Annotated in this window: 49 protein-coding genes and 3 pseudogenes (2 of these 52 cut by a window edge); 31 read left to right on the forward strand and 21 right to left on the reverse strand. The window is 73.9% G+C overall.

Going from position 1 to position 56025, the window contains the following annotated elements:
- A protein-coding gene (locus ACIBAD_RS05485; protein WP_398904681.1) for a MarR family winged helix-turn-helix transcriptional regulator crosses the window boundary here: on the reverse strand, window positions 1-67 show its beginning. The gene continues 482 nt to the left of window position 1, outside the view; 67 of the gene's 549 nt are visible here — the first part of the coding sequence; the start codon lies at window positions 65-67; its stop codon lies off the left edge, out of view.
- A 39-nt stretch (window positions 68-106) separates the two neighbouring features.
- Between ACIBAD_RS05485 and ACIBAD_RS05490 the strand changes: the two genes are divergently transcribed.
- From ACIBAD_RS05490 to ACIBAD_RS05505, 4 genes are all read left to right on the forward strand, one after another.
- Window positions 107-994 carry a DMT family transporter gene (locus ACIBAD_RS05490; protein ID WP_208328942.1) on the forward strand — a complete coding sequence of 296 codons (888 nt, stop codon included), beginning with the start codon at window positions 107-109 and terminating at the stop codon, window positions 992-994.
- Between the two features lie 262 nt (window positions 995-1256).
- Window positions 1257-3341, forward strand: coding sequence for an RICIN domain-containing protein (locus ACIBAD_RS05495; RefSeq protein WP_398904683.1), 2085 nt, complete (start codon window positions 1257-1259; stop codon window positions 3339-3341).
- A gap of 137 nt (window positions 3342-3478) precedes the next feature.
- Window positions 3479-4126 (forward strand): hypothetical protein, encoded by a 648-nt coding sequence (locus tag ACIBAD_RS05500; RefSeq protein WP_398904685.1) that lies wholly within the window; start codon window positions 3479-3481, stop codon window positions 4124-4126.
- Between the two features lie 114 nt (window positions 4127-4240).
- Window positions 4241-5125: a pirin family protein gene (locus tag ACIBAD_RS05505; protein ID WP_398904687.1), complete on the forward strand. Its 885-nt coding sequence runs from the start codon at window positions 4241-4243 to the stop codon at window positions 5123-5125.
- Between the two features lie 114 nt (window positions 5126-5239).
- Here ACIBAD_RS05505 and ACIBAD_RS05510 read toward each other — a convergent pair.
- The 3 genes and pseudogenes from ACIBAD_RS05510 to ACIBAD_RS05520 form a co-directional block, all read right to left on the reverse strand.
- Window positions 5240-5947: pseudogene (locus tag ACIBAD_RS05510) on the reverse strand (Ig-like domain-containing protein); the annotation flags it as partial.
- A gap of 30 nt (window positions 5948-5977) precedes the next feature.
- On the reverse strand, window positions 5978-7009 hold the full coding sequence (locus ACIBAD_RS05515) for a glycine-rich protein (RefSeq protein WP_398904689.1): 1032 nt from the start codon (window positions 7007-7009) through the stop codon (window positions 5978-5980).
- 174 nt (window positions 7010-7183) lie between these two features.
- Entirely contained in the window at window positions 7184-8263 is a 1080-nt protein-coding gene (locus ACIBAD_RS05520; protein ID WP_398904691.1) for a hypothetical protein, read from the reverse strand.
- Window positions 8264-8687: 424 nt separating this feature from the next.
- Here ACIBAD_RS05520 and ACIBAD_RS05525 point away from each other — a divergent pair, with 424 nt between their 5' ends.
- Together ACIBAD_RS05525 and ACIBAD_RS05530 are read left to right on the forward strand one after the other, a co-directional pair.
- On the forward strand, window positions 8688-9047 hold the full coding sequence (locus tag ACIBAD_RS05525) for a DUF6204 family protein (RefSeq protein WP_398904693.1): 360 nt from the start codon (window positions 8688-8690) through the stop codon (window positions 9045-9047).
- A 72-nt stretch (window positions 9048-9119) separates the two neighbouring features.
- Window positions 9120-9884 (forward strand): hypothetical protein, encoded by a 765-nt coding sequence (locus ACIBAD_RS05530; protein ID WP_398904695.1) that lies wholly within the window; start codon window positions 9120-9122, stop codon window positions 9882-9884.
- 53 nt (window positions 9885-9937) lie between these two features.
- On the opposite strand, the gene ACIBAD_RS05535 is transcribed toward ACIBAD_RS05530, so the two are convergent.
- Window positions 9938-10228 carry a hypothetical protein gene (locus ACIBAD_RS05535; protein WP_134069109.1) on the reverse strand — a complete coding sequence of 97 codons (291 nt, stop codon included), beginning with the start codon at window positions 10226-10228 and terminating at the stop codon, window positions 9938-9940.
- Between the two features lie 133 nt (window positions 10229-10361).
- The gene (locus ACIBAD_RS05540) at window positions 10362-11870 is read right to left on the reverse strand and encodes an MFS transporter (RefSeq protein WP_134069110.1); all 1509 of its coding nucleotides are present in this window, start codon (window positions 11868-11870) and stop codon (window positions 10362-10364) included.
- A gap of 137 nt (window positions 11871-12007) precedes the next feature.
- Between ACIBAD_RS05540 and ACIBAD_RS05545 the strand changes: the two genes are divergently transcribed.
- On the forward strand, window positions 12008-12448 hold the full coding sequence (locus ACIBAD_RS05545) for a MarR family transcriptional regulator (protein ID WP_134069111.1): 441 nt from the start codon (window positions 12008-12010) through the stop codon (window positions 12446-12448).
- Between the two features lie 45 nt (window positions 12449-12493).
- Here ACIBAD_RS05545 and galT read toward each other — a convergent pair whose 3' ends face one another.
- Both galT and ACIBAD_RS05555 read right to left on the reverse strand, forming a co-directional pair.
- Entirely contained in the window at window positions 12494-13552 is a 1059-nt protein-coding gene (gene galT / locus ACIBAD_RS05550; protein ID WP_398904793.1) for a galactose-1-phosphate uridylyltransferase, read from the reverse strand.
- Window positions 13549-14382 carry a DeoR/GlpR family DNA-binding transcription regulator gene (locus tag ACIBAD_RS05555; RefSeq protein ID WP_398904699.1) on the reverse strand — a complete coding sequence of 278 codons (834 nt, stop codon included), beginning with the start codon at window positions 14380-14382 and terminating at the stop codon, window positions 13549-13551. Before ACIBAD_RS05555 ends, galT begins: the two co-directional genes overlap by 4 nt.
- 496 nt (window positions 14383-14878) lie before the next feature.
- Between ACIBAD_RS05555 and ACIBAD_RS05560 the strand changes: the two genes are divergently transcribed.
- From ACIBAD_RS05560 to ACIBAD_RS05610, 11 genes are all read left to right on the forward strand, one after another.
- Window positions 14879-16405: an NPCBM/NEW2 domain-containing protein gene (locus ACIBAD_RS05560; RefSeq protein WP_398904795.1), complete on the forward strand. Its 1527-nt coding sequence runs from the start codon at window positions 14879-14881 to the stop codon at window positions 16403-16405.
- A gap of 99 nt (window positions 16406-16504) precedes the next feature.
- Complete coding sequence (locus tag ACIBAD_RS05565; RefSeq protein WP_398904701.1) at window positions 16505-17566, forward strand: substrate-binding domain-containing protein; 1062 nt, start codon at window positions 16505-16507, stop codon at window positions 17564-17566.
- Window positions 17566-19110, forward strand: coding sequence for a sugar ABC transporter ATP-binding protein (locus ACIBAD_RS05570; RefSeq protein ID WP_398904703.1), 1545 nt, complete (start codon window positions 17566-17568; stop codon window positions 19108-19110). The genes ACIBAD_RS05565 and ACIBAD_RS05570 overlap by 1 nt, the downstream gene beginning before the upstream one ends.
- Window positions 19107-20216: an ABC transporter permease gene (locus ACIBAD_RS05575; protein ID WP_398904705.1), complete on the forward strand. Its 1110-nt coding sequence runs from the start codon at window positions 19107-19109 to the stop codon at window positions 20214-20216. Before ACIBAD_RS05570 ends, ACIBAD_RS05575 begins: the two co-directional genes overlap by 4 nt.
- Before the next feature lie 198 nt (window positions 20217-20414).
- The gene (locus ACIBAD_RS05580) at window positions 20415-21836 is read left to right on the forward strand and encodes a glycoside hydrolase family 16 protein (RefSeq protein ID WP_398904707.1); all 1422 of its coding nucleotides are present in this window, start codon (window positions 20415-20417) and stop codon (window positions 21834-21836) included.
- A gap of 23 nt (window positions 21837-21859) precedes the next feature.
- On the forward strand, window positions 21860-23086 hold the full coding sequence (locus ACIBAD_RS05585) for a glycoside hydrolase family 64 protein (RefSeq protein ID WP_398904709.1): 1227 nt from the start codon (window positions 21860-21862) through the stop codon (window positions 23084-23086).
- 100 nt (window positions 23087-23186) lie between these two features.
- Window positions 23187-24230, forward strand: coding sequence for a LacI family DNA-binding transcriptional regulator (locus ACIBAD_RS05590; RefSeq protein ID WP_134069117.1), 1044 nt, complete (start codon window positions 23187-23189; stop codon window positions 24228-24230).
- Between the two features lie 208 nt (window positions 24231-24438).
- Window positions 24439-25743, forward strand: coding sequence for an extracellular solute-binding protein (locus ACIBAD_RS05595; RefSeq protein WP_398904711.1), 1305 nt, complete (start codon window positions 24439-24441; stop codon window positions 25741-25743).
- The gene (locus ACIBAD_RS05600; RefSeq protein ID WP_398904713.1) at window positions 25730-26707 is read left to right on the forward strand and encodes a carbohydrate ABC transporter permease; all 978 of its coding nucleotides are present in this window, start codon (window positions 25730-25732) and stop codon (window positions 26705-26707) included. The genes ACIBAD_RS05595 and ACIBAD_RS05600 overlap by 14 nt, the downstream gene beginning before the upstream one ends.
- Window positions 26704-27537: a carbohydrate ABC transporter permease gene (locus ACIBAD_RS05605; protein WP_398904715.1), complete on the forward strand. Its 834-nt coding sequence runs from the start codon at window positions 26704-26706 to the stop codon at window positions 27535-27537. The genes ACIBAD_RS05600 and ACIBAD_RS05605 overlap by 4 nt, the downstream gene beginning before the upstream one ends.
- Before the next feature lie 46 nt (window positions 27538-27583).
- Window positions 27584-29002 (forward strand): GH1 family beta-glucosidase, encoded by a 1419-nt coding sequence (locus tag ACIBAD_RS05610; protein WP_398904717.1) that lies wholly within the window; start codon window positions 27584-27586, stop codon window positions 29000-29002.
- Here the strand turns inward: ACIBAD_RS05610 and ACIBAD_RS05615 are convergent.
- From ACIBAD_RS05615 to ACIBAD_RS05630, 4 genes are all read right to left on the reverse strand, one after another.
- Window positions 28974-29600, reverse strand: coding sequence for a HutD family protein (locus ACIBAD_RS05615; protein ID WP_134069122.1), 627 nt, complete (start codon window positions 29598-29600; stop codon window positions 28974-28976). The genes ACIBAD_RS05610 and ACIBAD_RS05615 overlap by 29 nt on opposite strands.
- 88 nt (window positions 29601-29688) lie before the next feature.
- On the reverse strand, window positions 29689-31434 hold the full coding sequence (locus tag ACIBAD_RS05620; RefSeq protein ID WP_398904719.1) for a glycosyl hydrolase family 18 protein: 1746 nt from the start codon (window positions 31432-31434) through the stop codon (window positions 29689-29691).
- 110 nt (window positions 31435-31544) lie between these two features.
- Window positions 31545-32291, reverse strand: coding sequence for a hypothetical protein (locus ACIBAD_RS05625; protein WP_166681999.1), 747 nt, complete (start codon window positions 32289-32291; stop codon window positions 31545-31547).
- A 202-nt stretch (window positions 32292-32493) separates the two neighbouring features.
- Window positions 32494-33225, reverse strand: coding sequence for an NAD(P)-binding domain-containing protein (locus ACIBAD_RS05630; protein ID WP_134069124.1), 732 nt, complete (start codon window positions 33223-33225; stop codon window positions 32494-32496).
- Between the two features lie 578 nt (window positions 33226-33803).
- On the opposite strand from ACIBAD_RS05630, the gene ACIBAD_RS05635 reads away from it, so the two are divergent.
- On the forward strand, window positions 33804-34277 hold the full coding sequence (locus ACIBAD_RS05635; protein WP_134069125.1) for a hypothetical protein: 474 nt from the start codon (window positions 33804-33806) through the stop codon (window positions 34275-34277).
- A gap of 167 nt (window positions 34278-34444) precedes the next feature.
- The gene (locus tag ACIBAD_RS05640; RefSeq protein ID WP_398904722.1) at window positions 34445-34939 is read left to right on the forward strand and encodes a hypothetical protein; all 495 of its coding nucleotides are present in this window, start codon (window positions 34445-34447) and stop codon (window positions 34937-34939) included.
- A gap of 69 nt (window positions 34940-35008) precedes the next feature.
- Here the strand turns inward: ACIBAD_RS05640 and ACIBAD_RS05645 are convergent, their stop codons facing one another.
- On the reverse strand, window positions 35009-36370 hold the full coding sequence (locus ACIBAD_RS05645; RefSeq protein ID WP_398904724.1) for an FAD-dependent oxidoreductase: 1362 nt from the start codon (window positions 36368-36370) through the stop codon (window positions 35009-35011).
- Between the two features lie 172 nt (window positions 36371-36542).
- Between ACIBAD_RS05645 and ACIBAD_RS05650 the strand changes: the two genes are divergently transcribed.
- Complete coding sequence (locus tag ACIBAD_RS05650) at window positions 36543-37595, forward strand: PHP domain-containing protein (RefSeq protein WP_398904726.1); 1053 nt, start codon at window positions 36543-36545, stop codon at window positions 37593-37595.
- Window positions 37596-37642: 47 nt separating this feature from the next.
- Here ACIBAD_RS05650 and ACIBAD_RS05655 read toward each other — a convergent pair whose 3' ends face one another.
- Window positions 37643-38548 (reverse strand): UbiA family prenyltransferase, encoded by a 906-nt coding sequence (locus tag ACIBAD_RS05655; RefSeq protein WP_398904728.1) that lies wholly within the window; start codon window positions 38546-38548, stop codon window positions 37643-37645.
- Window positions 38549-38624: 76 nt separating this feature from the next.
- Here ACIBAD_RS05655 and ACIBAD_RS05660 point away from each other — a divergent pair, with 76 nt between their 5' ends.
- From ACIBAD_RS05660 to ACIBAD_RS05670, 3 genes are read left to right on the forward strand one after another with little or no spacing between them, the layout of a single operon-like run.
- Window positions 38625-39686: a 3-oxoacyl-[acyl-carrier-protein] synthase III C-terminal domain-containing protein gene (locus ACIBAD_RS05660; RefSeq protein WP_134069127.1), complete on the forward strand. Its 1062-nt coding sequence runs from the start codon at window positions 38625-38627 to the stop codon at window positions 39684-39686.
- Between the two features lie 4 nt (window positions 39687-39690).
- Window positions 39691-40269: an isoprenylcysteine carboxyl methyltransferase family protein gene (locus tag ACIBAD_RS05665; protein WP_398904731.1), complete on the forward strand. Its 579-nt coding sequence runs from the start codon at window positions 39691-39693 to the stop codon at window positions 40267-40269.
- The gene (locus ACIBAD_RS05670; RefSeq protein ID WP_134069128.1) at window positions 40266-41291 is read left to right on the forward strand and encodes an NAD(P)/FAD-dependent oxidoreductase; all 1026 of its coding nucleotides are present in this window, start codon (window positions 40266-40268) and stop codon (window positions 41289-41291) included. Before ACIBAD_RS05665 ends, ACIBAD_RS05670 begins: the two co-directional genes overlap by 4 nt.
- A 65-nt stretch (window positions 41292-41356) precedes the next feature.
- Here ACIBAD_RS05670 and ACIBAD_RS05675 read toward each other — a convergent pair whose 3' ends face one another.
- Window positions 41357-42550: a hypothetical protein gene (locus tag ACIBAD_RS05675; protein ID WP_398904733.1), complete on the reverse strand. Its 1194-nt coding sequence runs from the start codon at window positions 42548-42550 to the stop codon at window positions 41357-41359.
- A 246-nt stretch (window positions 42551-42796) separates the two neighbouring features.
- On the opposite strand from ACIBAD_RS05675, the gene ACIBAD_RS05680 reads away from it, so the two are divergent.
- The 5 genes and pseudogenes from ACIBAD_RS05680 (at window position 42797) to ACIBAD_RS05700 (ending at window position 44930) form a co-directional block, all read left to right on the forward strand.
- Entirely contained in the window at window positions 42797-42982 is a 186-nt protein-coding gene (locus ACIBAD_RS05680; protein WP_053689824.1) for a DUF6381 family protein, read from the forward strand.
- Window positions 42983-43073: 91 nt separating this feature from the next.
- Window positions 43074-43583 carry a DinB family protein gene (locus ACIBAD_RS05685; RefSeq protein WP_134069130.1) on the forward strand — a complete coding sequence of 170 codons (510 nt, stop codon included), beginning with the start codon at window positions 43074-43076 and terminating at the stop codon, window positions 43581-43583.
- A gap of 94 nt (window positions 43584-43677) precedes the next feature.
- Window positions 43678-43887 (forward strand): annotated as a pseudogene (locus tag ACIBAD_RS05690) (hypothetical protein); the annotation flags it as partial.
- Window positions 43888-43999: 112 nt separating this feature from the next.
- Window positions 44000-44101, forward strand: a pseudogene (locus tag ACIBAD_RS05695) (hypothetical protein); the annotation flags it as partial.
- A gap of 610 nt (window positions 44102-44711) precedes the next feature.
- Window positions 44712-44930: a hypothetical protein gene (locus ACIBAD_RS05700; protein ID WP_398904797.1), complete on the forward strand. Its 219-nt coding sequence runs from the start codon at window positions 44712-44714 to the stop codon at window positions 44928-44930.
- A gap of 4 nt (window positions 44931-44934) precedes the next feature.
- Here the strand turns inward: ACIBAD_RS05700 and ACIBAD_RS05705 are convergent, their stop codons facing one another.
- Window positions 44935-45600, reverse strand: coding sequence for a hypothetical protein (locus tag ACIBAD_RS05705; protein ID WP_398904799.1), 666 nt, complete (start codon window positions 45598-45600; stop codon window positions 44935-44937).
- Between the two features lie 138 nt (window positions 45601-45738).
- Between ACIBAD_RS05705 and ACIBAD_RS05710 the strand changes: the two genes are divergently transcribed.
- Window positions 45739-46269, forward strand: coding sequence for an HAD domain-containing protein (locus tag ACIBAD_RS05710; protein ID WP_398904735.1), 531 nt, complete (start codon window positions 45739-45741; stop codon window positions 46267-46269).
- On the forward strand, window positions 46266-46637 hold the full coding sequence (locus tag ACIBAD_RS05715) for a hypothetical protein (RefSeq protein ID WP_134069133.1): 372 nt from the start codon (window positions 46266-46268) through the stop codon (window positions 46635-46637). Before ACIBAD_RS05710 ends, ACIBAD_RS05715 begins: the two co-directional genes overlap by 4 nt.
- Here the strand turns inward: ACIBAD_RS05715 and ACIBAD_RS05720 are convergent.
- The 5 genes from ACIBAD_RS05720 to ACIBAD_RS05740 all read right to left on the reverse strand — a co-directional run.
- Window positions 46597-47133 carry a GNAT family N-acetyltransferase gene (locus ACIBAD_RS05720; RefSeq protein ID WP_398904737.1) on the reverse strand — a complete coding sequence of 179 codons (537 nt, stop codon included), beginning with the start codon at window positions 47131-47133 and terminating at the stop codon, window positions 46597-46599. The genes ACIBAD_RS05715 and ACIBAD_RS05720 overlap by 41 nt on opposite strands.
- Window positions 47134-47220: 87 nt before the next feature.
- Window positions 47221-49134: a hypothetical protein gene (locus tag ACIBAD_RS05725; RefSeq protein ID WP_398904739.1), complete on the reverse strand. Its 1914-nt coding sequence runs from the start codon at window positions 49132-49134 to the stop codon at window positions 47221-47223.
- 32 nt (window positions 49135-49166) lie between these two features.
- Window positions 49167-52787 carry a DUF5682 family protein gene (locus ACIBAD_RS05730; protein WP_398904741.1) on the reverse strand — a complete coding sequence of 1207 codons (3621 nt, stop codon included), beginning with the start codon at window positions 52785-52787 and terminating at the stop codon, window positions 49167-49169.
- Entirely contained in the window at window positions 52784-53947 is a 1164-nt protein-coding gene (locus ACIBAD_RS05735; RefSeq protein ID WP_398904743.1) for an AAA family ATPase, read from the reverse strand. Before ACIBAD_RS05735 ends, ACIBAD_RS05730 begins: the two co-directional genes overlap by 4 nt.
- A 121-nt stretch (window positions 53948-54068) precedes the next feature.
- A protein-coding gene (locus tag ACIBAD_RS05740; protein ID WP_398904745.1) for a DNA-binding protein crosses the window boundary here: on the reverse strand, window positions 54069-56025 show its 3' end. 3023 nt of this gene lie beyond the right edge of the window; 1957 of the gene's 4980 nt are visible here — the last part of the coding sequence; its start codon lies beyond the right edge, outside the window — the gene reads right to left on this strand; the stop codon is at window positions 54069-54071.

Below are 56025 nucleotides of genomic sequence, written 5' to 3' on the forward strand. Positions count from 1 at the left end.
GTGCGACGTGGTCGGCGGGCACCCCTGCCTGCGGCCCCGCCTGCGGTACGTACGGTTCGTCCTTCACCCGACCAGTATAGCTTCCACGGAAGGTATTATAGCTTCCATGGAAGCTATAATCCGAGGGTCGCTGGTCACGGCGGTCGCACCGATCGCATGGGGTACGAACTACTACGTCACCCGGGAGTTCCTGCCCGCCGGCCAGCCGCTGTACGGCGCGGCCCTCCGGGCCCTGCCCGCGGGCCTGCTGCTCCTGGCCGTCTGCCGGAAGACGCCCCGCGCGTCCTGGTGGTGGAAGTCCCCGCTGCTCGGCTTCCTCAACATGAGCGCGTTCTTCGCCCTGGTCTACGTCGCCGCGCAGCGGCTGCCGACCAGCGCGGCCTCGACCGTCATGGCGATCGCGCCGCTGGCGATGATGCTCTTCGCCTGGGCGCTGATCTCCGAGCGGCCGGGGTCGCGCCAACTGACCGGCGCCGGCCTCGGCGTGGCCGGGGTGTCGCTGATGCTGCTCACCGGGGCCGCCCCGATGGACGCCGTCGGCGTACTGGCCTCCGTGGCCGCGATGGCGGTGTCCTCGTTCGGCTACGTCCTGGCCAAGCGGTGGAGCGCGGAGGTGGACGTCCTCGCGTCGACGGCGTGGCAGCTGCTGGGCGGCGGGCTCCTGCTCCTGCCGTTCGCCGTCGCGGTGGAGGGATCGCCGCCGGCTCTCGACGCTTCCGAGCTGCTCGGTTTCGCCTACGTCACGGTCGTCGCGACGGCGGTGGCCTTCGCCGCGTGGTTCGCGGGGCTGCGCCGGCTTCCGGCCGCGACGGTCGGCCTGCTCGGACTGCTGAACCCGGTCACGGGCGTGCTGTTGGGCACGGCGATCGCCGGGGAAACGCTCAACCTCCGACAGATCTGCGGACTCCTGCTGACCCTGACGGGCATCCTGCTCGGGCGGAGGGGAGGATTCCTCACCGCTCGTGACGGGAGGAATTCGGCAGGTAGTAATTAGGTGAATCCCTGACTGAATTACCGTCAATAAGGGTTCAGCCCATATCTCGATTTGATAACGAGATCCTCGAAATGGCCTGGACCATTAAGGGCCTACGCGCGTAACTGGCCTACCGCTTAAGCGAATTGATGGTTCATCAAATCTGATCAGCAGGTAACAGCCTGATATCTCGGGTCCCATTCCCGTTTGTCCGAATTCTCCACCGCGCCGGTCTGGCAGGCTTCCGCGCACCCACTCCTCCGACCAAGGATTTGAGGTGCGCATGACTAGACATCGCAGGAAGCAGCGCGAACACCGGCGCAAACCGCGCCGGTTGATACTCTTCAGCGCCGCCATGGCCACGGCGGCGCTGATAGCGGGCGGCATCGCCTATTCGGGGCTCGGCGACGACGCCCAGGCGGGGACGCCCGCACTGGCCGACGCGGCCGCGGACTCCCTCACACCGGCCGCCGCACCGGCCCGTGACGCGGAGCCGGCGCCCATCGTGGGCGAGCCCGCCAACGAGACCGCCAAGGGCATGGTCTTCGACGGCCTCAAGGCCGCACCGAAGGGCGACCGTTGCGTCGGCGTCTACCGCACGGAGGCCGGGCTCTGCACGCACGGCCCCGACGCCCCGCCCAAGGACGTGGACATCAAGGCCGATGTGGCCCCCGTCGTGAAGACGAAGGCCCCGGCCGCCGACCCGGCGAAGCCCGAGGCCGGCGAAGCGGCCGCGGCAGCCGAAGGCAGCGGGCGTCCTCAGGACGCGCCCGCCGCCGACGCCCAGTCCGCCAAGTCCGCCCCCGCCTCGGCGCCCTCGCCCGCCGCGGCCGGCGGCAGCGGCCAGGCCGTCGCGGCCGGTCCGGCCGGCCAGACCGTCCAGTGCGACGGCGACGGCAGCAGCGGCAACCGCGTCCAGGTCGTGTATGTCCACGGCTCCGACCGCGACCGCTACTCCGAGTACCTCGCCTCGTTCCGCAAGTGGGCGGCCGACGCCGACCTCATCTACTCGACGAGCGCCCAGGAGACCGGCGGCATCCGCCACATCCGCTTCGTCACGGCCGCGGACTGCACGCCGACGGTGCTCAACATCGAGCTCCCGGCCTCCGCGCTCTCCGAGTTCAGCGCGACCAACAACGCGCTCGCCGGCAAGGGCCTCGACCGCCGCGACCGCAAGTACATGATCTTCGCGGACACCCAGGTCTACTGCGGCATCGGCACCTTCGCGGGCGACGAGCGACCCGGCCAGGACAACCAGAGCAACTTCGGTCCCTCGTACGGCCGTACGGACTCCGGCTGCTGGGGCGGCCACACCGCGGCGCACGAACTCGGCCACAACCTCGGCGCGGTGAACAACAGCGCCCCCAACACCAGCCGCGGCGCCCACTGCACGGACGAGTGGGACGTCATGTGCTACTCGGACACCCCGTACTACCCGCAGATGCGCAACGTGTGCACCAACCAGGCGGCCGAGAACATCCTGGACTGCAACCACGACGACTACTTCCACACCAACCCCAAGGCGGGCAGCTACCTCGCCACGCACTGGAACATCGCGAACAACCAGTTCCTGATGCGGGCCAACGGCGCGAACCCCGACCCGAACCCCGACCCGAACCCCAAGCCCACGCCGAGCCCCACGAACAAGCCGACCCCGACGCCGACCAAGAAGCCCACGGGCGGCCCGAAGGCGACGGCGGCCCAGATCCAGTCCAACTCGGTCGTGGTGAGCTGGCCCAAGGTCGACGGCGCCGCGTGGTACCAGGTACTGCTGAACGGCAAGCACCTGACCTGGGTCCAGTCCCAGGCCCTGCGCATCTACAACCTCCAGCCCGGTACGGAGTACAAGGTCGCGATCTCGGTCCGCGACACCTCCGGCCGTGACACCGGAGCCGGCCCGACCACCACCTTCCGTACGACGGGTGCGGGCGGCGGCACCACCACGCCCGGTGCCCGCTACACCCTCGGCAACGGCAGCACCGGCATGGCCGCCGAGCTGTGGGGCGGCCGCAGCGCCGACGGCACGGTGCTCGTCGGCGGCCGCTCCAACGGCTACGCCCAGCAGCAGTGGCTCTTCGACGACGCGGGCGGCGGACTCGTCCGCATCAAGTCCGCCGTCTCCGGCAAGTGCCTGCAGGCGGGTGGCGCCCCGGCCGCCGGCATGTGGATCGCGCAGCAGCCCTGCGGCGGCAACTCCGCGCAGCAGTGGAAGCTGTCGTCCCGCGGCGGCGGTGTGACCGTCACCGATGCGAGCGGCGGATACGCCCTGACCGTGAGCAGCCGCCCGTACTACGGCTCCTGGCTGCTCGACCTCCAGCGTGCGGACGGCCGCGCGTCCCAGGTGTGGACGGTCCAGAAGGTCGGCTGACCCTCCGGATCCGATCCTGCCTCCCGCCGGTGGGCGGCCGCCCCGCGCGGCCGCCCACCGGCCCCCTCATCTCCCGCACCGCGGCTCACTCCCGCAGCGCAGTACCTCGCATCCCACCGCACCAGGAGCACCCAACGATGCGTACACGCCCCGCCTTCCCGGTCCGCAGCGGACTCGGCTTCCTGTTCCTGTTCCTCGCCCAGGCCCTGGCCCTGGCCGTACCCACCGCGGCCCACGCGCACGGCGACACCGTCAAGGTCGTGGTCACCGGGCAGCGGGAAGGCCATGTCACCACCGAGATCACTTGGGAGAACGACGGCGACGCCATCGAGGAGGCGGTCGCCGCCACGGTGAACTCGACCAGCCCCGACGGCTCCCGCACGATGGGCCCCTGGCGCCTGGTCCGCGACGCCGGGACGCGCACCGGCTGGAGCACGGCCGAGGTGCTGCCGCCCGGCACCTGGAAGGTGAGCGTCGACGTGGGGTTCCCGTCCCTCGGGCACGGCGAGAAGGAGATCGCCGTCCCGGTGGTCGATCCGGCGCCGTCCGCGGCGACCCCGAGCGCGGCCGCACCTTCCGCCTCGGCCGGCTCCTCCGCCCCGTCCGCCCCCGCCGACCCGTCCGCCGCACCGGCGTCCTCCGCGTCGGCTTCCCCGGCGCCGGCTCCGGCCGACGAGGGCAAGGACCGTACCGTGTGGTGGACCACTGCGGGGGTGGCCGTGATCGCCCTGGCCGGCGCCGCCGCCGGCATCCTGCTGCGCCGCGCGCGGGCCCGCAGGCGCTGACGGCGCGGACGGCGCGGACGGCGCGCAGGGACGGTGGCCGAAGCCGGCTGTTCGACCTGACAGCCGAACGGGACCGCGTTGACAGTGGAATTCGCCGTACCGTTCATTCGGCGCATGCACCTCACCACCGCCGCCGCCGTACGCTCCACCCTCCGCGTCGTCCGCCCTTTCCACACCTTCGAGGGCGAGGGCTTCCCCGTACGCCGCCCCTTCCCGCAGCCGGACCTCCCCTTGGTCGACCCGTTCCTGATGGTCGACCAGGTGGGGCCCCACGTGCTCGGGCCGGGCGAGGCCAAGGGCACACCCCCGCACCCGCACCGCGGATTCGAGACCATCCAGTACGTCATCGAAGGCGCGATGGAGGACATCGACTCCGCGGGGCACCGGCGGGTCGTGAACCCCGGTGAGGTGCAGTGGCTCACGGCCGGGTCGGGGCTCGTCCACCTCGCCCGCCCCACCCCGGAACTGCTCGCCGACGGCGGTGCGCAGCACCTGCTCCAGATCTGGGTGAACCTGCCGGCCCGGCTCAAGGCGACGCCGCCGCGGGTCCAGTACGGCCGCGCCCCCGGTGACATCCCCCGGGTGCTCACCGAGGACGGCGGCGCCGAGCTCACGGTGATCTCGGGCAGCACCCACGGCGTCCGGGGACCGTTCGCGACCCACACTCCGGTGCTCGTCGTACACGCCCGCCTCGCGGCCGGCGGCCGCGCCGGGTTCACCGTGCCGACCGGGCACAACGCCATGCTGTACGTGCTGTCCGGGACGGCCGCCACCCCCGATGCCCGTCTCCCCGACGGCCACCTGGCCATCCTCGGCCGGGACGCGGAGCGGTTCACGGTCGAGGCCCCGGAGGAGGCGGCCGAGGTGCTGGTGCTGGCCGGCGAGCCGCTCGGCGAGCCCGTGGCCCGCACCGGCCCGTTCGTCATGAACACCGCCGCCGAGATACGCCAGGCGCAAATGGACTACCAGCACGGCCTGATGGGACACATCGACGTCTGAGACCGCGTCCGGACCACGTGCTGCAGGGACCACGTGCGGCAGGGACGACGTGCGGCAGGGACCACGTGCGGCAGTGCCGCCCCGGCCGGGGCGGCACCCATCACGACCGCCGGATCAGGGCTGCCGGCACTGGCCCGAGCGCGGGCCCTCCACCGTGGTGCCGCTCAGCTGCGGGGCCGGGACGTTCCCCTCGCAGTGCAGCGGGCCGACGATCGTCGTGGCCGAGACCTCGACCCCTCCGGTGTTGGCGGTCAGACTCACCGGGTTCCGTACGGTATTGCCCGCGCAGCCCGCGGTGGGATCGTTCGAGCCGATCAGCACGGAGCCGCCGGTCCGGCCGATGGTGACCGGGCCGGTGAGCTTCGAGCCGCAGATCGCGACGGCGAGCGCGCCGTCGCTGGAAAGGGGGCCGGTGATCTCGGCTCCGGTCACGGCCAGCGCACCGCCGGAGCGGACCGTCACCGGGCCGGTCTGGCTGCCGCCCGGTGCGATGCAGACCGATTCGCCGCCGGCCACGGTCAGCGGGCCCCGGTGGGCGGTCGTGATGCACGGGCGGCTGAATCCGACGGTGACCTCGGTGGCTTCCGCCGTGGCGCTCGCCTCGTTCGCCGGGTCGCCGCCGTAGGTGGCGGTCAGCGGGTGCGCGCCGGGGCGCAGCGCGCTGGTCCGGAACTCGGCGCGGCCACCGGTCAGCGGTACCGTCGCCAGCTGCTTCGTCCCGTCGGAGAACGTGACCGTGCCGCCCGGGGTTCCCGCGGCGGGGTTCGTCGAGCCCACGGCCGCGGTGAGCGTGACCGCGCGGCCGAACAGCGGGGTCGCCGCGTCCGCGGTGAGCGAGAGCGTCGTCCCGTACTACCGGAAGGAGACGACCGCCTTGCCGTTGCCGTGGTTCACGCCCCGCAGGAGGGAGACGTCGGTCGCGGAGGACGCTGCGAAGCTGCTGCCTCCGCCGCCTCCCGCGCCGTACAGGTTGCCGGGGTTCCCGCCGCCGGAGCCGCCCGCGCCGCCGAAGTAGCCGCCGCCACCCCCACCGCCGCCGTTGCCGCCGCGGCCGCCGTTGCCGCCCGGGCCGCCGCTGCCGGGGTTGGGCAGGCCGGTGTTGGGGTCGATGTCGCTGCCGGGCGCGCCCGGGCCGCCCTGGGCGGAGTTGGGGCTGCCGGCGCCGTGGGCGCGCTGGGTACCGCCGCCGCCGGCGACCCCGGATCCCTCGGGGCCGCCGCCCTGGCCGCCGTCTTCCGCCTCGGGGCCGCCGCCGTTGCCGCCGTGCAGCAGGGGGCCGCCGTTGCCGGCTCCCCCGCCGCCGCCCGCGACCAGGATGCGGTCGGCCGGGCCGGAGGCGCCGACGCGTACGTCGGAGCCTCCGCCGCCGGATCCGCCGCCGCCGTGCGCGCCGCCGCCGCCGGCGCCGTGGCCGGTGCCCCCGGGGCGGGCGTACTCGCCGTGCCGGGAGGTGCCGGAGCTGCCGGCCGCGCCCAGGGTGATCCGGAGGCTCTGCCCGGCGCTCACGGCGAGGGTGGCACGGGTCTCGCCGCCGAGGCCGCCGGGGGATCCGTCGTTCGGGGGGTTCGGCAGGACGGAACCGGCCGCGCTGCCGCCCTCGGCGCCGAACAGGTCGACGCGGATCGAGCCGACTCCGTCCGGCACGGTGAAGGTGTCCGTACCGGAGTCGGCGTACGTGCAGGTGGGCGGCGAGGCGGTGAAGACCCCGCCGGAGCCGCAGGGCGAGGGCGCGGGCGGGGGCGGGGCCGCCGGGTCCGCGGCGGCGAAGGGGACGAGGACGGCGGCGAGCAGGCCGGTCGCGCCGAGCACGATCGCCGTCTTCGATGACGTGCGCGTACGGGGGAAGGCGCGCGGGCTGGCGCCGCGGATGGAGCGGGGGTTCATGGAAGGGACGCTGCCTCTCCGGGCCCGTTGGGGCGACCGAGCTGGGATGGTGTGACCGGCAGACGGGGGGGGACATGGTGCCTGCCCGCCCGCCGGTCAAGGTCATTGCCGTTGCCTGCCTGCCTGCCTGCCTGCTTGCTTGCTTGCTTGCTTGCTGCAGGGGCAGGCGGCCGGTCAGACGCCGTCGTCGGCGCAGAGGGCCCACACGTCGGAGGACGTGCCCGGCGAGCTGGCGGCCCCGGTGTGGGTGGAGGCCGTCCAGTAGGACGCGGTGGTCGTCCCGTCGCTGACGGGGGTGCCGCCGGAGTCGCTGGGGTAGCTGCCGTTGAGGTGGTCCCCGACGGAGCCCGGACCGGTGAAGTCGGTGGTGGTCACGCTGCCACCGCTGATGGCGGCGCCCCCGCTGACCAGCTTTCCGTCGTTGCCGCCGCAGCCCACCGTGACCGTCTGGCCGGCGGTCGCCGAGGTCGGGCCGCTCACCTCGCCGAAGCGCACCTTCACCGTGGTGCCGCTGATGTTGATGTTGTTGCCGCTGCAGATGGCGTGGGTGTACGTGGTGTTGTCGCTGTTGCCACCGCCGCCGTTCCAGCCGACCGCCGCCCAGGAGTCGGGGTTGGTCTCGCCGTCGGCGGCCGCCTTCCGGCCGAAGTCGTGCCCGGCGTCGTTGAACGTCGGGAAGCCGGCGATCGGCTTGAGGCTGCCGACGCTCGCCGGGGTGATCCGCGCTCCGCCGCCGAGCAGGCGGGTGTTGGCCGGACACGTCGCGACGACCAGGCCCACCGTTCCGCTCGTGGTGGGCCCGGCGGTCTTGTTCATGACCACCTGGGTGTGGTTGATCAGGTTGCTCGTGAAGCACATCGCGTACGGGGTGCTGGAGAACGAGGCGTTGACCGCTCCGCCGCTGCCGCCGATGCCGAGCCAGTGCGTCACGTCGGTGCCGACGACCCCGGTCGTGCCGAGGTACTCGGTGCTGCCGTCGGGACTCGGCGAGGTGCCGTTGGTCTTGTTGCCGTTGGACGTCGTGCCGGTGCCGATGGCCTGGTTGATCCCGCCTCCGGAGATCAGGCCGCTGCTGCAGTCCGCGTGGGTGGAGATCTCGGAGAAGGCCGACCCGGGCCCGGCGGTGGCCCCGGGGGTCTTCACGGTGACGCTCACGGTGTTCGCGTAGGCGGTGCCCGGCACGGCCAGCGCCAGTGCGGCGCCCAGGACCAGTGCCTTGGCTGCGGCATGACGCCGCGGAAGTCCCGTGTTCACTTGTGTTCTCCCCATCTGATAAGCGATGAAGGGCGGCATGGCCCGGCATCCGGCGGCTGGGAACCGGACTTCGCGGAGGTGCTGTGCGCACGACGGCCGCGCCCCGGGGTGACGGGGGCGCCGACATCGCCGGTGCGGAAGTGCCACGGCATCACAACTGCTGTCCGCCTGGCGGATGTACGCCGCTCAGAGGCAGATCAGGGCGTGCGGATCGGCCATATCGCCACCCCGTCTCGGAGTCGCGCATGCGGACTCTAACAGGCTGCATGCCCGGCATCTACCCATGTGTTTCGGTGAACGAACTGGCAGATGCGGAGGGGTGAAGTGCACGCCGGGGCGGGCTCCGATGTGACTTACCGGTAGCTCCGGGCCGCCCGCGGAAATCCCGGTGCGCCGGCGGTTCACGGCTGCCTACCCTGCCGGGATGAGTTCTCGCACCTTCCGGATCACCGTCCGCGGCTCCTTCGACGGCCTCACCCCCGCACAGCGCGCGGAGCTGCTCGCCGCCGCGCCGGAGCACGACATCATGCACTCGGCGTACACACCCGAGGGCCACCTCTCGTACGACATCGCCGTCGGCCCTTTCTTCACCTTCCGCTTCCTCGACTCCGGCGAGACGGAGGAGGACATCCTCGACGCGACGGCCCGCGCCGAGCTCGCCGCCGAGAGCCGGCTCACCGAGCGCGGTTACGGTTTCAAGCGCCTCACGTCCCGCGCGCAGGACCTCTCCCTCGCCCCGCTGAGCAAGCGCCAGCGCCAGGCGGCCGCACGCGGCGAAGCCTGAGCCCTCGGCTCGGCGTCCCCCGCGCGACCTGCGACAATCGCCCTTTCGAAATGACCGGGGGGACGGCACCGCATGGACGGAGTCGGGAACACGAAGCGGCTGCGGCGGATGGTGGGCGTCCTCATGGGCGCCGCCGCGCTGATGGCGGGGACGGCAGGTTGCGGTGGATCCGGGAAGGCGGCCGGGGCAGACCGGGCGGGCGCGCCGGCCGACGGCGCCGTGGCGAGCCCGGGCGGCACGCCGGGGCCGGGCCCCGAGCGGCTCAAGGCGCTGCTCGTCGCGGAGGGGGAGAAGTTCGGGCCGTACGAGGTAGGTGAGCCCCTCCTCGACGAGCCCATGAGCGAGGACTACGAGGCCCGCCCGGCGCAGTGCCGGCCGCTGACCAGCCTCGGCAAGGCGGGGCATACGGCCCAGGCCTTCGCCAAGGCGAGTGTGCCCGACGAGTGGCAGGCGATCGACACGGAGATCCTGCTGCGCTCGTACCGGGACGCCGGGGCCGCGGCCGCCGCCGTGAAATCCCTGGCGGACGCGGGCGGCCGGTGCGCCGGCGGCTACACGGAGGACCGCGCGCTCGTCGAGGCGAAGGTGCTCAAGGTGGAGCCGGTCCGGGCGCCGGCGCTGGGTGACGAGGCACGCGCGTACCGCATCGTGACGCAGGACGTGAAGGACCCGGGGATCGCTCTGTACAAGTACCTCACGGTGGTCCGCTCCGGGTCCGTCACGCTGGCGTTCCGGTCGGACGTCATGGACACCAAGGACTTCGGCGGGGTGCCGCAGGAGATCGTCACCGGGCAGTGGGACAAGTTCGCGAAGGGGAGCGCGGCCTCCGCCTCCTAGAGGGTGATCTCCTCGCCCCGCGGGCTCAGTCCCGCGGGCTCAGTCCCGCGGGCTCAGTCCTTGATCCCGGGGAAGCCGTAGTTGTGGATGGGGAACGCCTCGGGGCGGCCGCCCGTGCTCTGCCAGCCCTGGGCTTCCACGACGGGCATCATTTTCTCCGCGAACACGTTCGCGTGCAGCTCGCTCTCCCACACGTCGTAGACGTCCAGGCCCTCGGGGCTCACGACGCAGACGTGCGAGAGGCAGCCGTCGAACATCCCGGGCATCGACAGGAGCTCCGCGTGGAGGGCGTCGTACTGCTCCGCCGTGATGCCCGGGACGGTGGCGTGCATCAGGATCGCCATGGCAGGTCACTCCTCGCGTCCGGGGCCAGGCCCTCCCCCGCCGCCCGGTGGCGGCCCCTGTCCACGGGGACAGGACAGCACGCAAACGAGGGGACGGCATCCGCGAACGGTGCCGTCCCCTCGAAGGGCCAGGTCAGACGGTCTGGGCCGGCTCCGGCTCCGCCACCTTGGCCGGGGCCTCGGCGGGCGTGCCCGACTCGACGGTGCGCGGCCCGTGCGCTCCGCGCAGGCCGATCCAGCTGATCACCGCGACGAGGGCGAAGGCGACGGCCCCGATCCCGAAGGTGAGGGTGAACCCGGATTCCGCGGGCAGGGCCGGGACGCCGGCGGGCAGGTGCTCGATGGTCTTCGACGCCAGGATCGTGGTGACGATGGCGCTGCCGATCGCGCTGCCGGTGGAGCGGGAGATCGAGTTGATGCCGTTGGCTATGCCGCTCTGGTGGTGCGGGACGCTCGCCATGATGACGGCGGGCATGGCCGCGTATCCGAAGCTGACGGCCGCGCCGACGACCAGGCCGGCGCCGATCACAGAGAAGCTGTGGCCGTGGTCGAGTGCGAGCCAGCCGAAGCCGACGGCGCCGAGCCCGGCGGCGAGGCCGAGGGCCACGCGCGGGCCGCGGTGGCGGACCAGCTGGCCGCCGATGGGCGAGGCGAGCAGGGAGACGATCGCGCCGGGCAGCAGGAACTGTACGGAGGCGCGCAGGATGGAGGCGTCGAAGCCGTAGCCGGTGAGCTTCTCCGGCATCTGGACCAGGTACGAGACGCCCAGGAAGTTCGCGAACATGCCGAAGCCGACGAGGATGCCGGCCAGGTTGGCCATGAGCACCGGGCGGTGGACGAACATCCGCATGTCCACGAGCGGCTCGCTGACCTTGAGCTCGGTGAAGACCCACACGGCGGTCATGACGGCGGCGCCGGCGAAGCTGCCCAGCGTACGGCCGGAGGTCCAGCCCCACTCGTGGCCCTGCGAGATGGGCAGCAGGAGCAGCAGGAGCGTGATGCCGAGGGTCAGTGCGCCGAGGAAGTCGGTCCGGCCACCGGTCTTGTGCCGGGTCGCGGGGACCAGGAAGGCGACGGCGAGCAGGGCGAGGGTGGCGAACCCGGTCGCCATCCAGAACGCGTTGCGGTAGTCGGCGTCAGGGCCGGAGGTGAGCAGGCCGGTGGCGACGAGCGCGAGGCCGCTGCCGAAGGCGAGGGTGCCGCTGACCAGTGCCATCGCGCCGGGGAGCTTCTGCGGGCGGACTTCCTCGCGCAGCACCGACAGGGCGAGCGGGAAGATCGCGGTGGCGGCGCCCTGCAGGACGCGGCCCAGGATCAGCAGCGGGAGCGAGGTCGCGACGGCGGCGATGACGGAGCCGACGACCATGACGCCGAGCACGGCCACCAGCGTGGGCTTCTTGCCGTGCTGGTCGCCGAAGCGGCCGAGCAGCGGGGTGAAGACGGCTGCGGACAGCAGGGTGGCGGTGGTCACCCAGCTCACGTTGGCGGTCGAGGTGCCCAGGTCGGTGCGGATGAGGCCCAGGATCGGAACCGGCAGGGTCTGCATCATCGACACGACCATGGCGGCAAGGCTCAGGGCGAAGACGATGACCGTCTCGTTCCTGTTCTTGGCCTCGGCGGGGGTGGGGGCGGCGGTGCTCATGGCTGGCAGGACCTTCTTAGTGCTTCAGATCGCAGATGTTTGATGTCATCAAGTAACTCCGTAGACGGTAGACGTCAATAGTTAAGGTGGTCAAGTAAACAATTGACAATGTCAACCACCTGAGTACGCTCGACGGCATGAGCGCCACCACCCCTCCCGCCCCCACCAAGCTCGAACTCCTTGAGCTGCTCGCCGCCATCGGAACCGCCCAGTGGCGCGATTTCGCGGCCGCGGCCGCGAACTACGGCCTCACCTCCACCCAGGCCCGGGTCCTCGCCCAGCTCAAAGGCCCGCTCCCGATGCGCGGCCTGGCCACGCTCCTGGTCTGTGACGCATCGAACGTCACCGGGATCGTGGACCGCCTGGAGGCCCGCGAGCTGGTGCGCCGCGAGGCCGACCCCGCCGACCGCCGCGTGAAGAACGTGGTGGCGACGGACGCCGGGCGCGAGATCATCCGGCGGGTGCGCGAGGAGATGCAGGCGACGCACGGCGCGCTGGACACCCTCGACGCGACCGAGAGCGCGACGCTCTACGCCCTGCTGGAGCGGCTGCGCCCGACCATGGAGAAGGACGCGTAGGCAAGGACGACGCGCAAGAACGCCTCGCACCGGGAGGCGGCGCCGTCAGGCCCCGCGCAGCGCCGCGGCCGCCTGCTCGGGCGCGATGTCGTTGATGAACTGGCCCATCCCGGACTCGGTCCCGGCCAGGTACTTGAGCTTGTCGGCTGCCCGCCGGGTGGTGAACAGCTCCAGGTGGAGCGCGTACAGCTCGCGGCCGGTCCGTACGGGGGCCTGGTGCCAGGCCGAGATGTACGGGGCGGGCGCCGGGAAGAGCCGGTCGAAGCGGCCGAGCAGGTCGAGGTGGAGGACGGCCAGCTCGGCCAGCTCGGGCCCGCTCAGCGCGGGCAGGTCGGGGACGCGCCGGTGCGGGTAGAGGTGCACCTCGTACGGCCAGCGCGCGGCCTCCGGCACGAAGGCGCTCCAGTACTCCCCCGCGACCACCACCCTGCGCCCGTCGGCCAGTGCCTCGTCGCGGACCTCGTCGAAGAGGTTGCGGCCGGTGGCCCGGTGGTGGCGGGAGACCGTGTCCAGCGTGCGCCGGGTGCGCGGGGTGAGGACGGGCAGGGCGTAGACCTGGCCGTGCGGGTGGGTGAGCGTGACCCCGATCTCGGGGCCCCGGTTCTCGAAGCAGTACACCTGCTCCACACCCGGGAGTGCGGCGAGCTCGGTGGTGCGGTCGGCCAGGGCCGCGAGCACCGTACGGGCCTGGGCCGGGCCGAGATCGGCGTACGAGGCCTGGTGGTCGGGACTGAAGCAGACGACCTCGCAGCGGCCCCCGCCCGGTCCGGACAGGGCGGGGAAGCGGTTCTCGAAGACGGCGACCTGGTAGTCGGGGGCCGGGATCTCGGTGGGGCGGCCCGGCGTCGACGGGCAGAGCGGGCACTGGTCGGCGGGCGGCAGGTGGGTGCGGCCCTGGCGGTGCGAGGCGATCACCACCCACTCGTCGAGCAGCCGGTCGTGGCGCCGCTCGGAGCGCGTCGCGATGGGCGGCAGGCCGCGGGGGTCCGCATGGTCCGCATGGTCGCGGCGGTGGGCCCGGTCGCGTACGAGACCTCCCGCGACGGCCTCGTCGTAGTAGATGAGCGCCCGCCCGTCGGACAGGGTCGTACGCGTCTTCCTCACCACGGGCGCTCCTGCGCGGGACCCGAAGGACCGGTGGCCAGCAACACCTCGCCGACCCGCTCGGTGACCGCCGCGGCCTCCTCCGCGGGAACGGAGTCGGTGACCAGTACGTCGACCTCCTCCAGGGCGGCGAAGGTGGTGAGCCCCACGGTCGCCCACTTGGTGCGGTCGGCGAGGAGCGCGGTCCGCCGCGCGGAGCGCAGGAACACCCGGTTGGTCTCCGCCTCGGCGAGGTTCGGCGTGGTCAGCCCGGTGGCGGTGCCCAGGCCGTGGCAGCCGAGGAACAGCAGGTCGACGTGGAGGGACCGGATGGCCTGGTCGGCGATGGGCCCGACGAGCGCGTCGGAGGGGGTGCGGATCCCGCCGGTGAGGATGACCGTCAGGGTGCTGCCGGCGCTGCCCGTCCGGCGGGCGGCCTCGAAGACCTCTGCGGTGCGCACCGAGTTGGTGACCACCGTGAGATCGGCGACCTCCGTGAGCTCGCGGGCCAGCGCGTGGGTGGTGGTCCCGGCGGACAGGGCGATGGCCGAGCCCGGTGCGACGAGGGCGGCGGCCGCCTTCGCGATGGCCTGCTTCGCCGCCGTCTCCCATTCCGACTTGGCCTCGAAGCCGGGCTCGTGGCTGCTGGCCTCGTCGCCGAGCACGGCGCCGCCGTGCACCTTGCGCAACAGGCCTTCGCGGGCGAGCACGTCCAGATCGCGGCGGACGGTCATGTCGGAGACGTTCAGGGCGCGGGTCAGCTCGTTCACCCGCACCCCGCCGCGCCGGCGGACCTCGTCGAGGATGCGGGCGCGGCGCTGATGGGCCAGCAGGCTGCCGGGATCGGCCATGCGGCGGTTCCTCTCCTGGGGCACCGGTGTCCCCGGTCAACCGAAGCATCCTGACGGATCGAACAGAAGTCAACAGATTTCAACAAAGCCGCAGTTGGGGGCTGTGTCGGGCTCACGGCCGCCGATGCGGGCGGCGGCGGGCGGCGGATTGGCGCAGTCCACTCTCTTGACATGTCCCTGCGGTGGCAGTGTGATGTGGGCCTTCCCGTTGGAGTCCGTTCGTTCCTGAGGACTTCTGCGGGAACCGACGTACCGGACCTACGCGTCAGGCCGCATTTCCGCACACGCTCTCCCGGAATTCCGGGCCCCACTCCCACCCCAGGAGCCGTCTGTGCACTCGTTACGAAGCGCCGTCGCCCGCCGTCTGACGGCGGTCCTCACGGCACTGCCGTTACTGGCCCCGGCGGCCGGGGCCGCCGCACTGGCCGGTACGGCGGTGCTCGCCGGGGCCGCGCCGGCCGCCGCCGTCTCCGACGGCCAGGCGCTCACCCCGCCGATGGGGTTCAACAACTGGAACTCCACCCACTGCCGGGCCGAGTTCAACGAGGCGATGGTCAAGGGCATCGCCGACCTCTTCGTCGCCAAGGGCCTGAAGGCCGCCGGCTACCAGTACGTCAACCTCGACGACTGCTGGGCCCTGCCGAACCGCGACGCCTCGGGCCGCCTGGTGGCCGACCCCGTCCGCTTCCCCGGCGGGATCAAGGCCCTCGCGGACTACGTGCACGCCAAGGGCCTGAAGTTCGGCATCTACACCAGCGCTGGCACCAAGACCTGTGACACGGCGGGCTTCCCCGGCGGTCTGGGCCACGAGCAGCAGGACGCCGACCTCTTCGCCTCCTTCGGTGTCGACTACCTCAAGTACGACAACTGCAACAACTTGGGCGTGGACGCGAAGAAGCGGTACACGGACATGGCTGCCGCCCTGAAGAGGACCGGCCGTCCCATCGTCTTCTCGGTCTGCGAGTGGGGCCAGAACCAGCCGTGGACCTGGGCTTCGAGCGTCGGCCATCTGTGGCGCACCACCGGGGACATCGGCGACAGCTGGTCCTCGATGATCGGGATCGCGCACCAGAACCAGCCGCTCGCGCCGTACGCCGGCCCCGGCCAGTGGAACGACCCGGACATGCTGGAGGTCGGCAACGGCGGGATGACCGCCACCGAGTACCGCACCCACTTCACCCTCTGGTCGATGATGTCGGCGCCGCTGCTGATCGGCAGCGACCTGCGCAAGGCGACGGCCGAGACCTTCGACATCCTCTCCAACCCCGATGTCATCGCCCTGGACCAGGACGCCCTCGGCAAGCAGGGCACGGTGGTCTCCAACTCCGGCGGCTTGGTGGTGATGGCCAAGGAACTCGCGAACGGCGACCGGGCGCTCTCACTGACCAACGAGACCGGTTCCACCGCCACGATCTCCGCCCGGACGGACGCCCTCGGCATAGGCAACCGCGCCCCGTACGCACTCAAGGAGCTGTGGACGAAGGCCGCCTCGACCAACACCAGCGGCACCATCAGCGCATCGGTCGCCCCGCACGCCACCGTCGTCTACCGGATCACCCCGGGGCCGGCGCCGATTCCGCCGGCCGGCACCTCCCACCTGTCGGACCTGCCCTGGACGGGCGTGAACAGCGGCTGGGGCCCGGCGGAGAAGGACCTGAGCAACGGGGAGCAGGCTGCCGGGGACGGCAGGACCCTGACCGTGGGCGGCGCCACGTACGCCAAGGGCCTGGGCGTCCACGCGTCCAGCACCCTGACCTACCACCTCGGGGGCAGGTGCACCGCCCTGACGGTGGACGTCGGCGTCGACGACGAGAGTTGGCGCACCGGAGCGGTCGCCTTCCAGATCTACCGCGACACCACCAAGGTCGCCGACAGCGGGGTCGTCACCACGGCGGACGCGGCCCGCAAGCTCACCGCCGATCTGACCGGCGGGCAGACGCTGCGGCTCGTCGTCACCGACGGCGGCAACGGCATCGACTACGACCACGCGGACTGGGCCGCGCCCCGGCTCACCTGCAACTGAGGTGCGGACTTGCCGGCTTGCCGACCCGTCGGCTCGCCGGCTCACCGATCCGCCGCTCCGCCGATCCACCGACCCGGCCCGATGAGGGAGCACTCGCACATGTCCATGATCCGGTTTCGCCGCGGCGCCGCCCTGACCGGCGCCCTCGCCCTGGCGCTCACCCTGGGGGCCTGCTCCTCCGGCAAGCCCTCCTCCTCCCCCGGTACGGGAACGGCGACGGGCAGCGGCAAGAAGGCGGACGGCCCGATATCCATCGCCTACCTCCAGAAGCAGGGCGACCAGGAGTACTTCGTCTCCGAGGCCGCGGGCGCCAAGAAGAAGGCCGAGGAGCTGGGCGTCAAACTCACCGTGGTCAACCTCGGCAACGACGCCTCGAAGACCATCACCGAGGTCAAGTCCGCGATCGCGCAGAAGAACTCGGGCATCGTCATCGTCGTGCCGGAGTCGGCGGTCGGGCCGCAGGTCGCCGCCGAGGCCAAGAAGGCGGGGATCCCGCTGCTCACCTCCGACGACCAGGTGTGCGTCAGCGGCCCCAAGCCCGCGGCCTGCGACAGGGCCGACCTGGTGGCGCGCGTGGGCTTCTCGGGGGCCCAGATGGGCGGCGAGGTCGGCAAGCGGGCCGCGGCCGAATTCGCGAAGTCGGGCTGGAGCCCCGCGGACACCCGGATCGTCTACGCCTGGAAGCAGGACACCACCGTCTGCACCGACCGGATCAACGGGGCCAAGGCCGCCTGGAAGGAGGCCGGCGCCCCCGAGGTGCAGACGGTCGAGCTCGGGACGGACAACACCCCGGCGGGCGCACAGGCCAAGGTCGAGGCGACCGTGACCGCCAACCAGGGCGTCCGGCACTGGGTGGTCATGGGTTGCAACGACGAGAACGTCTCCGGCGGGGTCAAGGGCCTGAACAACGCGGGTGTCAAGGGCGCGGACATCGTGGGTGTCGGCCTCGGCGCCTATCTGGCCTGCAAGGACTGGCAGGCGGGTGCCGACAACGGGATGAAGGCGGCGCTCTACATCCCCGGCGACGAGGTCGGCAAGCTGGCCGTGCAGGCGATGTACGACAAGCTCAAGAACGGTACGGAGTTCGCCCCCGAGGCCTTCGCTCCGACCAGGATGGTCGACGCGGGCACCTGGCGGGACGCCGGATTCGGCTGCAAGTGATGGCGCCCGCCCCCGTGACGGCGCCCGGGCTGCGGGTGGCCGGCGTCGCCAAGAGCTTCGCCGGGCTCCCGGCCCTGCGCGGCATCAGCCTCGACTTCCCGGCCGGTTCGGTCACCGCGCTGATGGGCGAGAACGGCGCCGGGAAGTCCACCCTGTTGAAGATCGTCTGCGGTGATCAGCCGGCCGATTCCGGAACGGTCCACGTCGACGGCTCCGAGGTGCGGTTGCGCTCCCCCGCCGACGCGCGGGCGGCCGGCATCCGGCTCATCCCCCAGGAGCCGGAGATCGTCCCGCACCTCACGGTCGCCGAGAACGTCTACCTCGGCGCCCTGCCCACCCGGGGCGGCCGCCGCTTCGACCGGGCGGCGCTGCGGCGCCGGCTCCGGGAGGACCTGGTCCGGATCGGCTTCGGACACGTCCTCGACGCGGACACCCCGGGCGTCCGCCTCACCCCGGCCCAGCGCCAACTCGTGGAAATCCTCCGGGCGTTGACGGGCGATGCGAGGGTGTTGGCCTTCGACGAACCCACCTCCTCCCTCTCCGAGCACGAGGTGGAGGCCCTGTTCGCGCTGATCCGCCGACTGCGCGAGCAGGGGCTCGCCGTCATCTACGTGTCCCACCGCATGCGGGAGATCTTCCGGCTGGCCGACCGGGTGGCGGTCCTGCGCGACGGGGCGCTGGTCGGCGTCAAGGACGCCGGGACCACGGACGAGGGAGACATCGTACGGATGATGGTCGGCCGGGACCTGTCCTCGGCGTTCACCCGGCCGCACGTGGCCGGCGGCCAAGTCGTCCTGGACGTACGCGACGTGACCACCGACGACGTGCGCGGGATCAGCTTCCGGGTCCGGGCGGGCGAGGTGGTGGCCCTGGCCGGGCTGGTCGGCGCCGGGCGCTCCGAGCTGGCCCGGGCGCTGATCGGCGACCTGCCGCTGCGCGGCGGAACGGTTTCGGTGCTGGGCGGGGAACTGCGACTGCGCCGGCCCTCCGACGCGATCCGCGCGGGCATCGGCCTCGCCCCGGAGGAGCGCAAGGCGCAGGCGCTGTTCCTCGACCGTTCGGTCCGCGACAACATCGCGCTGGCCGTTCTGGACCGGCTGAGCCGCCTTCGGTTCGTACGCCGGGCGGCGGAGAGGGACCTCGCCCGGGAGTACACCGGCCGGCTGCACGTGCGCACGCCGTCGGTGGAACGGGAGGTGCGCACGCTCTCGGGCGGCAACCAGCAGAAGGTGGTGCTCGCGCGCTGGCTGGCCCGCAGGCCCAAGGTCCTGATCCTCGACGAGCCGACCCGGGGCATCGACGTCGGCGCGAAGGCCGAGATCTACCGGATCGTGGCGGACCTCGCCGAGGCCGGGGTGGCGCTGCTGGTCATCTCCTCCGAGCTGCCGGAGGTGCTGGGGCTGGCCGACCGGGTGCTGGTGATGCAGGGCGGCCGGATCACCGGAGAGCTCGACCGGTCCGAGGCCACCGAAGAGGCCGTCCTCGCCTTGGCGATGGCCGACGACCTGACCACGACGGAGACGGACGACGGAGGAACCCAGTGAACGCGAACCCGGCCGGCCCAGCGAAAACGGCGGACGCGCCGAACACGGCCGACGCGGCGAACACGCCGAACACGGCGGACGCGGCGGACGCGGCGAACACGCCGAACACGGCGACCGAGCGGACCGGGCAGCGGCTCGGTTCGCTCCTCGGCTCCGTCGGCGGCCAGAACCTCAGCCTGACCGGCGCCCTGGTGCTGGTGCTGGCCCTGTTCGGCTGGCTCAACCCGGCCTATCTGACCTGGGCCAACATCAAGGTCATCGGCGACGCGGTGACCATCTCCGGACTGCTCGCCCTCGTCCAGACCGTAGTGATCATCTGCGGGGCACTGGACATCTCCGTGGGCTCGCAGGTCGGCGTGGCCTCGGTGGTCTCCGCCATGGTCTTCACCTCCACCGGCGGGAACGCCCTGCTCGGTATCGCCGCCGCGCTCGCGGCAGGCCTGCTCGCCGGGCTCCTCAACGGCGCGGTCATCGTCTTCGGCCGGGTCAACCCGGTGATCGCGACACTGGCCACCCTCGCCGCGTACAAGGGGGTCGCCCAGCTGCTGTCGAAGGGCGCGGCGCAGGGGTACGTCAGCAACGACGACGTCTTCGTCTTCCTCGCGAACGGCGCGATCGCGGGAATACCGGTGTTGCTGTGGGTGCTCGCCGCGGTGACGCTCGCCGTCCACCTGCTGCTGAAGTCGACGGACATCGGCCGCAACATCTACGCCATCGGCGGCAACGACACCGCCGCCCGGCTGGCCGGGATCCACATCAACAAGTACCTGATGGCCGTCTACGGCCTGGCCGGGGTGGTCGCCGCGGTCGCCGGTGTCCTGCTGACCGCCCGGACCGGCTTCGGCCACCCCGTCTCCGGCAGCGAGGGCCTCGAACTGAAGGCGATCACGGCCGCCGCCCTCGGCGGCTGCCTGCTGGCGGGCGGGAAGGGCGGGGTGGGCGGCACCCTGCTGGCGATCACCCTGCTCGGGGCGCTGGACAACGGCCTGACCGTGCAGGGCGTCAACCCGTTCTGGCAGAACGTCGCCCAAGGAGCCCTGCTCGTGGTGGCCGTGGTGATCCAGAAGCGGCGGGCCGGGGAGCGGGCGGTGGGACTGCCCACCTGACGGGCGGAGTTCACCGGTTGAAGGGCGGGCCGCGCATGTGCGCGGCCCGCCCTTCAACCGGTGAACTCCCCATGGCCGTGGACCCGTTGATGGTTCCACGTCTTGACGCCCGTGGGCGCCGGGAGCACAGTGGCCAGCGGCGCCGCCTGAGAGCGCTCTCAAGCAGCGGTCCGCCTCCCCCCAAGAGAGGGCACACCCATGCGTCTCCCCACCCCTAGAAAGCGGCCGTCCGTCCGGCGGGCCGTCATCGCCGCGTTCGGCACGATGGCCGTGGCCGCGGCGGCCGCCGCCGTGGTCACCCTGCCTGCCAACGCCGTCGCTCCCCCGGCCCCGGCGGGCTGGTCCCAGGTGTTCCTGGACGACTTCGACGGGGCCGCGGGCTCCGGTGTCAACACCGCCGACTGGCAGTACACCACCGGCACGAGCTATCCCGGCGGCCCGGCCAACTTCGGTACGGGCGAGGTCGAGACGATGACCGCGAGCACCGCGAACGTCTCCCTCGACGGGGCCGGGAACCTGCGGATCACCCCGCGCCGGGACGCCGCCGGCAACTGGACCTCCGGCCGCATCGAGAGCCGGCGCTCCGACTTCCAGCCCCCGGCGGGCGGCAAGCTGCGCACCGAGGCCCGGATCCAGATGCCGAACGTCACGGGTGCGGCGGCGAAGGGCTACTGGCCCGCCTTCTGGATGCTCGGCGCGCCCTACCGCGGCAACTGGTGGAACTGGCCCGGCATCGGCGAGATCGACATCATGGAGAACGTCCAGGGCATCAACAACGAGTGGGCCACGGTGCACTGCGGTACGAGCCCGGGCGGCCCCTGCAACGAGACCTCCGGCATCGGCGGCCAGCGCGTCTGCACCGGCACCACCTGCCAGGGCGGGTTCCACACGTACGCGGTGGAGTGGGACCGGTCCACCGCCGTGGAGGAGATGCGCTTCTACCTGGACGGGGTCGTCTTCCACACCGTGCGCGCGAACCAGGTGGACGCCGCCACCTGGACCAATGCCACGAACCACGGCTACTTCATCATCCTGAACGTCGCCATGGGAGGCGGCTTCCCGGACGCCTTCGGCGGAGGGCCCGACGCGGGCACCCAGCCCGGCCACCCGATGGTCGTCGACTACGTGTCCGTACTCCGCTCGACCGGCGGTTCGACCCCGCCGACCACGCCTCCCACCACGCCCCCGACGACTCCGCCGTCCGGCAACCGAGACGCTTACGGCACCATCGAGGCCGAGTCGTACGACGGCCAGGGCGGGCTGGCCACGGAGACCACCACCGACACCGGCGGCGGCCGGAACCTGAGCGCGATCGCCAACGGGGACTGGGCCCTGTACAAGGGCGTCGACTTCGGCCCCACCGCCGCCCGGCAGTTCCTCGGGCGGGTCGCGAGCGGGGCGGCCGGCGGGGTCAGCGGACTCGTCGAGGTCCGGCTGGACAGCCGTACCGGCCCGCCGATCGGCAGCTTCTCGGTCGCGAACACCGGCGGCTGGCAGAGCTGGAGGACCGTCCCGGCCAACATCAGCGCCGTCACCGGCACGCACGACGTCTACCTGACCTTCACCAGCGGCCAGGGCGCCGACTACGTGAACGTCAACTGGTTCGGCTTCGGCCACTGACCGGCAGGATCCAGGAGTCGCCGATGAACACGCGCAGAGCGCTCCCGGCGAGCGTGCCGGCCCTGCCGGCCGCGCTGCTCGCCCTGGGGGCGGCGGCCTTGCCCTGGGCCCCGGCCCGGGCCGCCGCAGGCATCGCGCAGGGCGGGCCGGGCAGCTTCCCGATCACCTTCCAGAACAACACCCGCGGCACCTACACCGACGCACAGGTCTTCGTCACGGTCCTCGGCCAGGTGACCCCGGGCCGGTGGTCGTACATGAAGCCCGACGGCACCATGGCCCGCATCAACCACCTCGACGCCACCGCGCCCGGCCGCCTGTCCAAGAACGGCGTCGACTACCCCGACATGTCGTTCACGCTGGCCCAGGTGGGCGGCACGGTGCCCTCCCCGGCATCGATCCGCGGGGGCCGGATATACGTCTCCCTCGGCTCCCCCGTCTACTTCCCGGTCTCCCCCGACGACCAGGGCTGGGGCGGCCCCGACCTGCGCAATCCCCGTGACCCGAACACCGACGTGTACTACGACTGGTACGAGTACACGTACGTGCGGGGCCAGGTCGCCTTCGGCGGGAACACCACCCAGGTCGACCAGTTCGGCTTCCCGATGACCTCGCGGCTGCGCCAGACCTCCAGCGGCTACGACACCACCCGGGGCATCGACCGGACCCGCGCCGAGGTCATGCAGCAGTACGCGGCCTCCGTCGGGGCCGCCTTCAAGCCGCTGCAGAACGGCCACCGGATCGTGGCCCCGCACTCCTCGGAGCTCTTCCTCGCCGGCGGCGCGCAGCAGAACCACCTCACCGCCGCCATCGACCAGGCCTGGGCCTACTACACCACCCACCCGTTCACGCTGACGCGGCACGGCGAGACCTTCTCGGGGCGGGTCTCCGGCTCCACGCTCACCTTCGGCAAGAACGGCGCGGGCCCCTTCACCCTCCGCAAGCCCACCTCGCCGGACGTCATGGCCTGCGCCGGCGCACTGGCCTCCGGCAACGACACCGAGAAGCAGCTGGGCGCGGAGTTCTGCGCCGCCTTCAACCGGGGCGTCGCCCTCGACACCGCCTCCTGGTACACGCCGTCCGCGTACTACCGGGGGGCGGCGAAGAACGACTACGCCGCCTTCTTCCACACCGTCGCCGTGAACGGGCGGGCCTACGGCTTCCCCTACGACGACGTCAACGACCAGTCCTCCGTCCAGATCCTCGGCAACGCGGAGCCGCCGACCGGGCTGACCCTCGGCATCGGCTGGTAACCGCCGCCCGGACCGCCGGGAGCGCTCTCAACCTCCCGGCGGTACGGGTTACCCTGCTGTCCGTCCCGCCAACGGCCCCGGACCCGCAGGAGGAGCGCCCGTGCCCGAACAGCTTCCCGGTCACCGCCCCACGCTGGAGGCCGTGGCGGAGCGCGCCGGGGTGTCCCGTGCGACCGCGTCGCGCGTCGTCAACGGCGGGGAGGGCGTCCGCACGCATCTGGTGGAGAAGGTCCGCGAGGCCGTACGGGAGCTCGGGTACGTGCCGAACCCGGCGGCCCGCACCCTGGTCACGCGGCGCACCGGGGCCGTCGCCGTGATCATCGCCGAGCCGGAGATCCGGATATTCTCCGACCCCTTCTTCTCCCGCCAGATCCGCGGCATCAGCAAGGAACTGACGGCGCACGACACACAGTTGGTGCTGCTGCTGGTGGAGGACCGGGGGGACTACGACCGCATCGAGCGCTACCTGGCCGGCGGCCACGTCGACGGGGCGCTCGCCTTCTCGCTGCACACCGACGACCCGCTACCCGCGATCACCCGCCGCGTCGGCATGCCCACGGTGTACGGCGGCCGGCCGGGCTGGACCGCCGGTTCCGCGGGGCACGGCGGTGTCGCGTACGTGGACGCGGACAACCGCGGAGGCGCCCGCGAGGCCGTACGGTACCTGCTGGACCAGGGCCGGCGGCGGATCGCGCACATCGCCGGCCCGCTGGACCAGACCTCGGCGGTGGACCGGCTCGACGGATACCGGGACGTACTGCTCGACGCCGATCCCGCGCTGATCGCGGAGGGGGACTTCACCGCGGCGGGCGGGGCCGAGGCGATGGCCGGGCTGCTGGACCGCCGCCCGGACCTCGACGCCGTGTTCGCGGCGAACGACCTGATGGCGACGGGCGCCCTGCGGGTGCTGCGGGAGCGCGGACTGGCCGTCCCCGGGGACGTGGCGCTGGTCGGCTTCGACGATGCCGAGTTGGTGGCGGAGGCCGCCGATCCGCCGCTGACGACCGTGCGCCAGGACATCGAGGGCATGGGGCGCCTGATGGCGCAGCTGCTGCTGCGCACTCTGAACAAGGCCCGGGGCGACCGAGCCGTGCCCGCCTCGGTGGTCACCCCGACGGCGCTGGTCCGGCGGGACTCCGCCTGAAGCGCGCAGGCGTTCGGAGCGTACGGCGGGACGGCGTGAACTCGCCGTGCGGCGCGGGTGATTGTGGACGAAAGCACTCCGTTGCGCGTACGACTCTTGACGGGGCCCGGGCTGCGGGTGCACGCTCCAGTCGCGTTCTGAGAGCGCTCTCAAGACCGGCGCACCCGCACCCCCGCACCCTGCCCGTCCAGGCCAAGGAGGCCGCCCCATGTCGATCCCCCGAACCGTCCAGAGAACCGCGGTCCGCCTCGGCGCCGTCGCGCTCACCGGAGTGGTCCTGGCAGCCTGCGGATCCGGTTCGGGCGGCGGCTCCTCCGACGCCGCGGGTGGCGACATCACGCTCACCCTCGACCTGTTCGGCGCGTTCGGCTACCAGGAGGCCGGGCTCTACACCGAGTACGAGCGGCTCCACCCCGGCATCAAGATCAAGCAGACCGACACCGAGGACGAGCAGGACTACTGGAAGTCCCTCCAGACCCGCCTCGCGGGCGGCGGCGGACTGGCCGACGTCCAGGCCGTCGAGGTCGGCCGCATCGCCTCGGTCGCCCAGCAGCAGGCGGGCAAGTTCGTGGACCTGAACCAGTACGGGGCCGGCGCGCTGAAGGAGGAGTTCGCCCCCGCCAAGTGGTCCGCCGCGACGACCAAGGACGGCAAGGTGCTCGGCCTGGGCACGGACGTCGGCCCCGAGGCCATGTGCTACCGCAGCGACCTGTTCCGGGCCGCCGGCCTGCCGACCGACCGTACCGAACTCGCGGCGCGGTGGGCGACTTGGGACGGCTACCTCGAACTGGGCCGCCAGTACAAGGAGAAGGCGCCCGCGGGCAGCGCCTGGATCGACAGCGTGGGCAGCCTGAACGCGATCATGGTCGGGCAGGAGAAGGAGCGCTACTACGACGCCTCGGGCACCCTGATCTACGAGAACAGCCCCGCCGTGAAGACCGCCTGGGACGCCTCGGTCAAGGCCGCGGGCGAAGGGCTCAGCGCCAAGCTGGACCAGTGGTCGCCGCCGTGGAACCAGGCCTTCGCCTCGGGGACCTTCGCCACCCTGCCCTGTCCCGCCTGGATGCTCGGCTACATCAAGGGCCAGGCCGGGGACGCGGGCAAGGGCAAGTGGGACGTCGCGAAACTGCCCGGCGGCGCGGGCAACTGGGGCGGTTCGTACCTGGCGGTCCCGACCGCGGCCGCCCACAAGAAGGAGGCGTACGAGCTGATCAAGTGGCTCACCGCGCCCGAGCAGCAGACCAAGGTCTTCCGCGGGCAGGGCAACTTCCCGTCCGCCACCAAGTCGATCGGCCAGATAGCCGACGCCAAGGACCCGTACTTCTCGGACGCGCCGATCGGCAAGATCTTCGGCGACGCCGCCGAGCAGGCCCCCGTCCAGGTGCTCGGCCTGCACGACAAGGACATCGCCGACCAGATCAACAACGCGCTCAGCGAGGTGGAGCGCAAGGGCACGGCGCCCGAGACGGCTTGGTCGAACGCGAAGAAGGCCGTCAAGAATGCCCTCGGCTGAGCCGCTGGCACCGCCGACACGGCCGGCGCCCCTCACCGTCCCGGTGCCGCCGGCGCCGGCGCCCCGGCGCCGCGCCCGGCCGGCCCCGCTGTCCCCGTACGCCTTCCTCGCCCCCTTCTTCACCCTGTTCGCCGCGTTCGGGATCTTCCCGCTGCTCTACACGGCGTACGTCTCCCTCTACCGCGCCGAACTCCAGACCCCCGGCGAGCTGGAGTGGCGCGGGCTCGGCAACTACACGGCCCTGTTCACCGACCCGTTCTTCTGGACGGCGCTGCGCAACACCTTCACCATCGGCGTGCTGTCCACCGTTCCCCAGCTGCTGACGGCGCTGGTCCTGGCCCACCTGCTCAACTACCGGCTCCGCGGCCGTACGTTCTTCCGCACCGCCCTGCTGCTGCCGTACGCCACCTCGGTCGCCGCCGCCTCACTGATCTTCGCGCAGCTCTTCGGGCACGATTTCGGTCTCGTCAACCGCCTGTTGGACCTGATGGGCATCCACCCGGTCGACTGGCAGAACGGTACGGCGGCCTCCCAGATCGCCGTCTCGTCCATCGTCGTCTGGCGCTGGACCGGCTACAACGCGCTCATCTACCTGGCCGGCATGCAGACGATCCCGGCCGAGCTGTACGAGGCGGCCGAGGTCGACGGGGCCTCCCGCCGGCGGCAGTTCCTCCACGTGACCCTGCCCGGACTGCGCCCCACGATCGTCTTCACCTCGGTCGTCTCGACGATCGGCGCCACCCAGCTGTTCGGCGAACCGCTCCTGTTCGAGGGTTCGGTGTCCGGCGGCATCTCGCACCAGTACCAGACCCTCGGGCTGTACATGTACGAGCAGGGCTGGGGCTTCTTCCATCTGGGCCGGGCGGCGGCCATCGCCTGGGTGATGTTCCTGCTGATCGTGATGGTGGTCGGGGCCAACGCCTGGGCCGTGCGCCGCCGTTCCCGCAAGGAGGCCGGCCGATGAGCGCGAGCGTATCCGCCCGGCGCGGCGGCAGGCTCACGTACGCGGTCCTGATCTGCGCGGTGCTCGTCTCGGCCTTCCCGCTGTACTGGACCCTCGTCGCAGCCAGCCGTACCAATGCCGAACTGGCGCGGCCCGTACCGGCCCTGCTGCCCGGTCCGCGGCTCCTGGACAACCTCCGGGCCGTCCTGGACGAGGCGGCCATCGGCAAGGCCCTGCTCAACTCGCTCATCGTCTCGGGGGCGATCACCGTCGGCACGGTGCTCTGCTCCACCCTGGCCGGGTTCGCCTTCGCCAAGCTGCGCTTCCGCGGCCGCGGGGCGCTGCTCGGCGCCGTCGTCGCCTCGATGATGATCCCCCCGCAGCTCGGGGTGATCCCGCTCTTCATGCTGATCGTCGAGCTGCACTGGGTGAACCAGCTCCAGGCCGTCATCCTGCCCGGGCTCGTCTCGGCCTTCGGGGTGTTCTTCATGCGGCAGTTCCTGGTGCAGTCGCTGCCGGACGAGCTGATCGAGGCGGCCCGGGTGGACGGGGCCTCGCACGCCCGGATCTTCTGGTCGATCGTCGTGCCGATCGCCCGCCCGGCCATGGCCGTCCTGGGGCTGCTGACCTTCATGACCGCCTGGAACGACTTCTTCTGGCCGATCGTCGCGCTGTCCTCGCAGGAGCCGACCGTCCAGGTCGCGCTGCGCCAGCTGGGCGGCGGCTACGTCCACGACCAGTCCGTGATCATGGCGGGCACCCTGCTCGGCACCCTGCCCGTGCTGCTGGTCTTCGGACTGCTCGGCCGCCAGATCGTCGGCGGCATCATGCAGGGCGCGGTCAAGGGCTGACGCAGCAGCCCTCCGGCCCTCCCCTCACCCTGTTTGGAGCCCTTTCATGACCACGCTCGACGCGTCCCCCCTCGCACAGACGGGGCTCGCCTTCCCGGCCGGCTTCCGCTGGGGCACGGCCACCGCCGCGTACCAGATCGAGGGCGCGGCCGCCCTGCACGGCCGGACGCCGTCCATCTGGGACACCTTCAGCCACACCCCCGGCAAGGTCCTCCACGGCGACACCGGGGACACGGCCGCCGACCACTACCACCGCATGGCCCAGGACGTGGCCCTGCTGAAGCGGCTCGGTGTGAGCGACTACCGCTTCTCGGTGGCCTGGCCCAGGGTCCGGCCCACGGGCGGGGGGCCCGCCTCCCAGCGCGGCCTGGACTTCTACCGGCGCCTCGTCGACGCGCTGCTGGACGCCGGGATCCGGCCGGTGGCCACCCTCTACCACTGGGACCTGCCGCAGGAGCTCGAAGACCTGGGCGGATGGCCCGTGCGGGAGACCGCCGAGCGGTTCGCCGAGTACGCGGGGATCGCGGCCGGGGCGCTCGGCGACCGGGTGGCCGCATGGACGACCCTCAACGAGCCCTGGTGCTCGGCGTTCCTCGGCTACGGCTCGGGGGTGCACGCGCCGGGCCGCACCGAGCCGGAGGCCGCGCTGCGGGCCGCGCACCACCTCAACCTCGCCCACGGCCTCGGCACGGCGGCGCTGCGCGCGGTCCTCCCGCGCACGGCCGAGGTCTCGCTGACGCTGAACCTGCACGTGGTGCGGCCGCTGACGCGCTCCGCCGGCGATCTGGACGCGGTGCGCCGGATCGACGCCGTGGGGAACAGGATCTTCCTCGACCCGGTCTTCCACGGGCGGCTGCCGGAGGACCTGGTCCGCGACACCGCCGGGGTGACGGACTGGTCATTCGTCCGGGACGGCGATCTGGCGGCGGCGGCCGCCCCGATCGACTGGCTGGGCATCAACTACTACGCGCCCACGGTGGTCGCGGCCGCCGACCCCGCCGAAGGCCTCGCGGACGAGGGGCCCTTGCCGTGGGTGGGCGCCGAGGAGCACGTACGCCTCCTGCCCGCGCCGGGGCCGCGGACGGCCATGGACTGGCCGGTGGACGCGGGCGGCCTGCACGAGCTGCTGGTGCGGCTGCGCGACGAACTGCCGGGCGTGCCGCTGCTGATCACGGAGAACGGCGCGGCGTACGCGGACTACGCCGACCCGGAGGGCGACGTGCACGATCCGGACCGGATCGGCTATCTGCACGGGCATCTGGCCGCGGTGCACCGGGCGATCGCGGACGGCGCGGACGTGCGCGGGTACTTCGTGTGGTCGCTGCTGGACAACTTCGAGTGGGCGTACGGCTACAGCAAGCGGTTCGGCCTGGTCCACGTGGACTTCGCGACCCAGCGGCGCACGCCGAAGGACAGCGCCCGCTGGTACGCCGGCGTCATCGCCCGGAACGGGCTGCCAGCCTGACCACCGCCGCCCGGCCCCGGGTGCGCAGGCTCCAGGCGCCGGCGCCGGAGATGCGGACCGCGTCGTACGGGCCGAGGACGACGGGCCCGGACGCGGTCCCGGGCCCTGTGCCGGCCTCGAATCCCGTTCCGGCCGCGAGCTCCGCCGGGCCGCCGAGCGCGGCCACCAGCAGGGTCTCCCCCGGCTCGGTGGCGAGCGCGAGGGCGCCCCGTACGACCGCGGTCTGCGCCCGCACCCGGTCCCGGCGGTACATCACGTTGAAGTTCACGACGGGCCCGTCGAGGAGCCGGCAGTCGGTGGGCGCGTCGCCGGGGAAGTCCTGCGGCGCGTAGCGCTCGTCGACGGTGCGGCGGGCGCCGGCCACCGTGAGGTCCATGCCGGCGCCCTCGGCCAGGGTCAGCGTGCGGTCGACGCCGGGGAAGCCCGAGAACGGCCCGTCGGCGGCCACCTCCGCGAGGCTGATCCGCCACCCGAAGTCGGCCAGTCCGGCGCCCTCGGGCCAGGCCGCGATCTCGCGGGTCACCCCGCCGCCGTTCTTCCAGGCGACCGCCGCGCGGTCGCCCGCGCGCAGGATCCGGATCTCGTGGCCGCCGGCCATGGCGCTGTTCCTTCCGTCGGGTACGCACCGCCCTGCGCGGGGCGGTGCGTACCCGGGCGGTCGTTGCCGAGCCTATCCATCCCGCGCCCTACGCCACCGAGAGGTCGTCCCCGTACACGGCGCCCTGCCCGTACCAGCCGTGCAGGTAGACGGTGACCGTGCCGGAGGCGCCGGTCGTGAAGGGGACGGTCAGCTTCGACCAGCCGGGCGAGCTGGTCCACGTACTGGCGCTCGCACCGCCGCGGACGCCGAGGTAGGCGTAGCTGCCCTGCACCCAGCCGGCCAGTGTGTACCCCGTGTTCGGGGCGAGGGCCAGGGTCTGGGCGCACTCCCCCGTCTGCGAGGAGGTGGGTGCGGTCTTCAGCGCGTACGAGCCCCCGTGCGCCGGGGTGCCCACCACCGAACCGCCGCCCTCGCAGGTCCAGGGGGTGAGCGCGCCGCTTTCGAAGCCGCCGTTGACCAGTGCACCGCTCCCACCGCCCGGGCCGGTGACCGTGAGGGTGAAGGAGGCGGTGTGCGTGAGTGCGCCGGCGGTGCCGGTCACGGTGATCGGGTACGTCCCCGGGGCGGCCGAGGCGGAGGCGGCGACCGTGAGGCGGGCCGAGCCGCCGGCCGTGACCGAGGCCGGGTCGACGGAGGCCGTGACGCCGGCGGGTGCGCCGGACGCCGCCAGCGCGACGGTGCGCGCGGTGCCGGAGACGACGGCCGTGTTCACCGTGGCGGACGTGGAGCCGCCGGGCGCGACGGAGGCCGAGCCGGGCGCGACGGCGAGCGAGAAGTCGTCGGCGACGGGACCGCCGCCGGTGAACGGCGCGAAGGTGTGGCTGAAGTACCAGGGGTCCTGGACGATGCCCGAGCACGAGTCGGAGCCGCCGGTGCCCGGGCAGCCGCCGTTGTCGCGCTGGAGCGCCCAGAAGGACAGCGTGTTGATGCCCGTGCGCACCGCCCAGTCGCGGACGGCGGTCGCGTCGGCGGTGGTGAAGGTCTCGGCGGGGCCGTAGTCGTCGATGCCCGGCATCTCGGTGACGCCGACCATGCCCCAGAGCTGGGCGGGGGTCTTGGCCGGGTACAGGCCGGCGAGCTGGTCGTGGAGCCCGGTGGCGGCGGTCTGGGTGTCGGTCGCCATGGGGTGGGTGGCGCCGTCGTAGTAGTCGAAGGTCATCAGGTTCACGACGTCCACGTGCGCGCCCGCCGCCTTGGCGCTCTTGAGGACCGCGAGTCCGCTGTTCGCGAGGCCGCTCGTCGTGGTGGGCAGGGTGTACGAGACCTGCAGCGGGCGGCCGTTCGCCGCCGCCCAGTCCTGGACCTTCTTGATCGCCTGGTTGCGCCGGTCGATGCCCGCCTTGTCGGTCAGCGAGTTGTCCTCGATGTCCATGTCGAGCCGGGAGACCTCGTAGGTGGTGATCACCTTCTCGTACGCTGCGGCGATCGCGTCCACGTCGGTGCAGCTGTCGGCGATCTCGGTGCCGCCGTTGTCGGCCGCGTAGCCGCCGAAGGAGGGGATCACGTCGCCGCCGCGCGAGCGGATGGTGGTGAAGTCGGCGCCGAAGACGGAGGCGGAGACGGGCGTTCCCTTGTCGCCGTTCCAGTACGGGGTGCAGGAGCCCTTGGCCTCGGTCTGCAAGAACGCCATGGTCAGGTATTTCGCACCGGACTTCTGGGCGAGGTCGGCGGGACTGTCGGAGGCGTACGCCTCGAAGTACGGGGCGAAGACGTGCGACGGCAGGGGGGTCGCGGCGTGGGCGGCGCCGCCGGTGCCGAGGACGAGGCCGGCGGACGCGAGGACCGTGGTCAGCGCCGCGGATAAGGCATGGAGGGGCCTGGGACGTCTCATCGATGCTCCCGGTGGGGCGTGAGCGAACGGGCGGACGCCTCATGATTGGTCTGGACCAAGTGGGGGTCAAGGGTCCGGACCCCTCCGGTTGCCGCGCCGGGCAACGCGAGTTACACGAGGCGCCGGGTGGTGAGGGGCAGTGAGACGTGCCCGGGGTGTTCGAAGTCGGCGGCGCTGCCCTCGGCGGCGTCCGCGTCGATCGCGTAGACCATCAGCGGGCTGCTGCCGGTGGGGCCCGTGGCGGTGGCGCGCAGCCGGTAGCGGTCGGTGCGGACGGCGTCGAGGGCGAGGGCGGTGCCGCCCGCGTAGAGGTGGGCCGGTTTGGCGTCGGTGGCGATGCGCAGGTCCACGGCGCGCCAGGCGCCGGTGGCCGGGTCGCGGCGCTCCAGGGCGAAGGGGGCGGACGGGCCGGGCAGGTCCCCGGGTTCGCCGGTCAGGGGCTCCATCTGGAAGGCGACGAGCAGGTGACGGTAGGCCTGGGAGCTGCCGTTGCGGACGGTGACCGTGAACTCCTGGGCGGGGCCGCCGCGGACCAGGTGCAGCGCGCCGCCGGGGGCGGCGGCGGTCAGGGACAGCCGTGTCGCGGGGGCCGGGGGCGCCGCCGGTGCCTTCGCGGGCGCGGCCGGGGACGTGGCGGCGGCGGTGGCGGTCGGGTCCGGTGTCGGCGTGGGCGCCGGTGCGGAGGAGGCCGGGGTGGCCGGTGCGGTCGCCGCCGGGGACTCGGAGCCGGAGGGCGAGGGGCTCGCCGACCGGGCGGCGGCGGCCGGGCGGTCCGGGTGGCCGGAGCAGGCCGTCAGGACGGCCGGGAGCGCCGCCAGTACCGCCGAGGCGATCAGCAGACGGGGTCTGACGTGCATGGTGGGCCCTCCTACGGCTCCCGTGAGGGCAGGACCGTAGCAAGCCCGGGCCCCCGTACGGAGGGGCGGTTGATGACGCTTCGGTATCGGTTCCCCGCCGGGGGTGCGGAGCCCGGCGTCGGGCGGAGGCGGTCCGGCGCCGGCGGGGCCGCACCCGGGGCCGGCGCGGGAGGTTCCGCACTCCCGCGCCCGCCGGGGACGGTCAGCCCTTGAAGGCCGCCTGGCGGACCGGCGAGGCCTCGGCGAGGGCCTTCACGACCGCGTCGGTCCCCGCCCGGAGCCCGTACACGGGGGTGCCCGGCTGCTGGCGCCAGGAGTCTTCGATACCGCCCGCGTCGACGGTGTCGAAGCCGAGCTCGTCGATGAGCGCCCGGACGGTCCGCTTCGCCGCCGCGTCGTCGCCGGCCACCGGGAGGGCCACGCGGTCCGGGGCCCCGGCCGGTCGGTGCAGGCTCAGGATGTCCTCGGCGTACGTCCCGTTGAAGGCCTTGACCACGGGGTGTCCGAGGTGGCGCTGGCTCCAGCCGCTCTCGGTCAGGCCCTCGTCCTCGATCTCGGCGATGCGGCCGTCGCGTTGCTGCGGGTAGTAGTTGCCGGTCTCGATGAGGACGAAGTCCTTCGCCGCTTCGTCGAAGAGGCCGGCGGGCAGGTTCGCCACGTTCTTCAGGGGGACGGTGACCACGACGACCTCGGCGCCCCGCGCCGCCTCCGCGACGGTGACGGGCGTGGCTCCGGTCTCCTTCGCGAGTTCGGCCAGGGTCTCGGGGCCGCGCGAGTTCGCCACGGACACCTCGTGTCCGAGGGCGGTGAGGCGGCGGGTGAGATTGCCGCCGATGTTGCCTGCGCCGATGATGCCGATCTTCATGAGCCCTCCAGTGCGTGCAGGGTGGTCGGGTGCTGCGTGGAGTCCGAACCACCGGGCGCCGCCGCGCATTCCGCGTCGGGCCCTCCTGTCCCACGGATCCCCCGTACGAGTGACCGGTTCACGGCCGTATGAAATCAGCCGGGGAACTCCGGCGGAGCGTGACCGGAAATCGACTTCGATTGCCGCGCGATGAGATCCGTACGGCCAATTCGTTCACACGTGAACATTCTCGCCAACCTGCGGCGACTTCACGGGACTCCAGGGCGACGGCAAGAAAGGGAATCGCCCTGCGGCCGAAACAAGCCGTACACCACTCGACTTTCACAAGATCCCTTATGTAGTATTTAATTCATTCGTCGCCCCGCCAGGGGCGGCGAGCAGGCGCGGCCGACCACCGCCCCTGTCCTGCTCGTTCGCGAATACGCGACCCGACACGAGGGACCAGTATGCGGTTCCGGCTTTTGGGGCCGCCGAGTATGGCCCACGGCCCGGAAACCGTAGTTCTCGGGCCATCCCAGGCGACCAGTCCTCTCGCCGCTCTTCTTCCGCATCCCGGGGTCGTCGTTTCGACCACCTGTCCGGCGATTTCGGTGCGGGAGGAACCGCCGGCCACCGCGCGCGCCGCGTTACAGACGGGCGTCCTGAGGTTGCGCAGGTTATTCACGGAGTACGACCTGTCCACGACCACCGTCGAGGGCGTGCACGGCGGATACCGGACGCACCACGACACCGAGACCCTCGGTCCCATCCTCCTCCGCGCCCTGACCTCACGGCAGGCGGAAGCCCTCGCCGAGTACCGCACGGTTCGGGAGCGGCTGCGCGACGAGCCCGCGCGGCCGGCCGGGCCCTCGGCGGACAGCGGCTGGCGCGGGGTGCCCAGGACGGGCTCCGGGCGCCCGGGCGTGGCGCCCGTGCCCGGGTCCCCGGGGCGCGAGGGCGACCGCGGGACCATCGCCGCCAGGCCGGCCTCAGCCGGCTCCCCGTCCTCGACGACGCGGCCGGCGCCGGGCAGGTGCTGCCGCCACGCGCCGGACTTCGCGCCCGCCGTGCGTACGGCGCTGCCTGCGGGGGTGCGGGCCCCGCGGGCGGCGGCGCTGAACTGCCTGGGTTCGCCCCGATAGGCGGCTGTAGGCCATCGGCGTCGCATTCAGGCCATTTCGCACCTTCCGAGAACCGTCCGCAGCGGCGGCGGCGTCGATGGGTTCAGTGCAGCCGAACGCAGCGCGCACCGCACTGAACCGCACCGCACCGCACTGGCACGTATTCAGCACTGCGAAAGGTCCGAACGATGTTCAAGTCTCCGGCCAAGCGCACCGCCTCCCTCGCCCTCGCGGCCACCGCCGCGACGGCCGCACTCACCCTCGCCCTCGTCACCAGCGCCTCCGCGACCGCCGGCTCGGGTACGCCGCAGGACGGCCGGGCGGCCGCCGCGGCACCGCCCGTTTCCGGCGGCCCGGAGAGCGCGTTCTCCCGGATCGCCACCTTCTACGGTGCGTACATCGACGCGGTGTACGACGGGGACGGCACGCTCGCGAAGCAGCTGCGGTTCTCCTACCTCTCGGCGCCGCTCCAGCGCGAGCTGGCGAAGTGGGAGGAGACCAACCACGCGGACGGCGTCCTGCGCGCCCAGAACGTGCCGCTGGAATGGAAGGTCGCCTACGTCGACAGCGGCATGGGCAAGACCAACGCCACCGTCACCCTGACCTGGAGCGGCAGCGACACCACCCGGCTCCACGTCCAGGCCGACCTGAAGACCCGGAAGATCCTCTCGATCAAGGACTGACACCGCAGTCCGGACATGCGGGTGGGGGCCGCCGCCGGCGGCCCCCACCCGGTCGAGTACGCGCGGCGGTTACGCGCCGCTCGCCTTCAGCATGTCCTCGCGCTCGACGATCTTCACGCGCTCGCGGCCCTCGGGCTCGCCCAGCGCCTTCTCGGCCGCGTCGAGCGCGTACCAGCCCTCCCACGTCGTGAAGCGGACGTTCCGCTCGGCCAGGAAGGCCTCCACGGCCTCCGGCTCGGGCGCGGCGGGCGTCCGCAGGCGGCCGCCCGCGTGGTCCGCCAGGAGGTTCGCGACCGTCTCGTTCGCGTCGCCCTTGGTGTGGCCGATGAGGCCGATCGGACCGCGCCGGATCCAGCCCGTGACGTACGTGGACTGCAGGTGCGCGCCGGCTTCGATCACACGGCCGCCCTCGTCCGGGACGGTGCCGCTGTCGACGTCCCACGGCAGCTTGGGCAGTTCGTCGGAGAGGTAGCCCACGGCGCGGTAGACGGACTGGACGTCCCAGTCGGTGAACCGGCCGGTGCCCTTGACGTTGCCCGTGCCGTCGAGCTCGGTGCGCTCGGTGCGCAGGCCGACGACCTTGCCGTCCTCGCCGAGGATCTCGGCGGGCGACTCGAAGAAATGCAGGAAGAGCTTGTGCGGGCGCGGGCCGATGTCGCGGATCGCCCAGTTCTCCAGGGTCTTGGCGACCATGTCCGCCTGCTTGTTGGAGCGGCGGGTGGCGATCGAGCCCTCGTCGTAGTCGATGTCCTCGGGGTTGACGATGACCTCGATGTTGGGCGAGTGGTCGAGCTCGCGCAGCTCCATCGGGCTGAACTTGGCCTGCGCCGGGCCGCGGCGGCCGAAGACGTGCACCTCCAGCGCCTTGTTGGCCTTGAGCCCGTCGTACACGTTCGCCGGGATCTCGGTCGGCAGCAGCTCGTCGGCGGTCTTCGCGAGGATGCGCGCGACGTCGAGGGCGACGTTGCCGACACCGAGCACGGCGACCTTCTCGGCCTCCAGCGGCCAGGTGCGCGGGACGTCGGGGTGGCCGTCGTACCACGAGACGAAGTCGGCGGCGCCGTAGGACCCGTCAAGCTCGACGCCGGGTATGGCGAGCGCGCGGTCGGCCGTCGCGCCGGTGGAGAAGACCACGGCGTCGTAGAAGGAGTGGAGTTCGTCGAGGCTGATGTCGTTCGGGTAGTCCACGTTGCCGAACAGGCGGACCTGCGGCTTGTCGAGCACCTGGTGGAGGGCGGTGATGATGCCCTTGATCCGCGGGTGGTCGGGGGCGACGCCGTAACGGATCAGGCCGAAGGGGGCGGGCATCCGCTCGAAGAGGTCGATGGAGACACCCGGCTCGGCGGCCGCCTCGGACTTCAGCAGCGCGTCGGCGGCGTAGATTCCGGCGGGGCCGGCACCGACGATCGCTACCCGGAGAGGGCGAGGCATGACTGGTTCCCTTCGACCGAAAAACACTGGATCAAGGGAACCCTAAACTAAGGGAACCCTAAGCCAGCACCCGCCCCCCGCTTATAACCCTATAAACAGAGCTTATGGCTTTCCCAAGACATCCTTGGGGGTGCCGGTCACACTGGAACCGGGGCCACTCAGGAGGTACCGCATGGATCCGGTCGCGGCACTGGAGCGGATCGCCTACCTGCTGGAGCGCGGGCAGGCACCCACCTACCGGGTGCAGGCCTTCCGCAAAGCGGCGGCCGCCCTCGTACGGATGGGCGAGCGCGAGGTGCGGGAACGGGTCGATGCGGGCACCCTCGAAGCGGTCAGGGGCATCGGGCCGAAAACCGCCCAGGTGGTGCGGGAGGCGGTCGGCGGGTCGATCCCCGCGTACCTGCAGACCCTGGAGGACGAGGTCGCCGCGCATCCCGACGGGCCGCCGGCCGACCCCGCCGCCCTCGCGCTGCGTGCGGCCCTGCGCGGGGACTGCCATCTGCACTCCGAGTGGTCCGACGGCGGAAGCCCGATCGAGGCGATGGGCCGGGCGGCGGCCGCACTGGGCCACGAGTGGGCCGTACTCACCGACCACTCGCCGAGCCTGACCGTCGCCCGGGGGCTCTCGCCGGAGCGGCTGCGCGAGCAGCTGGACGTGGTGGCGCAGCTCAACGAGGAGTGGGCGCCCTTCCGGCTGCTCACCGGCATCGAGTGCGACATCCTGCTCGACGGCTCCCTGGACCAGGAGCCGGAGCTGCTGGACCGCCTCGACCTCGTCGTCGGGTCCGTCCATTCGAAGCTGCGGATGGAGTCGCCCGCGATGACGCGCCGGCTGCTGGCCGCCGTACGCAACCCCCTGATGGACGTCCTGGGCCACTGCACGGGACGGCTGGTGACGGGGCGCACCCGCCCCGAGTCGCAGTTCGACGCCGAGGCGGTCTTCGCCGCCTGCGCGGAGTCCGGGACCGCCGTGGAGATCAACAGCCGGCCCGAGCGGCTGGACCCGCCGCGCCGGCTGCTGCGACTGGCCGTGGAGTCCGGGACGCTGTTCGCGATCGACACGGACGCGCACGCCCCCGGCCAGCTGGACTGGCAGCCGACCGGCTGCGAACGGGCCGTGGAGTGCGGGGTGCCGACCGAGCGGGTCGTGAACACCTGGCCGCGGGAGCAGTTGCTGGAGTGGACCCGGACCCGCCGCCCGCCGGCGCCGGCCGCCGCGGCCTGAGCCGACGCCGCCGTCGGGCGCCCGGGGCCGCGGCGGAGGCCGCCGCCTCAGCGGAGTCCGGTCAGGTCGGCCCCGCGGACCACCAGGAGGACGACGTCGGCCGCGGCGACCGCCATCGTCGCGAGGAACGGGATCCGGCTCCGGCCGGTCGGCCGTCCGGCCCCCAGGAGTACCGCCGACGCCGTCGCCGCGAGCAGCCCCCAGCCGTACGGCGGCACCGGCCCCGGCGGCCCGGCGACCAGCGCCACGGCCGAGCCGAGGACCAGGAGCCCGCCGACGGCCGCCGCGCGCCGCGCGCCGATCCGGTGCGGCAGCCCCGACACGCCCGTGGCCAGGTCGTCGTCGATGTCGGGCAGCACGTTGGCGAAGTGCGCGCCCGCGCCCAGCAGGGCCGCGGCGGCCGTCAGCCACCAAGGCGGCCACGGCGCACCGGGCAGGCCGAGGGTCACGAACGCGGGGAGCAGTCCGAAGGCGAGGGCGTACGGGAGCCACGAGACGGCGGTGTTCTTCAGCCGCAGGTTGTAGGCCCAGGCGGCGGCCACCGCGCACAGGTGCGCGGATCCGGCGAGCCATCCGGCGGCCAGCGACAGCGGAACGCACAGCAGCAGGGCCGTGAGCGCCGCGGCCGTCACCGCGGCGGGCCGTACGGCGCCGCGGACCAGGGGTTTGTCGCGGCGGCCGGTCGCCAGGTCCCGGCACAGGTCCACCCGGTCGTTGCACCAGCCCACGGACAACTGGCCCGCGGCCACCGCGGCCACGGTGAACGCGGCCCCGGGCAGGCTTCGCCCCACGGCGGCGGCCAGGGCGGCGGCGAGGAGCGTCACGGCGGCCGCGGGCACCGGATGGCAGGCCTTGAGGAGGCCGGACACTTCCGGCCGCGGCGGGGCGGGCGCCGCGGCCCCGGCGGGCATGGACAGGGCTGCGTCCGGGGTTTCGGCTCTGGCGCGGGGCACGCCGTCACGCTATGCCGCGCCGCGCCCGATATGCCGCATTCATCGCGAAGTGTCAGTTGTTCCTTATGTTGAGGCAATGACGCGTGTCCTGGCCGTGAGCAGTGTCTTCCCGCCCCACCGCTATCGGCAGTCCGAAATCGCGACGGCGCTCGCCCGCTTCCTTCCTCCGGGGGCCGACACCGCCCTCCTGCACCGCCTGCACGCCGCGGTGGGCGTCGAGTCCCGCCACCTCTCCCTGCCGCTGGAGCGCTACGGTCCGTCGAACGACTTCGGCCGTACGAACGCCCTCTTCCTGGAGAGCGCCGAGGAGCTCGGCGCCCGCGCCCTCGAAGCCGCCCTCGCCGCGGCCCACCTGAAGGCGCACGAGGTGGACCTGATCATGTCCACCACGGTCACCGGGCTCGCGACGCCCTCGCTGGAGGCCCGCATCGCCGGCCGGGCCGGTCTGCGCCCCGACGTGAAGCGGCTGCCGCTCTTCGGCCTGGGCTGCGCGGCGGGCGCCGCCGGACTGGGCCACCTCCACGACCATCTGACGGGCCGTCCCGACCACGCGGCCCTGCTGCTGTCCACCGAGCTCTGCTCGCTCACGCTCCAGCCCTCGGACACCTCGGTGGCGAACCTGGTGGCCGGCGCCCTGTTCGGCGACGGGGCCGGGGCCCTGCTCGCGGTGGGCCGCGGCCATCCGCTGCACGGCACGAGACCGGGGCCGTCGGTGGTGGCCGCCCGCAGCCGCCTCTACCCCGGCACCGAGGGGCTCCTCGGCTGGGACATCGGCCACTGGGGCTTCCGGATGGTGCTGGGCCGGGAACTGCCCGCCCTGGTCAGACTGCACGTGGCCGAGGAGGTCGAGACCTTCCTCGCCCGGCACGACCTCAAGCCGCCTGACGTCGACGCGTGGATCGTCCACCCCGGCGGCCCGAAGGTCCTCGACGCGCTGGCGGACGCGCTGGCGCTGCCGGACTCCGCCTTCGCGGCGAGCCGGCGCTCGCTCGCGGACGCGGGCAACCTGTCCTCGGCGTCGGTCCTGCACATCCTGAACACGATCCAGGCCTCCGGGCCCCCCGCACCGGGCTCCGTCGGGCTGATGATCGCCTTCGGACCCGGCTTCGCCTCCGAACTCGTCCTCCTGCGCTGGTGACCCCATGTCTGCTTTGACGTTGACCCCTTCCATGGAGCCGTACCTGCTCTTCATCGGCCTCGTCGCGGCCGAGCGGCTCGCCGAACTCGCCACGGCCCGCCGCAACACGCGCTGGAGCCTGTCCCGCGGCGCCACCGAACACGGTCGCGGCCACTACCCGGCCATGGTCGCCCTGCACACCGCGCTGCTCCTGGGCTGCGTGGTGGAGCCCCTCGTCGCCGACCGCCCGTTCCTGCCCGCACTGGGCTGGCCGGCCCTCGCCCTCGCGCTGGCCGCCCAGGGCCTGCGCTGGTGGTGCATCGCCACCCTCGGCCCGCACTGGAACACCCGGGTCCTGGTCGTCCCGGGGCTGCCTCTGGTGGCGGCGGGCCCGTACCGGCTGCTGCGCCACCCGAACTACGCGGCCGTCGTCGTCGAGGGCGCGGCGCTGCCGCTCGTGCACACCGCCTGGGTGACGGCCGCCGCGTTCACCCTGCTGAACCTGCTGCTGCTCGGCGTACGCATCCGCTGCGAGGAGGACGCCCTGGCGCATGCCGCGCCCGTCTACCGCAGCGCCGTACCGGCGGAGGGCCGGGCCCGGTGATCGACCTGCTCGTCGCGGGCGGCGGCCCGGCCGGGCTGGCCACGGCCATCCACGGGGCGCTGGCCGGCATGGAGGTCGTGGTCCTGGAGCCGCGCCCCACCCCGATCGACAAGGCCTGCGGCGAGGGCCTGATGCCGGGTGCCGTACGCGGCCTCCGGGAGCTCGGCGTCCGCGTGCCGGGCCACCCCTTCCACGGCATCCGCTACCTGGACGGGGTGAGCGGCCTGCACGCGGAAGGGCGGTTCCGCACCGGGCCGGGTCTCGGCACCCGCCGGACCGTCCTGCAGGCCGCGCTGGCCGAGCGGGCCGAGCGGCTGGGCGTCCGGGTGCTCGCCCGGCGCGTCGGCGAGGTACGCCAGGACGAGGACCGGGTCGGTGCGGCCGGTCTGACGGCCCGCCACCTCGTCGCGGCCGACGGCCTGCACTCCCCCGTCCGGCGCGGGCTGGGCCTGGCGGCGCCTCCCTCCCGCGGCCGGCCGCCGCGCTACGGCCTGCGCCGCCACTACGCCGTGGAGCCCTGGAGCGACCTGGTCGAGGTCCACTGGTCGGCGCACTGCGAGGCGTACGTGACCCCGCTGGGGCCCGACCGGGTCGGCGTGGCGGTCCTGACCGGCGAGCGCGCCCCCTTCGACGTACTGCTGGCGCGGTTCCCGCTGCTGTGCGAGCGGCTGGCCGGCTCCACCGGTTCGGCGGTGCGCGGTGCCGGGCCGCTGCGCCAGCGGGCCCGGGTACGGGTCGCGGGGCGGGTGCTGTTCGTGGGGGACGCCGCGGGATACGTGGACGCGCTGACCGGCGAGGGGCTGACGCTGGCCGTGACGGCGGCGGGTGAACTCGTGCGCTGCGTGCGGGAGGGCCGGCCGCAGGCGTACGAGCGGGCCTGGCTGGAGCTGTCGCGCAGCTACCGCACGCTGACCGCGTCCTTGCTCTGGGCACGCCAACAGCCGCGCCTCGCGGGGCGGATCGTCCCGTTGGCGGCCCGGCTGCCCCGGGTGTTCACGCACGGGGTCAACCTGCTCGCGTAGGCGGGGTCGGGCATGCCGCGGGGGCGGGACCGGCACGTGCCGCCGATCCCGCCCCCATCGCTCGGTCAGCCGCCGGCGCCCGCCCGGGGGCGGGGCGACCGGTTGCCGAGCGCCAGGCCCGCCAGGAGCGCGACGGCCGCGGCGCAGAGCACCGCCGTGACGCCCGCCCAGGCCTGGGAGGCGCTCACCGCACCCTCCAGCGGGTCGAAGGCCGCGAGTCCGCCGACCACGTGCAGGGCGACGACCGCAACGGCGGCCACGGCAGCGGCCCGCCACGCTCCGGCGGTGTCGCGCACCGCGATCAGCGCGCCGAGACCGAGGCACAGCACGGCGGCGAGGAGCGGAAGGAAGGCAACCGGGGTCTGGGAAGGCAGCGCCGTCACGTCACTCGGCAGGTGCAGGACGCCGCAGACCAGCAGGGCCGCCGCCACGGGCCAGCGCAGCAGGTGGCGCAGCGGGCCGGAGGGGGCGGCTGCTGCGGCCCGCCTGCCGTACGGGCCGCGCCCGTACGTGCGGCGGTACTCCGCGAGCGACTCGTACCGCTCGTCCTCGTAGGGGTCGTCGAAGGGCTCTTCCTCCGGCGGCTCGGGCCGTCGCGCGTACCGCTGCCCCTCCCGTGCCGGTGGTGGTTCGGCGGGAACGGCAGGGACGGCGGGCGGCCGGGCGGGCCGGCCCGCGTGCGGCGTCAGGGCCGGGTGCACGGAGGGGACGGCGGGGACGGCGGGGACAGCCGGGACGGCCGGGAGGGCGGGCTGCGGGGACCGGACGGCCGGGCCGGGCTCCGGGGACCGGACGGCCGGGCCGGGCTCCGGGGACCCGACGGCCGGGCCGGGCTCCGGGGACCCGACGGCCGGGTCGGGCTCCGGGGACCCGACGGCCGGGCCGCGGTGCACGGGCTCGGGGCTCCGAGGGGTCGGGCCGGGATCCGGGTGCGGCTCGCGGCCCTCGTCCGTCCCGAGGATGCCGGCCAGCAGGGCCACGTCCTGGACGGGTCGCCCGACGGCGGCCGCCCGCAGCGTCTGGTGGCCGTGGCCGGTGCTCTGGCCGGCCTCCTCAAGGAGGCTCACCAATTCGGCCACTTCCTCAAGGGGCCGGCAGGTGCCTGCCGTCTCCAACAGGGTGCGTATGGGCTCGGCACTCGTCGGGGCAGCCGGGGTCGCCCGGGTCTTCGCGCCGGCGGGTTCGGGGGCGGAATCGGGGTCGGGGAGCTCGCGGGGGCCGTCGTCCTGCGTCGCCGCGAGCGTGATGGGGTCGTCCATGGAAAGCTCCGTTCGCCGACGCGCGGGTCTACACATCGCACGCCGGTCAACGTGCGTCATGGGAAGCGCACGCTCGGTCACCATTCACCGCCACCCGGCCCCGCTGCGCCATTCGGGGCGGGCAAACGGGGGAGCCGCCCTTCCCGGCCGGCCGGTCACCAGGGGGAGGGTTCGAGATGCGCCCGCGCGGCGCTGCTGGTTCGCTGAATCCGGCCTCCTTACCCCCCCCACACCCGAGGAGTGGTCATGAGCGCAGGCGAAGCCCGCGGCCGGGTCCGGCAGTTGCGCGAGAAGGCGCAGGAGCTGAACACGGCTGCCGAACGCTCCACCGATCCGGAAGAGCGCCGAAGGCTCCAGGAGAAGGCCCGCCGACTCCAGGAGCAGAGCGAGAAGGAAGACAGGATCGACGACCGGGGCATGGATCCCATGTAGCCCCGCCCCGGTTCACCCATCGGCCGGTCGCCACGGGGCACCGGCCGATGGCGTACCTCAGGTGACATGACGCCACGTCAGGAGGCGGTACATGAAGGCTACGGAGGCACTGGCCGATGCGTACGGGCGCATCCACGCGGTGGTGCACGAAGTGGTCGAGGGGCTCTCGGCCGAGGAGTTGAACGCACGGATCGACCCGAAGGCGAACTCGATCGCCTGGCTGGTGTGGCACCTGACCCGGGTGCAGGACGACCACATGGCGGACGCGTCGGGCCTGGAGCAGGTCTGGACGGAGCAGGAATGGTTCACCCGCTTCGCCCTGCCGCTGCCCGCCGAGGCCACCGGTTACGGGCACACGGCCAAACAGGTCGGCACGGTCCTGGTCGAGTCGGACGAGCTGCTGCTCGGCTACTTCGACGCCGTCCACGAGCGGACCACCGACTTCGTCCGGGGGCTCTCCGCCGCCGATCTGGACCGCGTCGTCGACACGGGCTGGGACCCGCCGGTCACCTTGGGGGTGCGGCTGGTGAGCATCCTCTCCGACGACCTCCAGCACGCCGGCCAGGCCGCCTACGTACGCGGCGTCGTACAGCGCGGATAGCGCCGTTCGGGGGACGGATGAGGACGGAGACGGACGCCGAAGGGCCGTCGATGGCATCCCGTGCCCGCCGCGTACGACGCTGGAGCGCCGTGTGGTGCGCCCTGCTCATGGTCGCCACCGGGGCCGGACCTGCATCCGAGGCGTCCGCGCCGGACGCGGCCCCGGAAGACCGGCCCGTCGGGAAGGCCGACCGGGGGCCGGTACGGGGCACGGCGCACGGCACGTACCGGACCTTCGAGGGAATCCCTACGCAGCGCCGCCGACCGGACCGCTGCGCTGGCGGCTTCCGCAGCCCGCGGCGCGCCGGGCCCGCGTACGCGACGCCGGGGCGCCGGGGGCGCGCTGCGTGCAGCTGCCGGCGATGGGGCCGGGCGGGCCAGAGCGGCTCCGAGGACTGCCTGCACCTGAACGTCACCATGCCGACGCCGTCGTCACGACAGCAGGCGGCGCTGCGCGGGGTGCGGTCCAACGCCGCCCGCTTCGGCGGCGACCCGTCCGACGTCGGCGAGTCGGCGGGCGGGCTCAGCGTCTGCGCGCACCTGACCTCTCCGGCCTCGGCCGCCCTGCTCCAGCGGGTGCCCGAGCAGCGCACCGTCGCGGACGGGGTCACGTCGGCGGCCGGCCTCGGCTGCGACCGGCCGGAGCCGGGCGTGTACTCGACTGCCCGCCCGGGAAGGACGCGGCGACGCTCGCGACGCCCGGAGCTGATGATGCGGTTCTCGCTCGACTCCTACGGCAACCGCAACCGCGTGCTGCCCGAGGAACCCCGGCGGGCCCTGGAGGGCGGCCGCTTCCACCGGGTGCCGGTGATCGAGGGCGTCAACCAGGACGAGGTGCGGATCTTCCTCGCCCAGGGCCTGGCGGCGCACCCCATCCGCGACACGGGGCGATTACCGGGCCCGCGTGGGGCAGTCCTTCGGCGCCGCGGCCGTCCCGGCCGTCGAGGCGCGGTACCCGGCGGCGGCGGAGGCCGACCCCGGCGCTCGCCTCCGCCGCCTTCCTCTCCGACGCCTCGTTCATCTGCCCGGCGTTGCGGGACGGCCGGGCGACGGCCCGGTACGTGCCGGTGTACGCGTACCGGTTCAGCGACCGGGACGCGCCGAACTTCGCCTCACCGGCCTGCCGGAGGTGCCGGGTTTCCCCTACGGCGCCTCGCACTGCTTAGAACTGCCCTACCTGTTCACGATGGGTGCCGCCGCCCCGACGGCTCCGCAGCGCGCGCTGTCGGAGCCACGGTTCGGCCCGGCCGATTCCGTACTGTCGCCGGCGCCGGGCCCGGGCGGGACCCACCCGGTCGACGGCCCGGCGGAACACCACTGCGCGTTCTGGAACGCCCTGGGGGTGTGAGCCATCACCATGCCGAGGTGGCCACGACGTCCCCGTTGGCGGTCCGGACGGACAGGGTGCCGTGGTCCTGGTACACCTGCTGCCTCCAGGACACGAACACGTCCGCCACCCGACGGCCGTCCTCCGCGAGGCCCTTGCCCACGGATCGGGTCGCGAAGATCACGACCGCCTCCCCGGAATCCCGCCCCTTGCGGACCCGGGCCTCGCTGACGGCTCGTTCGGGCAGGAACTTGTCGGCGCTGGTGCGCCGCTGGGCGTAGTAGGCGTTGAAGTCCCGCGTCATGTCGAACCACCCGGCCCCGCCACAGGGCCCGGCGCCGTTGGTGACGTCCCCATCGGTCGGCGGCCCGGCATACCCGCCGCTCTCCTGATCGGTCGGCGGCCCGGCGTAACTCCCCGTCTCCTGATCAGTGGGCGGCCCGGCGTAACTCCCCGTCTCCTCATCGGTGGGCGGCCCGGCGTAACTGCTGCCCGTCTCCTCATCGGTCGGCGGCCCCGCGTAGCCGCCGCCCGTCTCCTCCTCCGTCGGCGGATCGGGCGTACCCGTACCGCCGCCCCCCGTCGTGCGGTCGAGGCCGCAGGTCTCCTGCACCGGCGCTGCCGGGGCCGGAGGGGCGGCGGCCTCCCCTCCGGCGTGCCGCGTGCCGCATGCCGCCAACACGGCGCACATGAGCCCCACCACCGCCGCTCTCACGGCCGGCCCGGACCGGGCCACAGCTGTCCTCGTCACAGTCACGATCGTCCCCCCTTGCCCATGAAGAGGGGATCACACCGTCCGCGGTTCCACATGGGGGGCTACGGTGGCGCCATGACCAGCCCGGTCCAGCGCCCCCTCCTCTTCCTCGACGTCGACGGACCACTCATCCCGTTCGGGGCCTGCGCCCACGAGCTGCCGAACGGCTACCCGGCGTACGGGACGCAGTCCGACGCGAACCCCCTCCTCGCCAGGCTCGATCCCGCCCTCGGGCCCCGCCTCCTGGCACTGCCGTGCGACGTGGTCTGGGCCACGACCTGGATGGCCGACGCGAACACGTGGGTCGCGCCCCGGCTCGGCCTGCCGGAGCTGCCGGTGGTGTCCTGGCCGGACCCGTCCGAGCAGGACGACCGCGATCGGATCCACTGGAAGACCCGCGCGCTGGTCGACCACGCCGCCGGCCGCCCGTTCGCCTGGGTGGACGACGAGGTCACCCCCGCCGACCGCACTTGGGTCCGCGCACACCACCCGGCCCCGGCCCTGCTCCACCGCGTGGACGCCCGCTTCGGCCTCACCGTGGCAGACTTCACCACGCTCGCCGCATGGCTGCGCGGCCACCCGCTCCCCCAGGAGTCCACCGCATGACGCCGGTCCCCGCCCTGCCCCCGCAGGCCGCCTGGCACGATACGGGCACGCGCGTCTTCTGCCGAGCGGCCCGGGCCGACGGACGCTGGTGGGTCCTGCGGCTCAACGACTTTCCCGAGCATCCCCTCCACACCTTGTTCATCGACGCGCAGGTCGTGGGCGACATCGACGACGTCCCGGATACCTGGCGCCTGCGGCCGGGCGCAGCGCTGCCCGCCCTCACCGCGTCGGAACGTGCCGAGGTGCTCGCCCTCATGTCAGGCCTCGGGCCCTACGGAGCCGAGCTCGGCGCCCCGTGCACGGGCGACTGGTGCACCTGCACGCTCCTCACCGACGAGTACGCCGCCCGGCTCGACCGGAAGGCGTGACGGGGGACCACCGCTCCACTTCGGTGAACCCCAGTCGGGCCGCGAGGCGCATCGAGCGGGCGTTGGCGGTCTGGGTGCGGAGCACGACCGGCTCGCCGGGAAGCGCGTCGGCGAACCGGTCGAGCGCCGCCGCGCACGCCTCGACGGCGTATCCCCGTCCGCACGCCTCCGGCAGGAACATGTGGCCGAGCTCGGCTCCACCCGCACCGGGCCGGAGGTGCCCCGGACGCTCCGCGTCGCGCCGATCGGGCGCGACCGTGCCGATCATCGCTCCGTCGAGATCGATCACGAAGAGGCCGGGGCGCCGCCCGGGCACCTCGGGCACCGCGCGTTCGAGCGCATCACGAGGCCGAGGGCCACCGAGGTGGGTGCCCACCTCCGGCGACGCGAACAGCTCGATGAACGCCGCACGGTCCCGGGCCTCGGACTCGGGGAGCACGAGCCGTCCGGTCTCCGTCGGCGCAGGAGGCCAGGCGACGGGCCCGAGTCCGGTCATGGCGCCAGCCCGTCGAACGCAGGTGAGAGCGGGCGGGGCGCCGGATGGCCCCGGCGGGGCATCCAACGCGCGACGCGTCACGAGCGGTCACGGAGACACCTCCTGGCTCCAGGACCAGGACGCGGCCACCAGGGAGCGTTCTGCCGCGGCCAGGTGGGTGGCGGTGGCCAGCCAGGCTTGGGCGTAGGCGTCGGGTGAGGGGTTTGCCAGGCGGCCGAAGGGGTCGCGGGGCCGGTGGTCCGCCTCGGCGGCGAGGGCGGCGGCCAGCTCGGCGGCCGCGGTGAAGCCCGCCCGGCGAAGGGGGCCGTACGCGGCGCGGGGCTCGGCGCCGCGGGCCGTCTCGGCGACGGCGCGGCGGCCGCCCGCGACCCCGCTTTCGAGCAGTCGGCGCACCCGCCACAGCGGTGAGTCGGCCAGGACGTCGGGGCCTTCGGTGGCGGACGGCGCAGCCGCCGCGCCGGGCGGGAAGTGGCTGCCCTGGAGCACGTCGTAGCCGAGGTCCGCGCGGCCCAGCCATTCCTCGGGCAGGCGCAGCGTGTACTGCGCGCCGGGGACCGGCCCGACGGCCAGCGGGCGCAGCGTCGCGGCGCGGTCCAGGTCGGGGCGTCCCAGGACACGGAGCAGCAGCCCCGGATGGGCGGCGATACGGCGCAGGTTGGCCGTGTGCGGCAGCTCCGGATGGGGGTGGGCGGCGCGCAGCCGCAGCAGGGGCGCGCCCGCTCGTACCTCGCGGACCAGGAGGTCCTCGCCGGCCGCCCCGACGACCGCGATCTCGCAGCCGATCAGGGCGGGCCCGGCTCCGTCCGGGTCGGCGTCCCGGTCGGCGAGCTGGGCGGCCACGGCCTCGGCGGCCGGGCGGGCGAACAGCGCGGCGGCCGGCTCCTCGGTCCACGGGACTCCGCGCAGCGGGGTCGCCCGGACCCCGCGTCCGGCACCGAGGCGGCCGTCGGCGGAGACCGTGGCCCCGGCGATACGGAGTCCCCCGCGGGCGAGTCCGGCGTGGTCGAGGGCGGCTCCGCCGAGCGCCACGGAGGCCGATCCGGCGCCGCGGGCGCGGGCCAGGCCGCCGGGGCGGACGTCGGAGACGGAGTGGCGCGAGCCGTCCGAGGCGAGCACATGGGTGACCACTCCCCCGTACCCGGTGGCCGACAGGACCGGCTCCCGGCACAAGCCGTACACCCGCAGGCTGCCGCCCGGCCGGTAGGCGCGGCGGGCGGCACCGGTGAGCGCCGCGCCCGCGGTACCGGACGCCAGAAGTGCGGCGGTGTGGAGGAGTTCGCGGAAGGCTGCGGTGAGGTCGGCGAGCCGGTGGCCGCCGCTGCGCTCCCGGGCCGCGCGCAGGCCCCGTACGACCCGCAGGGCGGCGGCCTCGGCCCGGGGCAGCCCGGCGAGGCGCGCGGTGTGGGCGGCCCGCAGCAGCTCGGCCTGGACCACCGCGCCGCCCGCCGTGGCACCGGCGGCGAGTGCCTCGGCGGCGGCCCGCCAGAGCGCGGCGGCCGCGACGAGCTGGGCTGCGGTGAGGGCTTCGGGAGCCGGCTCGGGGGCGGGCTCGGAGGCGGGTTCGGGAGCGGGTTCGGAGGCGGGTTCGGCGCCGTCCGAAGAGGCCCCGGACCCGGCATCGGACGCCGACGCCGGGTCCGGAGCGGGATCGCCGTCGAGGACGGGATCGGGGCCGGGATGGGACAGCGGCGGTCGGGCCGCGTCGGCCAGGGGCGCCGCGCCCAGCACCGCCGCCCGGTGCAGGCAGCGCGGGGCCAACAGGCAGGTGCAGGTGGCCTGGTCCGCCGCGGTGACCGTACCGCTCGGGCCCGGCCGCAGGGTGACGAGCGCGTCTTCCCCGAAGCGGACGGTCACGCCCCCGTCGTCCCCGAACGCCGCGCCCGCGGCGCAGCCCTCGATGGCGGCGTCGAGCTTCTTGCGCAGCCGGGCGGTGAGGTCCTCGACGGCCTCGGCGAGGACCTCGGGGGCCACGGGAGGCAGCTGCAGGGGGCCGGTGTTCAACGCGGTACTCGACTGGATACTCGACTCACTGCTCAACGGGATTCTCCACGGAGGCGGTCGCCCACCCAGCGGGCGAGGGCGAGCGGGCTGAGGGCGGCCACCGGCATGCCGGCCGCGACGAGCCGGCGGGCCACCGGGACCGAGTACCGGGGCGCGCCGGCGTCGTCGAGCGCGGCGCAGCCCAGCAGATGGGCTCCGGACGCGGCCAGCGCGCGGACTTCCCCGAGGAGTCCGCCGATCGGCGCGCCCTCCTCGAAGTCACTGACCACGACGACCAGCGTGCGGCTCGGCACGGTGATCAGGGAGCGGGCGTGGGCCAGGCCCGCCGCGATGTGCGTACCGCCCCCTACGCGGACCTCCAGCAGCAGCGAGAGCGGGTCCTCGACCCGGTCGGTGAGGTCGACGACCTGGGTCGAGAAGGCCAGGAAGTGGGTGGACAGGGTCGGCACACCGCCGAGTACCGCGGCCGTGAGGGCCGACCAGATGACCGAGGCCTCCATGGAGCCGGATACGTCGACGACCAGGATCAGCCGCCAGTCCGCCTCCCGACCGGCCCGGGTGCTGAACACGGGCCGTTCCGGGACGACGACCACCCGGCCGTCTCCGAGGCGGCGGGTGTGCGCGAGGTTGGCGCGCAGGGTCCGGGCCAGGTCGAGCCTGCCGCCGGGGCGGCGGGTGGGGCGCGGGGTGGCGAGGCCGGAGAGCGCCGGGCGCAGCCGGGTGGCGAGCTGCTTGGCGAGCTCGTCGACCAGCCGCCTGACCAGGGGGCGCAGCCGGGCGAGTTGGGCCTCCGGCATGCCACCGGCCAGCGACAGCACGGAACTCAGCAGTTCCACCGAGGGGCGGACGGCCGCCGGATCGAGCTGGCTCAGTACGTCGGCGCGGCCGGCGTCGGCCGCGTCGGCGAGCACCTCCTCGCGTACGTCGGCGCCGAAGAGCGCTTCGAGCTCCTGCGACCATTCGCGGGCCGTCGGGTAGGAGGCCTCCTGGCCGCCGCCGTTGCCCCGGCCGCCTTCGAGGTCGGCGGAGCCCTCGCCGCGGCCGTTGCCGTACAGCTCGTCGAGGGCGCGGGCGTAGCGCCGGGCGCCGGCCGGGAGCAGGTCGCGCCGGCGGCCGAGCAGCAGGCGCCAGCGGTCGGCGGGGGCCAGCCGGTGGTCGCCGCGCAGGGGCGCGGGTACGGGCGTGCCGGAGGGTTCGGACGGTACGGGTGCCCCCGGCTCGGCACCGGCACCGGGTCCGGGTCCGGGTCCGGGAGCAGCGGTGCCCCCGGTCGGCAGCCCGTCGAGGGCCTTGAGCGCGGCGGCGCCGGCGGCGTCCGCGGCGGCCCACAGGGCGAGCAGCGCGGGTGGCGCGTCGAGCGACAGGTCGAGGCGGTCGCCGAGCCGCTCGGTGACGGTGTCCAGCAGCCGGTCCCGGGCGGCCGGGGCGACTCCGTCGAACCCGCCGCGCAACGCCGGGAGCCGGTCCAGGAACTCCTGGTCGGCGAGAGCGTCGATGCGGTCCAGGACCGGGGTGAGGGCGGCCGCGGAGGACTGGAGCAGCGGTCCGGCGGCGGCCAGGACGCCGCCGAGGCGGCGGGCGAGGGAGCGCCGGCCGTCGGGGGTGCCGGCGCCGTCGATCCACCCGGCGGCCCGGTCGCCGAGGCCGGCGGCCGGGTCCAGGTCGAGGAGGACCCGTACGGCCAGTGCCGCGCCCTGCATCAACGGGGAGGCTGTGGCGGCCAGTTCCGCGAGGGCGGCGTCCATCCGCAGGCCCAGGTGCAGGGCGGCGGCCCGGTCGGCGAGGGCGACGAGCGCGCGCGCGTCGGCGGGGTCCTCGCTGCCGGCGAGGCCGGGCAGGGACCGTACGGCGGCTTCGAGCAGCCGGCCGGTGAGCGCGGAAGCGGCGGCGCGGGGGCCGTCGGGGGTACCGGGGAAGTGTCCGCGGGCGAGCCCCTCCAAGAGGTCCAGCGACTCCAGGAGTTCGGGCAGGGTCGCGGTCTGCGGGAGGGTCTCGGCGGCCTCCTCCAGCCGTACGCCCACCAGCTCGGGCAGGTCGCACCGCGCGGCGGCGGCCAGGCCGGTGAGGATCTGGGCCGGTGTCGGGCCGCCCTCGGCGGCGGCCCGCCGGGCGGTGTCGCGCAGCGTCCCGGCGGCGGCCTGGGCGGCGGTGACCCCGCGGACGCCGGCCAGGTCGAGGCGGGCCGGGACGGACGGGGTCCAGGTCAGCCGCCACTTGGTGCCGAGGGCGGTGCCGTCGCCCGTGGCGGCCACGTCGAGGGGTTCCCCGTACGCGGCCCCGCAGACGGCCAGCCGCTGGAGCAGGACCTCGCGGCGGCGGTCGAGCGGGGAGCGGAGCGGGTCGAGGCGTACCTCGCGGGGGGCGGGGTCCTCGGGGCCGGGCAGCCACAGCTCCGCCAGCTCGGCCTCGACGGAGGGGCCGAGTCCGGAGCGCGGGGCGTGCGGGGTGATCCGGCCGCGGCCGGTGCCGACGAGCACTGCCTCCAGGGCCCGGGCCAACGCCCGGCCCCGGCCGAGGAGTTCACCTTGGCCGAGCACGGTGGTGACGGCTTCGAGGAGCTCGCCCCGGCCGGGTGCCGGCAGCCCGCGCAGAACGGCCAGGTCGCAGGCGAGCCGCAACGTCTCGGCGGCCTCGCCGGTCCCGGCGGTGTGCCCGGCGCGGCGCAGCTCCCGGCAGATGCCGGTGACGGCGACGGAGGCGGCGTCACGCACCCGCACGGCATCCCCGCCGGCCCGCAGCACTTCCTGCTGCCACAGCGGGTCCCGGATCCCTGCGGGGTATCCGGAGCGGGAGTCCAGCAGATCGAACGAGTAGGGCACGAGGGAAGTCACCGCCCCGCCGCCCTCCTCCCCTCCCCCGGTCCCGGCGGCGGAGCCGAGCGCCCGCGCGGCCGTGGAGGCCCCGGCGGACTCGGTCGCCGTGCCGGCGGGCTGCGCAGCGGCGGCGCCGAGGAGCGCCGGGGCGTGGAAGGCGCCGATGAGGGCTGCGACCCTGCGGCCGCCGGACGCGGCGGCGTTGACGACCGCGCGCATGTGGGCCTCGCGGGCGAGGTCGGTCGCGGGGACCGGGCCGTCCTGGCGCAGGGCCCAGCCCACGCCCAGGGCGGCCCGCCGGACGGCTTCCGGCGTACATCCGGGGGCCAGTACCTCCACGGCCCGGTCCCACAGGTCGTCGCCGTCGCGCCCGGTGCCGGATGCGGTCAGCGCCTCCGCGTACGAGCGGCGATCCCTCGGCGCCGCTTCCTCGGACCGGGCGGTCCAGCCGGGGTCGGCCAGGGGGAGGTCGCAGCAGCGGACCTCCACCCCGTGCGCACGCGCCCAGCGGATCGCCGCCAGCTCCGGGGAGAAGTCGGCGAACGGGTAGAACGCCGTCCCGCCCTCCCGGCCCGTGCCCGCCAGGGCGACCGGGGCGAGGGTCTCGGGGTCCGCCAAGTGCTCCAGCCACGGCTGGAAGTCGGTCGGCAGCTCGATGCACACCACTTCCGCCTGCGCGGCGTCCAGCAACGCCGGCACCACCGCCGCCAGCGCGGGGCTGTGGTGCCGTACGCCCAGCAGGTACGGCGCCCGCGAGGCGGCGAGCCCGTCCACCGAGGCCCGCGGATCGGCGCCCGCCGTGGCGATCGCGGGGTCGGCGAGGCCGCCGGAGGCCGTCATCGGAGGTTCCCGCGGAGGTCCCACAGGCGGCGCCACATCGCCGAGCCGTCTTCGGCGCGGCGGCGCACCGGGCCGTCCCAGTAGCCCAGCAGGCGGCCGTGGTCGGCCGGGTCGTCCTTGCGGACCACGCCGAGCAGGTGCCCCGGCAGCAGGTCCAGTACGTCGCCGCCCGGCAGGTACGCCGCGGCCACGCCCAGCGAGGCCGCCACCTGGACGGCCTCGGCCGTGGACATGACCGTACCGGGCCGTTCCACGTCCCAGCCCTCGGCCGAGCGCCCCGAGCGCAGGTCCCGGAAGACCGTGACCAGCGCGTCCAGCACCGCGTCGTCCACTCCGAACGCCGCGCCCGCTCGCTGCACCGCGGCCACCGCCTGGCGGCGGATCAGCGTGGCCTCGGCGTCCGCGTCCGCGATCGGCGCCACGGTCTCGAAGTTGAAGCGCCGCTTGAGGGCGGCGGACATCTCGGAGACCCCGCGGTCGCGCAGGTTGGCGGTGGCGATGACCGTGAACCCGGGGGCCGCGGAGACCACCGCGTCCTCGGTGGCCGTCAGTTCGGGCACGCTCACCCGCCGGTCGGACAGGATCGACACCAGTGCGTCCTGCACCTCGGGCAGGCAGCGGGTGATCTCCTCGACCCGCACCACCCGCCCGGTCCGCATGGCGGAGAGCACCGGGGAGTCGACGAGCGCCTGGGAGGTGGGGCCCTGGGCGAGCAGCAGGGCGTAGTTCCAGCCGTAGCGGAAGGCGTCCTCCGTCGTACCGGCCGTGCCCTGAACGGTGAGGGCGCTGGTGCCGCAGACGGCGGCGGCCAGCAGCTCGGACAGCATCGACTTCGCGGTGCCGGGCTCGCCGGTGAGCAGCAGGCCGCGTTCCCCGGCGAGCGTGACGACGCAGCGCTCGACCAGGGCGCGTTCGCCGACGAACTTCGGGGCGATCGCCAGCTTGGCCGGGAGCCCGGCGGGGCGGCGGCCCGGCAGGGCCAGTTCCGTGCCCTCGCTGCCGCACACGAAGGTGACGACGGCGCGCGGGGTGAGCGCCCAGCCGGGCGGGCGGGGGCCGGTGTCCTGGGCGGCGAGGAAGGCGAGTTCGGCGGCGTACCGCTCTTCGGCGGGCAGCGACTGCCGGGCAGGGGTCTGAACGGGTGTGTCGGTCAGGGTCATGACGTGCTGTGTCCTTCGGAAGGTACGGGCGTACGGGCGTACGGGGTACGGGGGATGCCGGCCGGCGCGGCGCACCCACCACGAGGGGGGAGGGAGCGCCGCGCCACGGCCGGTGCCGGCGTCAGCGGCGGCGTGCGCGGGTGCGCTTGACCTTCAGGGCCTCGAAGCGCGGTACGTCGCCCTCGCGGACCCGCTGCCAGGCCCGCCGGTAGAGGTCCGCGGCCGGCTCGTCCGGCACCAGCACCCCCAGCACCGGCCGGCCGCCCGGGGCCAGCCCGTACATCGGCAGCTTCCACTGCTCCACCGGCAGCACCGGCGAGGACATCTCCGCCCAGCCGCCCGGCAGGAACAGCGAGCGGCCGGCCCGGGTCCGGGAGGCCGTCACCACCAGCTCGGTGGCGGCCAGTTCGGCGCGGGCGGTCTTCAGCCGGGCCGGCTTCCAGCCGGTCCAGCGGGCCACGTTGCGGTCGGTGGGGTCGGGCATGGCGAGCAGCGCCAGGTACACGGCGGCCGCGTCCGCGCCCAGGCCGTACGCCTCTCGGACCTCCGCCACCAGCTCGGGCACCGAGCGGGCCGGGTCCTGCGGCCACCACGTGCCGTCCTTGTCGACGGTCCCTGCCGCCGGCGCGCCGGGATCCGCCAGGAGAGCCGCGAACCGCGCGTCGTGGACGGCCCGCAGCGCCGTCTCCACCGACGACGGCTGCTGGTCCTCGCCGCGCAGCGCCGGCAGGTACGGGTCGGAGCCGGTCGAGTCGAGCAGGGCCGTCCGCAGGGCGGGCTTGGGCCGGTCGTCGTGGGTGGCCATGACGACCGCGCCGTACCGCTCGTAGCCCTCGCCCGTCTCGGTGGGCGTCCCCGCGGCCTTGCGGAAGTCGGGCAGGCTGGTGAAGTGGCCGATGCTGAGCATCAGTTCGGGCGCGGCGAGCCGCTGGCGCACGGCGGTCAGGGCGGGCGGCAGCGCGGCCCGCAGGGGGTCCCCGGCGGGCAGCCGGTGGGCCATCCAGGCCGTCAGGGTCAGCGCTCCGGTCAGGACGGTCGAGGTGAAGGGCTCGTCGGCCGGCTCGCGGGGCTCGACGTGGTCCCCCTTGACCTCCCAGGCGACGTCGACGCTCAAGGAGCGCGACTGCGCCGGGCCGAGGATCCCGGCCAGCGCCCGGTGCGTGGACCAGCCGGTGCTCGCGGCGCGCGTGGCCTCGGCGAGCAGCCACTCGGGCACGGGCGTACGGCGTCCCACGCGGCGGTTCCACTCCTGCGCGGCGGCGGCCACGTCCGGCCCGTCCGTCCACAGCCGCGCCGGGTCGGCGGGCAGCAGCGCGCCGACGACCGCGCGCCGCACTTCGGCGTCGAGGCCCTTCAGCTCGGTCCGGGCGTGCTTCGCGTCGGCCGCCTTGACGCCCAGGGCGGTGCGCAGTTCGGCCGGCAGGAAGTGGTGCTCGTAGCTGTCGATGTTCGGCAGGCCGGCCAGCAGCAGTCGCGCGAGCGTGCCGGAGACTCCGGTGAGGCGGGCGAACTCCTCGGCGGCTTCGGGCAGGAACGGCGCCGCCCCGCGCTCGGCGGCCTCGGCCAGGAAGGCCGCCAGCCAGCCGGGGCCGCGCTCCCGGTCGCCGAGCGGGGCGTCGCCGCGCACGGTGTAGGGGCCGGGCACGGCAAAGCGGCCGGCGGGGTCGTACAGCAGTGCCCCGAACTCGTGGCCGTCGGACGCGGACGCGCTGTGCTCGGTGAGGCCGAGGACGGCTCCGCCGCCCAGCGGGAGCAGGCTGCGGTGCGAGGTGTTGCGCTCGATGCCGTCAGGGGTGCGCAGATGGCGCTGGTCGAGGTGGACCAGGACCCGGCGCCAGCGGTCGGCGGAGCCCTCGGCGGAGGCCAGCCCGAGCGCGTCCACCCGGCCGAGCACCGTGCACAGGGCGGCCCGCTGCTCGTCGGTGGTCCCGACGGCGACGGCCCGGTACGCGATGGCCGCGGGCCGGTCGAGCAGCGGCGTGAACGGAAGGGCGGAGTACGGCAGGGCGGGCACGTCGAAGTGGAGCCGTCCGGGCACCGCGGCGGCGTCGGTGTCGGCGGCCGCCCGGGCCAGCCCG

This window comes from Streptomyces sp. NPDC051109, assembly GCF_044455885.1.
Taxonomy (GTDB): domain Bacteria; phylum Actinomycetota; class Actinomycetes; order Streptomycetales; family Streptomycetaceae; genus Streptomyces.

Excerpts from the sequence above, each read along its gene's own strand:
- ACIBAD_RS05490 (WP_208328942.1), top strand. The coding sequence starts at position 107 with ATGGAAGCTATAATCCGAGGGTCGCTGGTCACGGCGGTCGCACCGATC.
- ACIBAD_RS05495 (WP_398904683.1), top strand. The coding sequence starts at position 1,257 with ATGACTAGACATCGCAGGAAGCAGCGCGAACACCGGCGCAAACCGCGC.
- ACIBAD_RS05500 (WP_398904685.1), top strand. The coding sequence starts at position 3,479 with ATGCGTACACGCCCCGCCTTCCCGGTCCGCAGCGGACTCGGCTTCCTG.
- ACIBAD_RS05505 (WP_398904687.1), top strand. The coding sequence starts at position 4,241 with ATGCACCTCACCACCGCCGCCGCCGTACGCTCCACCCTCCGCGTCGTC.
- ACIBAD_RS05515 (WP_398904689.1), bottom strand. The coding sequence starts at position 7,009 with ATGAACCCCCGCTCCATCCGCGGCGCCAGCCCGCGCGCCTTCCCCCGT.
- ACIBAD_RS05525 (WP_398904693.1), top strand. The coding sequence starts at position 8,688 with ATGAGTTCTCGCACCTTCCGGATCACCGTCCGCGGCTCCTTCGACGGC.
- ACIBAD_RS05530 (WP_398904695.1), top strand. The coding sequence starts at position 9,120 with ATGGACGGAGTCGGGAACACGAAGCGGCTGCGGCGGATGGTGGGCGTC.
- ACIBAD_RS05535 (WP_134069109.1), bottom strand. The coding sequence starts at position 10,228 with ATGGCGATCCTGATGCACGCCACCGTCCCGGGCATCACGGCGGAGCAG.
- ACIBAD_RS05540 (WP_134069110.1), bottom strand. The coding sequence starts at position 11,870 with ATGAGCACCGCCGCCCCCACCCCCGCCGAGGCCAAGAACAGGAACGAG.
- ACIBAD_RS05545 (WP_134069111.1), top strand. The coding sequence starts at position 12,008 with ATGAGCGCCACCACCCCTCCCGCCCCCACCAAGCTCGAACTCCTTGAG.
- ACIBAD_RS05555 (WP_398904699.1), bottom strand. The coding sequence starts at position 14,382 with ATGGCCGATCCCGGCAGCCTGCTGGCCCATCAGCGCCGCGCCCGCATC.
- ACIBAD_RS05560 (WP_398904795.1), top strand. The coding sequence starts at position 14,879 with ATGGGGTTCAACAACTGGAACTCCACCCACTGCCGGGCCGAGTTCAAC.
- ACIBAD_RS05565 (WP_398904701.1), top strand. The coding sequence starts at position 16,505 with ATGTCCATGATCCGGTTTCGCCGCGGCGCCGCCCTGACCGGCGCCCTC.
- ACIBAD_RS05570 (WP_398904703.1), top strand. The coding sequence starts at position 17,566 with ATGGCGCCCGCCCCCGTGACGGCGCCCGGGCTGCGGGTGGCCGGCGTC.
- ACIBAD_RS05580 (WP_398904707.1), top strand. The coding sequence starts at position 20,415 with ATGCGTCTCCCCACCCCTAGAAAGCGGCCGTCCGTCCGGCGGGCCGTC.
- ACIBAD_RS05585 (WP_398904709.1), top strand. The coding sequence starts at position 21,860 with ATGAACACGCGCAGAGCGCTCCCGGCGAGCGTGCCGGCCCTGCCGGCC.
- ACIBAD_RS05595 (WP_398904711.1), top strand. The coding sequence starts at position 24,439 with ATGTCGATCCCCCGAACCGTCCAGAGAACCGCGGTCCGCCTCGGCGCC.
- ACIBAD_RS05600 (WP_398904713.1), top strand. The coding sequence starts at position 25,730 with ATGCCCTCGGCTGAGCCGCTGGCACCGCCGACACGGCCGGCGCCCCTC.
- ACIBAD_RS05605 (WP_398904715.1), top strand. The coding sequence starts at position 26,704 with ATGAGCGCGAGCGTATCCGCCCGGCGCGGCGGCAGGCTCACGTACGCG.
- ACIBAD_RS05610 (WP_398904717.1), top strand. The coding sequence starts at position 27,584 with ATGACCACGCTCGACGCGTCCCCCCTCGCACAGACGGGGCTCGCCTTC.
- ACIBAD_RS05615 (WP_134069122.1), bottom strand. The coding sequence starts at position 29,600 with ATGGCCGGCGGCCACGAGATCCGGATCCTGCGCGCGGGCGACCGCGCG.
- ACIBAD_RS05620 (WP_398904719.1), bottom strand. The coding sequence starts at position 31,434 with ATGAGACGTCCCAGGCCCCTCCATGCCTTATCCGCGGCGCTGACCACG.
- ACIBAD_RS05625 (WP_166681999.1), bottom strand. The coding sequence starts at position 32,291 with ATGCACGTCAGACCCCGTCTGCTGATCGCCTCGGCGGTACTGGCGGCG.
- ACIBAD_RS05630 (WP_134069124.1), bottom strand. The coding sequence starts at position 33,225 with ATGCGCGGCGGCGCCCGGTGGTTCGGACTCCACGCAGCACCCGACCAC.
- ACIBAD_RS05640 (WP_398904722.1), top strand. The coding sequence starts at position 34,445 with ATGTTCAAGTCTCCGGCCAAGCGCACCGCCTCCCTCGCCCTCGCGGCC.
- ACIBAD_RS05645 (WP_398904724.1), bottom strand. The coding sequence starts at position 36,370 with ATGCCTCGCCCTCTCCGGGTAGCGATCGTCGGTGCCGGCCCCGCCGGA.
- ACIBAD_RS05650 (WP_398904726.1), top strand. The coding sequence starts at position 36,543 with ATGGATCCGGTCGCGGCACTGGAGCGGATCGCCTACCTGCTGGAGCGC.
- ACIBAD_RS05660 (WP_134069127.1), top strand. The coding sequence starts at position 38,625 with ATGACGCGTGTCCTGGCCGTGAGCAGTGTCTTCCCGCCCCACCGCTAT.
- ACIBAD_RS05665 (WP_398904731.1), top strand. The coding sequence starts at position 39,691 with ATGTCTGCTTTGACGTTGACCCCTTCCATGGAGCCGTACCTGCTCTTC.
- ACIBAD_RS05675 (WP_398904733.1), bottom strand. The coding sequence starts at position 42,550 with ATGGACGACCCCATCACGCTCGCGGCGACGCAGGACGACGGCCCCCGC.
- ACIBAD_RS05680 (WP_053689824.1), top strand. The coding sequence starts at position 42,797 with ATGAGCGCAGGCGAAGCCCGCGGCCGGGTCCGGCAGTTGCGCGAGAAG.
- ACIBAD_RS05685 (WP_134069130.1), top strand. The coding sequence starts at position 43,074 with ATGAAGGCTACGGAGGCACTGGCCGATGCGTACGGGCGCATCCACGCG.
- ACIBAD_RS05705 (WP_398904799.1), bottom strand. The coding sequence starts at position 45,600 with ATGTGCGCCGTGTTGGCGGCATGCGGCACGCGGCACGCCGGAGGGGAG.
- ACIBAD_RS05710 (WP_398904735.1), top strand. The coding sequence starts at position 45,739 with ATGACCAGCCCGGTCCAGCGCCCCCTCCTCTTCCTCGACGTCGACGGA.
- ACIBAD_RS05715 (WP_134069133.1), top strand. The coding sequence starts at position 46,266 with ATGACGCCGGTCCCCGCCCTGCCCCCGCAGGCCGCCTGGCACGATACG.
- ACIBAD_RS05720 (WP_398904737.1), bottom strand. The coding sequence starts at position 47,133 with ATGACCGGACTCGGGCCCGTCGCCTGGCCTCCTGCGCCGACGGAGACC.
- ACIBAD_RS05730 (WP_398904741.1), bottom strand. The coding sequence starts at position 52,787 with ATGACGGCCTCCGGCGGCCTCGCCGACCCCGCGATCGCCACGGCGGGC.
- ACIBAD_RS05735 (WP_398904743.1), bottom strand. The coding sequence starts at position 53,947 with ATGACCCTGACCGACACACCCGTTCAGACCCCTGCCCGGCAGTCGCTG.